Source organism: Streptomyces odontotermitis, from assembly GCF_050510915.1.
Classification (GTDB): domain Bacteria; phylum Actinomycetota; class Actinomycetes; order Streptomycetales; family Streptomycetaceae; genus Streptomyces.
Genome location: NZ_JBNJLS010000013.1, coordinates 1 through 57,165 on the forward strand (window position 1 = coordinate 1; position 57,165 = coordinate 57,165).

Sequence of the window (57,165 nt, forward strand, 5' to 3'; positions counted from 1 at the left end):
TCGTGTACTCGCACAGCGCCCGAGGCGTTTCGAGGACGGACATACCGCCGCGTCCCCGCCCCGCCCCACGGGCCGCACGCTCACTCAGTCGCCCGGCGGCCGCATCCACCCTTCCCGCAGCCCTTCACCGCCCCCGCCCCCGCCCTCGTCACCGTCCCCACCATCCGCGAAGACACCGAGCGGCACCCACCCCCAGGCCCGCAGCACAGCCCGCCCCAACTCGTCCCCGCTCCCGCTCCCGCTCTCCAGCTCGGCGACCACCAGATCCCCCGCGTGCCGTACGAGCAGCAACGCACGCAGCCGTGAGGCGATGCCCTGGCGCCGGTGCGTGGGCGCCACCATGAGCTCGCGCAGCACGAACACCCTTTCAGGAACGGGCTGTTGCCACATGACCCGTGAGGGCACGAGCCCACTGAACGCCCGCCACCACGCACCGTCCGGCTCCACCCGGTGCCCGTAGAGGCACCCGACGAGCCCGGCCGCGTCGGCGGCGACCATGTCGAACTCCGGCTGCTGAACCTGGTGTTCAAAGCGCTCCAGAAACCCCCGCCGCCCGGAGCCCCCGACGCTTCCCGCGCTTCCCTGGCCTCCGGCTCCGTAAGCCTCTACATAAAGCCCCGCAACCGCCTCCCGCTGCTGCTCCGCCTGCCAGCGCGAGAGGCGCCGCAGGAACACCTCCGCCACCTGTCCCGTCATCGATCGGCCTCCCGCCCCCGCGCCCCGCGTACGCCTGACTCCGCATGGTGACACCACGGACCACGCAGCGGAACGGTACGAGTGGGTCAAAGCCGCTTGAAGACCCCGGTGAGCCCCGCGATCAGCATCGCTGCGAGCGCCCACCCGGCCAGGGTGTACGCGGTCGCCCAGAGCTCCGTGGTGCCCACGGCGACGAAGCGGGAGCGCACTCCGAGGTTGGCGCCGGGAATGAGCAGGTCGGCGGTGTAGACGGCGGAGTTGAAGTGAATGTCCGGGTCCAGCGACTTGGGCGTGGTCCGGAAGCCGGTGCGGCCGATGTGGTGGAAGAGCCACAGCCCGGACGAGTAGAACAGCCCGATGGGCACGAGGATGCGCCACGGCCGGTAGCCGAAGCCGACGGTCACCCACAACAGCCAGGCCCACGCGGTGCGCAGCACCCTCGGGGTGCGGTTGGCCCCCGACTGGGGATGGTCGCGCCGCCGCCACTGCGCGTCGATCCTTATCCGGCGGGCTTCCTGCTCCTGCCCCTCACGCTGGTAGAACCCGGCCAACTGCTTGTAGGGCTGCGGGACATACCCCTCCGCGTCCTGCCCGATCCAGCGCAGCCGGGCCCCCACGTTCATGCGCTTGGCCTCGATCGCGGTGTACGTGAAGCCGTTCAGCATGATGCGGACGCACCCGCGCCACTGCCCCGCGCGCGGCCCCTCGGTCTCGAACCAGGTGCCCGAGGAGTCGTACCAGGAACCGGCCTTGGCGCTGCGCAGGTCGACGGTGCCGGTCAGCGCCCGGGGTTGGAACAGCACGCGCCGGGCGACGGTGGCGTCCATGAGGTTGAGCGCCGAGTCGCAGGCGGCGCCGTTGACGAACGACGCCTTCTCGAAGTGCAGTTCACCGATCCGCGCCCCCACGAGGTCGACCTCGCCCTCGGCGGTGAACTCCTGGCAGCAGTACATCGTGCCCTTGACGACGAGCCGTTCGCCGTCGATGGCCTTCAGGTCCCGGCCCGCGTTCTTGAACGTGCTGCCGGAGCAGTCGAGTTCACCGCCGATCTGGGCGCCGCGCAGCCGCATCTCGCCGGTCGCCGTGAACCCCTTGCTGCACAGCATCGTGGAGGCGACCACCATGTTGTACGCGTCGAGGGCCCGGCGCCCTTCGTTGGTGACGCTGCCGCCCGCGAGGTCCAGCTCGCCGCCGATGTGGGCGCCGCGCAGCCGGAACTCCCCGAAGGTGCGAAACGGCCGGTCGTCCTTGGCGCGGCACAGCATCGTGCCCTTCACAAGGAGACCGAAGCAGTTGACGGCGATCCGGTCGTCGGGGCGCGGGGCCAGGCGGTTGTCGAAGGTGGAGCCGGAGAAGTTGGCCTGCCCGCCGACGTACGCGTTGATCAGCTTCACTTCGCCGGTGAGCTCCGCGGAGCCGATCCACAGGCTGCCGTCGACGACGAGGCGGCTGGCGTCGAGGGCCGTGGCGCCCTCGTGGCTGAGCCGCACGCCGTCGCAGTCGAGGGTGCCGTGGATGTGGGCGCCGCGCAGCCGGACCTCTCCGGTGGCGGTGAAGCCGTGGTTGAGCCAGAGGTCGCCCTGTGTGTGCATCGCGCTGGCCTGCAGGCCGCGGACGTGGCAGCCGGGCAGTTCGACGGTGATGGCGCGCGCGTTGTCGAGCAGCAGCGGCGTCTCGTCGGCGAAGTAGCAGTCCTCCAGGTGCAGCGGCCGGGTCAGATGGGCCGCCGCCAGGTCGAGGGTCCCTTTGATGTGCGCGCCCGCGAGCCACAGCGTCCGGTGCGTGCCGCTCTCGGCACCGACCGGGACGGTGAGCAGCCGGGCCAGCACATCGGCCTCGACCTTGCGGGCCATGTCCCACCCGGCGCCGTCGCGCGCGTCCACGCGCTGCCCGTGCACGGGCCGTAGGTCGACTTCCTCGCCCCGGGCCAGGCGCTCCTCGTAGGACCCGGCAGCGTCTGTTTCGTTCATGATGCGTTCGCCCCCCATGGCGCTCCCCTTGGTGCTCCCCCCGGGGAGTGGTTCAGATGGAGCCAACGGTCCCCTGTGGGAGCCCTCCCGCACCGGGCCGGTGGGGATTCCTCCGCGAAGTTGGGCTGCGCTACGGAGCGAGGAGCCAGCCGAAGGGCGTACGACTACTGCGCGCCTAACCCTTGGCCTTCGCTTCCGCCTCGGCGTCGAGTTCGGCGACGGTCGTTTCCAGCCACTCCAGGTCGGCCTTGCTGGTGGCGCGCGCGAGCAGCAGGATCCCGGCGCGGAACCGGTCGGGCATCTCCTCCGCGCTGAGCGGCTTCCCCTTGTCGTAGAAGAAGCTGGCGGGCTCCTTCATGAAGTTCAGCCGACGCCTCAACACCCTTGCCTGCTCGGCCGGTTCGGGCAGGAAGCGCAGGAAGCTGAGCAGCACGAAGAACGAGTGCCGGTCGGTGATCTCGACGTCGCTCGGCTCACGGAGGCGGCGCAGCAGCTCGGCGCGGCCGCTCTCGGTGAGGTGCAGCATCTGCCGCGGGGTGGCCCCGACGCCGGGCTCGGTCTGCTTGGTCAGATGCCCCTTGGCCTGGAGCCGGCTGATGGCGGGGTAGAGCGCGCCGTCGCTGACGGGCCGCACGTGCCCGTTCAGGCCCGAGAGGCGGGAGCGCAGGTCGTAGGCGTGCAGCGGCTCCTCGTACAGGAAACCGAGGATGCTCAGCGTGAGCACGGGACCTCCCCATCTGATGTGTAGCCCTGATGTGTCGCCCGACGCGTCGTCTGATCCGTCGAAGGTGCCCCACGATATCGATACCTCTCATCGAGGTACCTCTGTTAGAGTCATCGCACGTCGCCTTCGGGTTCACCGCCCGCGGGCTCACCACAAGGGGGCTGTGCCATGACCGCAACGACGGCTGCGTACGCAGGAGTGACCACGGGCGAGTTCCGCACCCCGGACGGGGTCCGCCTCGCCTACACCGACTTCGGCGGCGCGGGCCGCCCCGTCCTCGCGCTGCACGGCGCGTACGGCAGGGGCCGCTCCTTCCACGCCCTGGCCCGGCACCTCGGCCCCGGCTACCGGGTGATCGCCCTGGACCAGCGCGGCCACGGCCACTCCGACCGCCCCGGCGACTACTCCCGCGAGGCGTACCTGGCCGACACGGCCGCGGCGATCGAGCACCTCGGCCTGGCCCCGGCCGTCCTGATCGGCCACTCGCTCGGCGGCATCAACGCCTACCAACTGGCCGCCCGCCGCCCCGAGTTGGTCGAGGTCGTGGTGATCGCGGACTCTCCCGTGGCGCTCGCCCCCGGGGTCGTGGGCACCGACTGGCTGACCGGTGTGCCGGACCGCTTCCCCACCTTCGCGGAGCTGCGCGCGCAGATCGAGGCCGCCAACTCCGTGGGCTTCCTCGACCACTTCACCGAGAGCGCGGTCGAGGACGAGCGGGGCTGGGGCTTCCTGTGGCGCCGGGAGGACATGGCCGAGGTGATGCGGGGCGTCACGGGGGAGTGGTGGGCCGACTGGGCGGGCAGCGCCCAGCCGTTCCTCTTCGTACGGGGCGCCACCAGCCGGTACGTGTCGGCCGAGGACACCGCCGAGATGGCCGCCCGCCGCCCCGGCACGGAGTTCGCCGCCATCGAGGGCGCGGGCCACGACTTCTACCTCTCGCACACGGCGGAGTTCGCGGCGGTGACGAGGCGCTTCCTGGACGGCCTGCCGCCCACCCGGCCCCAGGCCGGGTGACCGCCGCGGTTCCCATGGCCTCGTGGGACCTCGTTTGGCCGATCCCAGCCAGCGCCCCCGGGCGGGCCCGCCGATCCTGATCCCATGAGCGATGAGCAGCAGTCGGACCACCGGCCCACCTCGTTCCTCGGCGAGATCAAGGACGCGGTGTCGGCCCGCTCCGCCCTGCTCGTCCTCGGCGTCCTCGCCCTGGGCGTGCTGTTCATCACCTCGTACGCGGGTGCGTTCCACCATCCCAAGCCGAAGGACATCGCGTTCGGCGTCGTCGCCCCCGAGCAGGTGAAGGCCCAACTCGTCGGCGAGCTCGACAAGTTGCCGGGCCACCCGCTCGACCCGCGCGCCGTCGCGAGTCCGGCCGAGGCGGAGCAGCAGATCAAGGACCGGAAGATCTACGGCGCCCTGCTCTTCGACCCGCGCGGCACCACCGACGAGCTGCGCGTCGCGAGCGGCGGCGGCGCGGCCGTGGCCGACGCCCTCGAAGAGGTCGTGGCCCTGGTGGAGAAGGCGCAGCAGCCCCCGCGCACGGTGAAGACCGTGGACGTCGCCCCCATCGGCAAGGGCGACTCGCGCGGCCTGTCCTCCTTCTACCTGGTCGTCGGCTGGTGCGTGGGCGGCTACCTGTGCGCCGCGATCCTCGCCATCAGCTACGGAGCACGGCCCGCCAACGTGCGGCGGGCCGCGATCCGGCTGCTGACCCTGGCCCTGTTCTCGGCGGTGCTCGGCCTCCTCGGCGCGGTCGTGATCGGCCCGATCCTGGGCGCCCTGCCGGGCAGCGTGTGCGGCCTGTGGGGGGTGGGCACCCTCGTGGTCTTCGCGGCCGGCGCCACCACGTTCGCCTTCCAGGGCATGGCGGGCATCGTCGGCATCGGCCTGACCGTCCTGGTCATCGTGGTCGCGGGCAACCCGAGCGCGGGCGGCGCCTACCCGTACCCGCTGCTGCCCCCGTTCTGGCGCGCCATCGGCCCCGCCCTGCCACCGGGCGCGGGCACCTGGGCGGCGCGCTCGATCGCGTACTTCAGCGGCAACGCGATGACCGGACCGCTGCTGGTCCTGTCCGCGTGGGCGCTGGGCGGCGCGCTCCTCACGTTCCTGTTCGCGTCGCTGAAGAAGGGCCGCGAGGCGGTGGAGGCGAGCGAGGTCCGCCAGTAGCCGCCCTACCCGGCGCTCCGGCGCTCCGGCGCCCCTGCGACTCGGGTACTCGGCTGCTCGGCTACTCGACCGGCCCGGTGGGCCCGGTGAGCGGCAGTACGGTCTGGCACTTCACCGCGCGCGGGTGGGCGGGGTCGAGTGCGTTGAGGACGTGGGTGAGGGTGATCGGGTCGTAGGGCGCCTCCAGGTGGTCGGTGAGGTCCTTCGGGCAGGTGTCCTGGAGCCGGATGTTCTTGACGGTCGCCCCGGGACCGGCCTTGAGGAACCCGTTCGAGTAGGGCGTCACGACCTCGTCGTACTTCGTGGCGATGACCGTGTAGTCCACGCCGGGCACGGTGTCGCCGCCCGCGTCGAGCTCCTTGTTGAAGGGCGAGCCGATCTCCTGCTCGTACAGGGCGGGCCAGGTCTTGTCGAGGAACTCGTTGGCGGGCTGCAACAGGTGCAGGGCGCGGCCGAGTTCGGTGATGCCGTCGAGGGTGGTGCCGTGGTTGGAGGGGGTGATGCCGACGAGCCTGCCGACCTTCCCGGCGGCGCTCGGGTCGTTCTTGAGATAGGTGCGGGGCAGCGGCCCGCCGCCCTGCGAGTGCCCGACCAGGTCGACTTCACCGGCGCCGGTCGCGGCCCGCACCTTGTCGACGAAGTCCCCGAGCACGGCGGCGCTGTCCTTCATGTGCCCGGTGCCCTGAACGGGCGAACTGGCATCACTGGCACCGTAGTTGAAGGCGAAGACGCAGTATCCGTTGCCGGCGAGGAGCGGCGAGGCCCCACCCCAGTTGTCGTTCATGTTCTCCAGCGTGCCGTGGATCAGGACGACGGGGTTCGGGTGCGCCGAACTCGGCCTGCACGCCCAGTCGTTGGACCCGGCGGGGGCGTCCTTCGCCTTGAAGAACCCCTTGAGGAACCCCTTGCTGAAGTTGTACTCGACGCCTTGGGTGCCCTCGGCGTTCGCCGTCGGTACGCCGACGGCGACGAGCCCGGATATTCCGAGGGCGGCCGCGGCAAGGGCGCCCATTCCTTTGCTTCGTATGCGTCTCATTTCCAGTACCGCCCCTTTTCCCTTGAATCCCAGGAGAATTGCAGGACTTGACGAGCGGCAAAGTAGAAGGCGCGTGACGCGACGGGCAACACCTGTGACGGGGCGGGCGCTCGGCCACTCAGAGGGCTGCCACGGTTTACGGCGGGGCGGCGCCGAAGCTGTCACCGAGATGAGCGCCCGCGCCCTCGCATCACCTCGCAGGACACACAAAGTCGCAGGTAACTGCCCTACTAGCAGCGGTAGTTAATCTCTGTCACGCATCTTGACCCGCCGGTAACTTCACCTCATACTCTGCTGGGCGGACGGCCCGTAGGGGGTGGGTGGTGAGCGTGATGACGACATGAGCACGAAAGGCGGGAAGGCCGGAAAAGGCGGACTGGGCGGACTGGGCGGACCGGGCGGGCTGAGCGGAAAGGGTGGCCCCGGCGGCTCCTGGACGGAACTGCCCCGACAGCTCGGCGCTGAGCTGCGCAAAGAGAACCGCACGGTGGCCGCGGAAGTCATCCACGAAATACGGCGGCAGATCCCGGAATTCTCCCAGCCTCTGTCCGGGAAATTCGGCGCCGACATCCAGCGGGGCGTCGAAACGGCGCTGGCCGAGTTCGTCGATCGCGTGGACGAGGGCGGCGTACGCGAACTGGACGCCGAACACCTCTCCGTCTACCGGGCGTTGGGCCGGGGCGAGCTCCTGGCGGGCCGCAGCCTGGACGCCCTCCAGGCGTCCTACCGCCTGGGCGCCCGGGTCGCCTGGCGCCGTTACGTCCGGGTGGCCCGCCGGCTGTCGGTGGGCACGGAGGGCGTGGCCCAGCTCGCCGAGGCGGCGTTCACGCACATCGACGAGATAGCGGCGGAGTCGGTCGCGGCCTACGCGGAGGCCCAGGCGGAAGCGGCCGACAGCCTGGGCCGCCGTCGCCACCGCCTGCTCACCCTCCTGGTCTCCCCGGACCCCCCGCCCCCGGAGTCCCTGCGCCAGGCGGCAGCAGAAGCAAACTGGCCCCTCCCGCAGGAGGTGGCAGCGATAGCCCTGACCCCCCACCACCCAACACCCCCACCCCCCACGGCTTCAGGCCCCGCACATCCGGGCCGGGCGCCCCAGGACCTGGCGCCGGGAGCACCCACGAGCCCGCACCCCACGACGGCTTCAGATCCCGCACAACCGGGCCAGGCATCCCGGGACCTGGCGCCCCGAACGCCGATGCCCCCGCACCCCACATCCGCGGACCCCGCGTGCCAGGCCCGCGAGGACCTGCCCCCCGCACCTCCAGCCCCCGCACCTCCAGCCCCCACGAACCACCCCCACCGAAGCGGCGGCCCTCCACCACCTCCACCACCTCCACCGCCCGCAACACACCCCGGCGCCCCCACCCGCCTGACGGGCCGGGCCCGACGCCTCCCCGCCCCCGTCCTCGCGGACCTGGACGGCCCCGCCCCCTACCTCCTCGTCCCCGACCCCGAGCGGCACCTCGCCGACCCCCGGGTCCAGCGACTCCTCCACGACCGCGCGGGCACCGTCGGCCCCACCGTCCCGCTCGCCCAGGCCGCCGACTCCCTCCGCTGGGCCCGCACCCTCCACGCGCACCCCCGGCAGCCCTCGCACTCCGGGCCCGCCGACCCCGCTGGATCCGTCGGTCCCGCCGGTCCCGCCGGTCCCGCCGGTCCCGGCGACCGCCTCACCGACCTCCTGCTCCTGGCCGACCCGGCCCTCGTACGCCTGATGGCCGCGCGCCGCCTGGCGCCCCTCGACACACTCACCCCCAAACAGCGCGACCGCCTCAGCCGCACCCTCCTCGCCCACCTCCAGAGCCCTCACGGCACCGCCCCGGAACTGGCCGCCCGCCTCTCCATCCACCCCCAGACGGCACGCCAGCGCCTCCACCGACTGCAGCACCTCTTCGGCGGTCAACTCGCCGATCCCCAGGCCAGGTTCGAAATGGAGGCGGCACTGCGAGCGGCACTCCTGTGAGCCATCGGCTGAGCCATCGACTGAGCCATCGACGAACAGGCCGGACGCCCCGTCAGTCGGAGCCGTCCAACAAGGCGGAGTCGCCCGGCAGTCGGAGCCGCCTGACCGGCAGAGCCGTCTGACCAGCAGACCCGTCCAACCAGCAGCTCCGCCCAACCAGCAGTTCCGCCCAACCAGCAAGAGCCACGCGCCAGTTCACAGATGCAGCATCGACATCAACTCAGGGCTCCGCGTCCCGGTCTCCACCTCCGGAGTCGCCTGACCGGCCCGCATCCACCCCGCCGCCTCCGCCGCCGCGACCGCCTCGGCCTCCGCCGCGTCCGCCGCCGCGTTCAGCTCCTCGTTCTCCCCCTTGGCCCCCGCACCGGCCGCCGCCGCAGCGGCCACGGACGCCTTCAGCGCGGCAGCGCACGCGGCCGCAGCGAGCTCGCTCACCTCGCTGACCTCGCGTACCTCACCCGCCTCGCCCGCTGAACCAGCACCCCCGGCACCCCCGGCACCCCCGGCACCCCCGGCACCATCATGCGCCTTACCCATCTGCGCAGCCTGCGCCGCCGACGCCGCCGCGTTCCGGGCGCACCGCGAATCCGCGGCCGGGTCCGGCTCACTCTCCGAGAGCACCGCGACGGCCTGCGCGGCCACGCGAGCGGCGTGCGCGGCCTTCCAGGCGACCTCTTCGGCCGCCTCGCCGCCCTGCTGGATGTAGTGGTGAGTGGCCGCGGCCCGGGTCGCGGCGCTCTTGGCCCGCACGGCGTGACCGTCCCGCTCGGCCCGCTCGGCCCGCTCAGCCTGACCAGCCTGCGCGGCGTCGATGGCGGTGTCGGTGTCGGTGTCGGCGTCGTGTTCGCTCATATCCATCCATCTCCGTAACTGCCAGATGTGGGCAGGGTTCGAGCGTCGGGCAGAGTCGCACGCCGGCCCCCAACAGGCCAGAGGCCCACACAGATTGCACTCGCGGGCGTTACAGGGAGAGGGAGAGGAGCCTCACGCCCCGAAAAGCCCCAGCCCCGCATCCACCGACCACACCTGCCACCCCATCGCGAACAGCGCGACCACCGAGATCAGCGCCATCATCAGGTTCTGCCCCTGCTCGGCCCAGTCATGGATCATCAGGACCAGGTAGATCAGATTGAGCAGCAGCCCGCCGACGAGGGCGATCGGCGTGAGGAAGCCGACGATCAGGCCGAGACCGAGCGCCAGCTCCGCGTACGCGACGATGTACGCCATCACCTGGGGCCGGGGCTTCACGGTCACGTCGAAGCCCGCCCGCACGAACTGCCAGCGGTGCTTCTCGGCGATGCCCACCGCCCAGTCGACCCCTCCTCCGGTGAACCACGTCTTCTTGTCCTTGTGGCGCCAGCTCTCCAGCCACCACAGGCCGAGCCCGATCCGCAGCACGGCCAGCCACTCGGCTCCGCTGAGCCAGATCGTCTCCATCGCGCGCGTCCTTCCCCAGGCCAAACTGACGGTGCGTCAGTTCAGCGGATGTCGGCCGATCGCGCAAGAGGGTGCGGGGCCTTGCCGTCCCGCAGGTTCGCCCATAACCTCAATCTGATGGATCGTCAGATTCGAGATGCCGAAACCGGCAGGCAGTAGGGGGCAAAGCAGTGGTCAAGAACGACGTCGGCACCAAGGAGCTCCCCCGGGTCATCAGCGTGGACGACCACGTGATCGAGCCCGCGCACCTCTTCGAGAGGTGGCTCCCGAGCAAGTACCGGGACCGTGGGCCGAAGCCCTTCACGGCCGGTATCGGCGAACTGGAGTACATCGGCGGCAAGTACAAGTTCACGACGGACCCGGACGGCCAGATCACCGACTGGTGGGAGTACGAGGGCGACATCTTCCCGTACAAGCGCATCATCGCGGCCGTCGGCTTCTCCCGCGACGAGATGACGCTCGACGGCATCACCCGCGAGCAGATGCGGCGCGGCTGCTGGGACCCGAAGGCGCGCCTGGCGGACATGGACATCAACCATGTCGAGGCGTCGCTCTGCTTCCCGACCTTCCCGCGCTTCTGCGGCCAGACCTTCGCGGAGGCCAAGGACAAGGAGGTGGGCCTCGCCTGCGTCCGGGCGTACAACGACTGGATGGTGGAGGAGTGGTGCGGCGACAGCGGCGGCCGGCTCATCCCGCTGTGCCTGATCCCGCTGTGGGACGTCGACCTGGCCGTCGCCGAGATCAGGCGGAACGCGGCCCGGGGCGTGCGCGCGGTCACCTTCTCCGAGATCCCGACGTACCTCGGGCTCCCGTCCATCCACTCCGGCTACTGGGACCCGTTCTTCGCGGCCTGCGAGGAGACGGGGACCGTCGTCAACATGCACATCGGCTCGTCCTCGCAGATGCCGGCGGCGTCGCCCGACGCACCCCCGGCCGTCCAGGCGTCGCTGAGCTTCAACAACGCCATGGCGTCGATGATGGACTTCCTCTTCTCCGGCGTCCTGGTGAAGTTCCCGCGGCTCAAACTCGCCTACAGCGAGGGCCAGATGGGCTGGATCCCGTACGCCCTGGAGCGCGCGGACGACGTGTGGGAGGAGCACCGGGCGTGGGGCGGGGTGAAGGACCTGATCCCCGAGCCGCCGTCGACCTACTACTACCGGCAGATCTTCTGCTGCTTCTTCCGCGACAAGCACGGCGTGGAGGCGATCGAGACGGTCGGCGTGAACAACGCGACCTTCGAGACCGACTACCCGCACGTCGACTCGACGTGGCCGCACACGAAGAAGGTGGCGGCGGATCACGTCGGCCACCTGCCGTACGACGTCCAGTACAAGCTGCTGCGCGGCAACGCGATCCGCATGCTGGACCTGCCCTTCGACCGGGACAGCGCGGGGAAGCTGCCCTACTGAGTTCTCCTGAGCCCTGCTGAGCCCTGCTGAGCGCTACTGGGTTCGCTTGCCGAGGACGGCGCTGAGGGCGGCCGCGCCCTCAGCGTTATCGTTCGTCGTGACCCCTTGATCCACAGGGGCCGCAGGGGCCGCAGGGGCCGCAGGGACCGCAGGGAGAGGCGACCGGATGAGCAGCAACCCCCTTACGGAGACCGCCGTCACGCTCGGCCGCGCCTACGTCCGCCGAGCCCCCGGCTCGCTCCTCAAGGGGGCGCTGGCCGCCCGCCTGCTCAACCCCCGGCTCCGCGACCACCCGCGCCGACGCGTGGTCGACGTCGGATCCGGCGCCCGGTTCGCCGTCGACACCCAGGACTTGATCCAGCGCTACCTCTACCTCTTCGGGGCCTGGGAGCCCCACATGACCCACTGGCTCCGCGCCCGCCTGCGCCCCGGCGACGTCATGGTGGACGTCGGCGCCAACATCGGCGTGTTCGCGGTGCTCGGGTCCCGTCTGGTCGGCCGTACGGGAAGAGTGGTGGCCGTCGAAGCCTCACCCGCCTTCCACAGCAGGCTCGTTCAGCACGCCGCCCTGAACGATTGCGCCAACATCAGGGCGCTCAACGCGGCGGTGTCGGACACCAGGAAGACCCTGACCTTCGTCCTGGCCAGCTCGCACAACATGGGCGCCAACTCGATCGTCCCGTACGAGGGTCCGGCGGAATCCCGCTTCGAGACCGAGGCGCTGCCGCTGACGGAGCTCCTGGAGCCGGACGAGGTGTCCAGGGCCCGCGTGATCAAGATAGACGTGGAGGGCGCGGAGGGCGCCGTCGTCCGCGGACTCGCCCCCTTGCTCGACCGGCTCCGCCCGGACGCGGAGCTGGCCGTCGAGGTCACACCGGACCGCATGGCCCAACTCGGAGACTCCGTCGAGGAGTTGATGGAGACGATGCGCAAGGCCGGGTTCCATGCCTATCGACTGCCCACGGACTACGCGGCGGCCCACTACCCGCGGGCCCTGCGCCGCCCCGCCTCCCCCGTCCGCCTGCGGCAGCCGGTCGAGGGGGAGACGGAGCTGGTCTTCTCGCGCGTCGACAGGGAAGAACTCAGCAGCCCGCGCTGACGTTCTTGCAGTAGACCCAGCCCTTGTTCCCGTTGTCGTTCTTGACGTAGTACCACTTGTTGCCCGCGCTGTTGTACGCGTAGTGCGACCACCAGACCTTCATGCCCGGGAAGATGACGCCCGTGGACCCGCACGTGGCGCGGTAGCACGACCGGATGTCGGCGTACTTGGTGGGCTTCGTGGCCGTCCAGGTGGCGGCCTGGGCGCTGGTCGATACGGCGACCACCGTGCCGAGAGCCAGCGCGGCTCCCCCGAGCCCGACACCCAGCGTGGAACGCAGACCCATGACTTCTCCTCACACATTGCCGCGGCCCGACCGAGAGGCCCCGGTCGATGAGCCGCAACCGTGGCAAGGAAGGGAGGGGAGTGGCCATGGTTTCGGTGTGTCCCGGACAGCGCGGAGGGCGTCCCTGCTGGTCAGGATCTTGTCCGGGACAGCGGATACCGCCACCCCAACCCCTCAAGCACCCGCGCCCTGGCCGCCACCACCGCCATCCGCGCCTCCCGCTCCACGGCGTCCCCATGCGCCGGCTGGCCCGTCGCCTGCCCGTCCCATTTGCGGTAGAGGAGGCCGACCTCGGGCGAGAACCAGCCGCGGGAGACGGAGTTGAGGGCGAGCAGCAGGCCCGTGTCCTCCGAGGCGGGCAGCGCCATCCAGCCGCCCACCGCGAGCAGCAGGTCTCGGCGTACGCACAGCGTCGCCGGGTGGACCTGGGCCCGGTAGTCGTGCGCGGCCCAGTGGTCGGTCACGGCGCCGCGCTCGATCGGGCCGGGGTCCGGGTCGCCGGGAAATCCGACCGTCCTGCCGTCGGGCAGCAGGTCGAGCGCGCGCGACGTCGCCCAGCCGATGCCGGGGTCGGCCTCCAGCGCCGCCAGGTCGCGGGCGAGCGTGCCCGGGGGCAGCTGGTCGTCGGCGTCCAGGACCTTCACGTACGGGCCGTCGGCGTGCGCCAGGGCCATCATGCGCGCGACCCCGGGGCCGCCGGGCCGCCCCTGCCGGAACGTCACCCGCTCGTCGGCGGGCACGTGCGGCGCGACCGCGTCGCTCTCGCCGTCCTCCTGGACCAGCCAGTGCCAGTCCCAGCCGTCCGGCAACTCCTGTGCGCACAGCGACGCGTACGCCTCGGGGAGGAAGCGGGCCGAAGGGCCGTGCACGGCCGTGACGATGCAGATGCGCCGGCTCACGGCTCACCGCCTTTCAGGGTTGCGAAGGGCCCGATCGCTGGCGACGGGGGATCCGCCAGCGATCGGGCCGGGCACCACCGTAACAAGGTTGCTTCTGCGATGGGAGGCAACTGTTCGGCCAGAGCGCGCAGTTGTGGTCATTTCTCGCCGCACGGCGGCTCGTACGAGAGGCGGGGCAGGTACTCGTCCCACTTCTCCGGCGTCAGCACGCCCCGCGTGGTCGCGCAGATCCGCTGGATCGCCTCGTCGGCGTCCAGGTTCCACAGCCGTACGGTGTCCGCGCCGCTCGACACCCCGAGCATGTCGGTCTGCGGGCTGAAGGACAGGAAGCTGCCGGTCTTGGCGTTGGGGCTCATCGACTGGCCGATGGGTTCGGGGTCGGAGGGCCGCGCGACGTCCCACAGGCGGACCGTGTTGTCGTTGCCGCCGCTCGCGAGCGTCCGGCTGTCCCGGCTGAACGTCAGCGACACCACCGCGTCGGTGTGGCCGGTGAGCGGGGAGTCGAGGCGCGTCGCCCGCCCGGAGCCGGCGATCTCCCAGAGCCGCACCGTGCCGTCGTCGCTGCCGCTGGCCAGGGTGTGCCCGTCCGGGCTGTACGCCAGCGTGTTGACCGGTCCCAGATGGCTGGTGAGCGGCGCGCCGAGGCGCACGGCGTGGTGGCGGTCGGCGACGTTCCAGAGCCGGATCGTGCCGTCCGCGCTGCCACTGGCGAGAGCGTCGCCGTCCGGGCTGAAGGCGAGGGAGTTGACGTATCCCTTGTGGCCGGTGAGCGGCGCCCCGAGCGGGCGGGGCCGGGACGGCGCGGCGACGTCCCACAGCTGAACGGTGCGGTCGGTCCGCGCCGTCGCGAGCGTGCGCCCGTCCGGGCTGAAGGCCAGCGCCTGGGGGCCGGTGAAGCGGGTGCGCAGGGTCGTGGCCGGTCCGTGGGCGACGGGCCGGCTCGGGTCGGAGACGTCCCACAGCTGCACGGCGCTGCTTCCGGTCAGCACCGCGAGGGTCCGCCCGTCGGGGGAGAACACCAGCGAACGCACGTCCCCCTCACTCGGCTTGAAGGGTTTGCTCAGCGCCGTCGGACTCTTGGGGCGCTGGACGTTCCACAGCCGCACCTTGTCGTCCCGCGCGGCCGTCGCGAGCACCTTCCCGTCCGGCCGGAACGCACCGGTCCTGCCGAGCATGTCCGAGGTCGGTATCGACCACAGCCGGACCTTGCTGTCGCCGGTCCCGGTGGCGAGCCGCTTCCCGTCCGGGCTGAAGCCGAGGGCGTACATCTCCCCGCTGCTGCCCGCGAGCGGCTCCCCGACCTGCGAGGGGTGCGCCGGGTCGCTCACGTTCCACAGGCTCGCCGTGCTGTCCGCGCTGGCGGCCGCGAGCATGGACCCGTCGGGGTTGAACGCCACCGACCAGACGGGCCCGGTGTGGCCGGTGAGCGGTGCCCCGAGCGACTTCGCGTGCTGCGGGTCCGAGACGTCCCACAGCCGTACGGTGTCGTCCACGCCGCCGCTCGCGAGGGTGCGCCCGTCGGGGTTGAAGGCCACGGAGTGCACCGTGCCGGCGTGCCCGGTCAGGACGGTGCCGATGCGCCGGGGGCGCCGGGGATCGGCCATGTCCCACAGCCTGATGGAGCCGTCGTCGCCGCCCGCCGCGAGGGTGCGCCCGTCGGCGCTGAACGCCACGGAGCGCACGGCGGCGTCGTGCCCGGTCAGGGAGCCGAGGGCCTTCGGCCGCCGCGGGTCCGCCATGTCCCACAGGTGCACCTTGTGGTCGTCGGCGGCGGCGGCCAGCGTGCGCCCGTCCGGGCTGAACGCGAGCAGATAGATCGTCCCGCCGTGCCCGGCCACCGGCCCGCCGAGCGCCCGCGGACGCCGGGGATCGCGGACGTCCCACAGCCGCACCGTCCCGTCGTCCCCGGTGCTCGCGAGGGTGTCGCCGTCCGGGCTGAAGACCGCGCTGCTGACCCAACTCGTGTGCCCGGTCAGGGGCTTGCCCAGCGCACGCGGATGCCGGGAGTCCCGGACGTCCCACAGCCGCACGGTCCGGTCGTAGCTGGCGGTGGCGAGGGTCTTGCCGTCCGGGCTGAACGAGGTGAGGTAGACGGCGCCGGTGTGCCCGACGAGCGGCGTCGCCAGCGGCGCGTTCACGATGGAGACGAGCCGGTTCCGCACCCCTTCGTCGTCCGACCTCAGATCATGCGCCACAAGGTCGAGTTGGGCGGAGAGCGACGGATCGGTGAACTGCGCACGATCGGCCTCGGCGACCACCTGCTGGAACACCGCGTCGTCCCGCTGCCGCCAGGCGATCACCGCGGCGCTGACCGCCACCATGGCCAGCACGAGCAGCGCGGAGACGGCGGCACGGCGTATCCACACGGTACGGCGGCGCAGCCGGGCCGAGGCGGCCAGGAAGTCCACCGCGCTCCGCGTCAGGAAGGTGTCTCCGGCCGACTTCGCCCAGTCCCGCGCCTGTTCGAGCCGCGACCCCCGGTACAGCAGCGCCGCATCCCGCTCGGAGTCCTCCCAGGCACGCCCGTCCTCTTCGAGCCGCTGCCGCAGCAGATGGTCGTTCCTGCCCTCGTCGATCCAGTCCCGCAGCCGCGGCCAGGCGTGCAGCAGCGCCTCGTGCGTGATCTCCACGGTCTCCGCGTCGAGCGTCACCAGACGGGCGCGCACCAGCGCTTCGAGCGACTCCTCGGTCTTGCCCGGATCCGTCGACTCGTCCGCCAACTGCCGCCGCGTCCCCCGCCGCCGCGTGGCCTGGGTGTCCTCTCCCAGCCGTACGAGCCGGAGCAGCAGCAGCCGCGCGGCCGTGCGCGCCGCCGGGTCGAGACTGGACCAGGCCCGCTCCGCGGTCGCCGCCACCGCCCCCTGGATCCCCCCGGCGGCCCGGTACCCGGCCAGCGTCAGCCTTCCGGTCTTCCGCCGCTGCCAGGTGGCGAGCAGCGCATGCGACAGCAGGGGCAGCACCCCCGTGTCATGGGCCCCACGGGGCCCGTCCGTGCTCACCTCCCGCACGATCAACTCCGCGAGCCCCGGTTCCAGTTCGAGCCCCACGGCCTTGGCCGGCCCCGTCACGGCCTTGCGCAACTCCGCGGCGGTCAGCGGCCCGAGCACCATGTGCCGGTGCTGCAGCGCGTCGGCCAGCTCGGGATAGGCCAGGCACTCCTCGTAGAAGTCGGCGCGGACCCCGAGAACGACGACGGCGGCAGCCCGCTCACCACCGTCGGCGGGCGAGCTCAGGGCATGCAGAAGCCGAATGAAGGTACGCCGCTCCGCCTCGTCCGAGCAGAGGGTGAAGGTCTCCTCGAACTGATCGACGATGACGACGGGCCGCCCGTCGAGAACGACAGGACCACTCTCGGGCCCCTCAGGAACGAGCCGGGCAAGCTCAGGTATCTGCCGGACCAACTCCCCGACAGGATCACTCCCCGGCACGAACTGCCGCACACCACCCCCTTCACCCCCTTCTCCTCCTTCTTCCCCTTCTCCCCCTTCGCTCCCTTCGCCCTCGTCCCCCAGCACCCCCCTCTCCAGGGCAGGCACCAGCCCGGCGTTGAGCAGGGAGGACTTCCCGGCCCCCGAGGCACCCACGAGCATGACGAGCCCGCCGCCCGAGGTCTGCGCCGCACGGAGCTGGGCGACGAGCGAGTCCGTGCTCCGCTCCCGCCCGAAGAACCACTGGGCGTCCTGCTGCCGGTACGAGGCGAGCCCCCGGTACGGGCACACACCCGAAACAGCAGGTTCCTCGACGACGCCCCGCGACTCCTCGTCCTCCGCGACGGCCCCGGACACCGCGTGCTCCCACAGCCGCTGCCACTGAGCCATGTCGTACAGCCCGGCGGAGACCGGCGCGGGCCGCTCGCGCCGCGCTTCGGGTATCAGGATGTGCAGAACGGCTGCGAGAGCGGTGAATTGGGCAGGCACATTCTTGGCCCGCCGCCAGTCACTGATGCGCTGTGCGGACACCCTTACGGGCCGCCCTTTTTCATCGACCCGCTGCAGTCGTACGACGGAATCGGAGACGCGCTTGAGAGGAGGGTTACCGGCTTCCGAGTACAGCAGTGCGAGGCGTTCCGCGAAGGCTGTGCGTGCCCCTGAGTCGGAACTCAAGGCGTCCACCCCCTTCCCTCCGCTGCCCTTGAACATCCGGACCGGAAAACTCACTTTATACGGCTGACCTGCGGTTAAGGACTCCGGATGCCGCCCCAATCTCCCCCGGGTAAGCCGTAGCTGGCAGGATCACGACGCAGTAGCGAGCCAACTACGCGGCGTCCTGGCAGGTCACCAGCTCGGTACTCGGAGCGGCGACTCAAGACACCGCATGATTCTGAGTCTGAATTCCGCTCGAGTTGCGACGGTGTCGGCACGTGATGTCAACAGACTTTTGCCTCCCCTCCCATCCGGATCATCGGCAATCACTGCAGATCCGGAAATCCCCCATTCCATGCCGATACGCCGATACGGCATGGGGCGGGCGTCGTCCGCGACGTATCGGTGCCGGTCCCCACGTGGGGAGGGACCGGAGCCGACACGACGCGGACGACGCCCGGTGAGGGGCCGCCGCTCTCCTGTGCGTGGGGACCGGGCCCCGGCCGTCGCGTCCACCTCCTTCGGGGCGAGTTGTGCTGCGGCTCGCTCCCTTCCTGCCCTCCGTAGCCGCGGAGGCCGAGTGGCAGGGTGTCCGTGCCGCGGCGGTCAATCTGCCCTACGACACGGTGGCGCGTGTCGCCTCGGCGGACTTCGGCGGACTTCGGCATCGCGGCCGAAGACCTCCGCTTCGAGTCCACGACCCCCTGAGGCCCGCGCGCGACCCGCTCCTGGAACGCGTTCATGAGCCTTCGACCAGCCGCGGCACGGTCTCGGGAAGGGGGCGCCGGCGGCCCTGCAACTGGCCTTTGCCCGTCACTCGGACGCGCCGTTGGCGATCAGCGCTTCGCCGATCGTCAGCGCGAGGGCGATGACGAACGCCGCTTCGGGGCACCAGAGGTCGTCGGGCGGCGGCAGCACCGGGTCCGGGTCAGGCCAGCCGGTCGCCCAGGTTCTCGCCCGGCCCGGGCGCGGGCAGGACATAGCCGACGGCCGAGGCCCGGTGCTCGGTGAAGGCGCTCATGGCGTCCTCGGCGGCCAGCCGCTGCTGGACCCGGACGAAGAGCGCAGGATCCCGCATGTACGCGATGAAGAGCAGCCCTTTGTCGTCGCCCCCGTCGTCGTAGGAGTAGCCGCGCCGGAGCATCCGGGCCCCGCCGTCCAACCGTGAGTGCGCCAGGCGGACATGGGCGTCGGCGGGGATCACATAGCGGCCCTGGGGCGTCTTGGCGTACAGGTCGACGGCGTCGCGTTCGGTGCGGGCACCGAGCGGTGCGCCGCTGGCGAGGTGCCGCCCGATCACGTCTTCCTGCCGGTCCTCGGGCAGTGCCGTGAAGCGGCCGACGTCCATGTGGATGCGGCGGTAGACGAGGTGGGTGCCGCCGCTGCCGTCCCACACCCAGTGCGGCAGTTCGCTCCGCGGAGGGTTCTCGGTGCCGTCCTTGAAGCCGAAGAGGTTGCGCGGGGTCTCGTGGGCGGCGTGCGGCGGCAGGAACCCGCTCTGCCGCCAGCGCAGGCCGAGGGCGTCCCGTGCCTGGTCGGTCAGCCGGGCGGCGGTGTTGCGGCAGGCCAGCGGGTCGTCCGCGCACAGCTGGACCAGGAGGTCACCGCCGCTGCGCCGCGCCTGGAGGCGGTCCCCCGGGAAGGCGGGCAGGTCCTGCAGGCGGTCCGGGGTGCGAAGGCCCAGCTTGCGGTAGAGGCCCGGTCCGGCGGCGACCGTCAGCGTCACCCGCCGCGTCGGCTGCGTCGACCACGCGGCCAGGGCACGCCGCACACGATCCGCGACCACTCGCCCTCGCCCTCGCTCCGGCTCTCGCCCTTCCCCGTCGCCCTCGACACGTACGTCATAGGCGGCCAGCAGGACATGACGGGGCTGTGCCTCCGAGACGCCGGTCTGTACCCGGAGTTGAGGCCGCCCGTCGTCGGAGCCGGTCGGACGGGACGCACAGCCGCTCGCCCCCGCCAGGGCGACGGTCGTGGCGGCGAACAGGGAGCGACGGGGCAGGGACGGTGGAGCGGTCACCGGTACTCCTCACAGAGTGCACGCCATGGGGGCCGGAAAGGCAGGCAAGACGGTACACCTTGGGCCATGAAGTCAGTTATTGCGAAATGTCATGTCTCACCCTCTCGTTGGCGACGATCCGTCCGGGTGGGCGCCGCCGTACTGGCCACGGCGGTGATCGCGTCCCTGCCCGGCTGTGGCCTCTCCGGTTCCGACGACCGCCCCGGACCGAGCGGCCCTCCCGCGGTGCTGCGCGTGCCGGGGCAATACCCGTCAATCCAGGAGGCAGTTGATGTCGCACGATCAGGCGACGTGGTGCTCGTCTCTTCGGGGGTCTACCGGGAGGCCGTGGCCGTACGGCGGCCCGGAGTGACGCTGCGCGGCACCGACCGCTCGCGGACCGTCATCGACGGGGAGTTCAAGCGGTCCAACGGCATCACCGTGACGGGCAGGTCATCGGTGGTGGAGAACCTGACGGTGCGCAACCACCTCGCCAACGGAGTCCTGTTCACCGGCGTGACCGACGAGAGCCTCCAGGGGTCCGGCGCGGGCGGCAACGGCTACGACCCGCTGGACACCGCCAAGTTCCCGCCCCTGAAGGGCTTTCGGGCTTCGTACGTCACCGCGTACAACAACGCCCTGTACGGGATCTACGCCTTCGACTCCCGCAGCGGCGTCATCGAGCACTCCTACGCATCCGGCCAGGCCGACTCCGGCATCTACGTGGGCCAGTGCGACCCCTGCGACACGGTGGTGCGGCACAACACGCTGGAGCACAACGCCATCGGCGTCGAAGTCACCAACGCCTCCCGCGACTTGTACTTCCTCGGCAACGTGATGCGCCGCAACCGCGTGGGCATGACGGTCAACTCCAACAACCTGGAGGCGCTCGGCCCGCAGCACGAGGCCGTCATGGTCGGCAACACCATCACGGACAACAACGACGACCGCAGCCCCGAGCAGGCGGAGGGCGGATACGGGATCGGTGTCGGCATCGGCGGTGGCACCCGCAACCGCTTCGAGCGCAACCGCGTCGAGGGCCACCGGGTGGCCGCGTTCGTCCTCAGCGACGTCCAGGGCTATCCCGTCAAGGCCAACCGCATCACCGGCAACGCGATCGGCCGCCACGACACGGCCCTGGTCCTGGAGGCCCACCGCACCGGCGGCAACTGCTTCGCGCGCAACGGAGCGGCGCCGACCAGCCCCGCCCCCCTGCCCCGCGCGGCAGCGACCTGCCCCGGCCAGGACCGGCCGCTGACCGTACCGGGCAGCCCCCGCACCATCGAGGCACCACCCGGCATCTCCTTCAAGGAGGTCACGGCCCCGGCCCCGCAGCCCGCCATGCCCGCCCCGGCAACCTCACCGGCCCACCCCGCGACCGGCCTCCCGGGCCCCGTGGACCTCGCCGCCTACCAGCTGCCCGCACCCTGATGCCCCCAGCAGCACATCAGGCCCGGTACTGATCTCTCAGTACCGGGCCTGAGCTGGTATTCCAGCAATCACGTCGGATCCCATTTTCCCAGGTCAGAACGCGTACTGTCGTTCTGGACGCCGGCGTACGCACGGATCCGTCCCAGCCGCCGGGAGCCCGGCGGTCCAGCACGTCAGAGCTCGTCGCGGTCCCAGTCTCCGAGGTTCTGGTTCCCCGCCTTGTACTTGTAGGGCCAGATGCCCAGAGGGGAACGCCTGCCGAACGCGTCGCCCAGGACATCGACGTAATTGCCGGTCTCCGCATGGCGCAGCCGGAAGGCTCCGGAGACATCGCCGGGCAGCTGGGTGAAGTTCTGGCTGTCCTGGAGGTTCTCGTTCGGGCCGTGGCAGCTCTGGAGCTGGAGGAACGCACTGCCGTTGCCCTCTTCCACGGGCTTGGCCGAGCGGTCGATGCACTGGTTGGTGCCTGCCAGCTGGATGCGCAGGACGGGGTGCCCGCCGATCCACTGCCCGTCCTGCTCGACGAACTGGAACTGCTGGTTGGGGCGGTTCTCGTCGTCGTAGGTGATGATTTGGGTCCCGTTGTCCGTGGACGCGCCCGCTGCGTCGAGGACCATCGCGGCGCCCGCGCTGGGGGCGTGGATCTCGTCCGCCGCCGGCACGTCGGCCCCGGCGGCCAGGGCGCCGTAGGCCACCGGCCAGTGGTCGCTGCTCCCGTTGTTCAGGACCGTGGCGTTCCAGGCCCATGGGTCGAGGTTGCTGATCATGTAATCGAGTTCCCGGCCGTTCTGGTGCGTGGCCTGGCCGGAGGCGTGGGGGTGCCAGTCGTTTGGAAGTACCCCGTCCCAGCTTTCGGGTTCCCGGTTGTAGTCACCCAGGACGGCCCAGTCCCAGCCGTGGTCATGTGCGTACGCCGCAGCCAGGGACACCAGTCGAGGCGTATCGAAGCCGCGGCCGCCCCCGGTGCGGCCGGCGCTGCCGTGAATGCTGAAGTGCATCACGTTGCTGCCCGCGGGCCTCACCCCGAGGAGCGGCCGCAGCCGGTAGGGGTCATAGGGGTTGGCGATGACGGCCACGTCCTGCACCGGCTGGGTGGTCAGGAAGGCGAGCGCCCGGGTGATGCGCTGCGGGTTCTCGTCGTTGCCCACGACGGGCAGGTAGTACAAGTACCGCTCGGCGCCACGCGAGGTGCCGTCCGGGCGGTAGGCGTAGGCCCCCACGCCGTTCGGCAGACCACCGTTCAACTCACCAGGGTGCGGGAGCTCGTTCTGCGCCAGACGCCGCGCGCCGAAAGGGAGGCTTGCCGGGCTGCCATTGGCGTCCAGCGGAGCTTCCTGGAGCGCCACGACGTTGTGCGTGTTCAGAAGCCGACCGGCCTCCGCCCACTTGTACGTGCCTCCTTGCATGTTCCAGTTCGCCGGCCGGTCCGGCGGATCTCCTCCCTGCGCCGAGGCTGCCCCCGGCATCGCCAGCGTTGCGGCGATCAGGGCGGTCAGCAGCCCGATGACCGCGGTCACCGCGCAGGTGGTACGTGAGGGTTTGAAGCTTGATATCACGTTTGCCTTTCTGGTCCAGGGCATGCCAGAACCCGTTGCATCCTGCACGGACCCTACCGTCCCAAGATCCGGAAGGTGGCGATCTCCCGTCGTTTTCAAGGCAGTTGGCGCATTTCCGTAAAATGGCGCGGACAGCTGGAGGACCAGTCCACGGCTCTGCGAGCCTCTCCGGCCCTGGCTGGCGGGCCTTCGCGGTCGGTGTAGCCGGTCGTGGAGCCGCACTCGAAGGGGCAGTGAGCGAGCGAACGTCCCTGTCGGTCAGGCGACGTGGTTCAGCGTGGGCACAGGCCCGCCGCCACGGTCCCCTCAAGGTGCTGCACGGCTTCGCCGGTCTTCGGTTCAAGGTTCATCGTGACGCTGGCGGCGCGGCCGTCGTCGGTGGCCCCGGCCCAGGTCCCGAAGCCGGGGATGCCGCCGCTGTGGCCCCAGAAGGCGCACTTGTCCGACTGCTGAACGTGCATGATCCCCAGTCCCATGGTGTAGCGGGAGTTCCCCTTCTGCATGGGGATGGTGGTGCGCATCTGCTTGCGCTGGGCCTTCTTGAGGAGAGGGTTGCCGTCATCCTTGAGCAGCGCGGAGAAGAAGCGGTTGAGGTCGGAGTTGGTGGAGACGATCGCGCCCGCCGCCCAGGCCGCGGAGGGGTCGATCTCGGTGACGTTGCGCGCGGGTGCGCCCGTGGGCTCCGGGCGGTAGCCCTGGGGGTGGCGCTCCCGGATGGTCGTCTCGCCGGGGGCAGGGACGTAGGTGTGGCGCAGCCCCAGCTTCTGGATGACGCGCTTGTCGATCTGCTCAGCGAGGGGCCGTCCGGTGACCCGCTCCACGATCAGGCCGGCCACCAGGTAGTTGGTGTTGCTGTACGACCACTTCTTGCCGGGTTTGAAGAGGGCCTTGTGCTTGAGGGCGATGTCGAGGGCGTCGCGGGGTGAGAGGTAGCGGCGCTCCAGGATGTCGCTGGTGACGTCGTCTTCGTAGTCGGGCAGTCCGCTGGTGTGCTGCAGGAGTTGGCGCACCGTGATGCGGGTCCCGTCGATCCTCTCGCCCCGGACGAGTCCCGGCAGATACTTGTCGACCGGCTTGTCGAGGCTGATCTTGCCCTCGCCGACCAGTTGCAGCACGACCGCCGCGGTGAACGACTTGGTGACGCTGCCGATCCGCACCTGGGCGTCGCGGGGCATCTTCGCGTGCGTGTCCCGGTTCCCCACCCCCGCGGTGTAGGTGCGGAAGTTTCCCCCGCCGTCCAGCACACTCGCCAGCGCGCCGGGTGCGTGATCCGAGTCCACCAGCGTCTCGAGACCCTGTCGCACAGGGCCCGGCCGGGCGGCGCTCGCAGGGGCCGCCACACCGGCGGTGACAGCGGTGGCCAGGGCAAGGGTGGTCAGGGCGAGACGTTTACGCATCAGGGTTCCTCCGGAGTGGGGGTGACGGGCCTCAGCGGCGAGATCAACTCTGCTGGAGGCCACCGCCGTTACCCCTCAGGGATGACCCTGACCAGACCCTCCGCCTTCCCGGTACTCCGCTCCCAGAACCTCCCTGGGAGCGGAGTACCGCGCCTCACCTCACTTGTCCTGGCGGCACTTCACAGCCGCGGCGCCGGACGCTCGCCCCGCCCTTCCTTGCCGACCGCTCCGCAGAACTCGGCGTCGACCACGTCGCCCCTCGGGCTCCAGTCGCCATTGCGGTTGTACGTGAGGGTGTGACGGCCGTCCGGAGTGGTCACAGTCTCCGTTTCGGATCCGGGAGTGCCACCGCTGTGGCTCCACAGCTTCGCGTGGCAGCTCGTCCTGACGCTGTACAGCCCGAGGCCGTAACCGGAGTAGAGGGGGTCGCCGGGCGTGGACACCGTCGTCTGCATCTCGGCCAGCTGCTTCTCGGGCAGTAGCTTGCCGCCCATCAGGGCGCTGAAGAACCGGTTGAGGTCGCCGGTCGTGGAGATGCCTTCACCTGCCGCCCAGGCCCAGGACGCGTCGTTCTCGGTGACGTCGTGGATCCTCGTCGCGGCGGGGTCTCTGCTCAGCTTCGAGTACGCCCGGCTGCTCGGCTTCGGCAGGAAGGGATCGGCGCCCGGGAGACGGGTGGTCCGCAGGCCGAGCGGGTTGATGACGCGCTCACGGATCTCGTGCCGGTAGCTGTTGCCGCTGACCTTCTCGATGATCAACCCGGCCAGGATGTAACCGGTGTTGGAGTACGAGTGCTTGGTGCCGGGTGTGAAGTCCGGCTTGTGCGACAGCGCCACCCGTATCAGTTCCCGCGGCGTGTGGGTGTCGTAACGGTGCGCGGGGAAGCCCTCCAGCAGGTTGTCGTGCGCGAACTCCGGGTCGCTGGTGTAGTTGAAGAGCCCGCTGGTGTGGTTGAGGAGTTGGCGCACGGTGATCCTGCGGCCGTCGTTGCCGTTGCCCCGTACGAGGCCGGGGAGCCAGTGCTCCACGGTGTCGTCGAGGTCGAGTCTGCCCTCGGCCTCCATCTGCAGCAGCACGGTCGCCACGAACGTCTTGGTGATACTGCCCATCCGGAACCGGTCGTCGGCGCCGCGCGGCGTGCCGGTCCTCAGGTTGCCGACCCCCGAAGTCCCCTGCCAGGCACGGCCTTTGTCCACTGCCGCGGCCGTGACCCCGGGGACCCCGCCGGCCACCATGGCGTCCATCGCACGCTGGGTCGCCGCGTGCCCCTTCCTGGGCGCCGCGTGTGCGGGGAACGCGAACGCGGTAGCGGCCACTGCCGCCGCGGCGAGTCCCACCACCCCGGTGTGCACTCGTCGACGTACTGCCATGTCGTGCTCCTTTGCAGTCTGAGCGTGCCGTGCCGCGGTCGCGGCACCCACCCGGCCCGTGCACCTCTCGTGAAGCTTGAGGCGACGCGGTGAACCGTGGTCACAGGGATGGACTGCGCCCGGATGCAGGGCAGTTGACGCTCCTTGCGAATCTCGTCCGGGAGGTCGACGGCGGCCAGGAGCACGGTCCTGCCTGGGGTTATCCCGGGGAGTCCGCTCCCATGGCCGGGCTCGTCCTGGGGGCGGACGAACGTCCCCTGCCCCTGAACGCTCCTCTTGGCGAAGGCCGGGCATCACCGGCACCATCCAGCAGAGGCGTTCTTCCGTTCACGAGCATGAATCGCACAGTCGCTTCGCGCGCTCCCGCCGGCATCGTGGCGGCCGGGCGCCGGCACCGACCGCGGTGTTCGCGGGCGGCAGGCCGGACAGTGTCCAGTCGGGGGAGCCACCGATGACGGCCGCTCCGCCAACATCGCGGTGACCATGATCCCAAGTGACGCGGCCGGGCAGCGTGTGGAGGGCCACGGTGGATGCGGCCCGCTGCCGCTGACTCCCCGCTGCCGCTGACTCCCCTCGGTCCGGCCCCCTGCGCGGCCGTCCTCTGCGCGGCCGTCCTCTGCCGGCCCAGGACGGTCAGGTTCAGCCCACCGAGTTCGCCGACCCGGCCTCGACCAGGCCCGACTCGTAGGCCGAGATCACCGCCTGGGCACGGTCGCGGACACCCAGCTTGGCGAAGATGCTGGTGATGTGGTTCTTGACCGTGGAGGCGCTGATGCCCATCGCCGACGCGATCTCGGCGTTGTCGAGACCGGTGGCCAGCAGGTGCCACACCTCGACCTCGCGGGGCGTCAGCTCGCCCATGCCGGGCGACGGCGACGGCGACGGCGGCCGCGGACGGCGGGGCGCGGTGACATAGGCCGAGATCAGCCGGGTGAGCAGGCGGGGCGCCACAGCCGCCTCCCCGCTGTGCACAGTGCGCACAGCCGCCACAAGCTCCTCCGGGGAGGCGTCCTTGGGCAGGAACCCGGAGGCGCCGGCGCGCAGGGCGGCGACCACGTACTCGTCCATGTCGAAGGTGCTCAGCGCCAGGACCCGGCATGCGGGCAGCTCCCGCGCGAGCCGCTCGGTCGCCTGGACCCCGTCGAGAACCGGCATCCGGATGTCCATCACCACGACGTGGGGCCGGTGCTGGTGGGCGAGCTCGACCGCCCGCTGCCCGTCCTCCGCCTCGGCCACCACGTCGATCGCCGGGTCGGGGGTCAGGATCAGGGCCAACCCCCGTCGTACGAGGGGCTGGTCGTCCGCGATCAGTACCCTGATCCGCTCCGCGGGTCCCGTCATCCGAGCTGCTCCTCCTCATCGACCGGCGCCGTCGGCAGGGTGGCCGTGCCCCGGAAGCCATCCCCGTCGAGGCCGCCGGCCACCGTGCTGCCGCCCTGCAGCGCGACGCGCTCGCGCATGCCGGTCAGCCCGTACCCGGTGCAGCCGTGCCGCTGTCGGACACCTCGACGGTGATCCGGTCCGGATGGTACGTCAGCCGCACCCGCGCCTGGGCCCGGCCGGCGTGCTTGCGGGTGTTGGTGAGGGACTCCTGGACGATCCGGAACACCGCCAGGCCGGTGCTCGGCGGCAGCGGACGTTCCTCTGCGCGGACCGTGAAGTCGATGGGCAGTCCGGCCCTCCGGGACTCGCCGACGAGCGGTCCGAGGCTCCCGACACCGGGTTGCGGCGCGGACGGCGCCTTCTCCTCGCCTTCTCCTCCGGCTCGTCGCCGGCCCGCAGCACGTCAAGCGGGTGGCGCATCTCCCGCAGCGCGATGGGCCCCGACAGCTGCATGGTGGTGAGGTGGCGGGCGACGATGTCGTGCAACTCCCGTGCGATGCGGCGATGTTCCTGGGCCACCGCCCGGTCGGCCGGCAGCCTGCGCCGGACCTCCACCGCGTGCCGCCAGTGCTTCACTGCCTCGGCTGCGGCGATGACCAGCACCGAGGCGAGCACGTTGCTCGCCTCGTCCGCGACCGGCGGGGGCAGCGGATGCCCCCGGCCCAGCAGCGTCACGCTGGCCGCCACGAGCGCGGTCGGCGCCGTCACCGCGAGACCGCAGGACCGGGCCACGGCGAACAGCGCCACGACGAGTGTGCCGCCGCCGTTCGAAGCCGGCTCCCAGACGGCTCCCGAAAATGGGTCCCCAATGCACATCAGGCCCGGTACTGATCTCTCAGTACCGGGCCTGACCTGCTATTTCAGCTGTCGGGGTGGCGGGATTTGAACCCACGACCTCTTCGTCCCGAACGAAGCGCGCTGCCAAGCTGCGCTACACCCCGATGTCGTTGCTCCGCTCCCCGTCAGCTTCTGCTGCGCAGGTCGTGGCGACATCGATTACTTTAGCGGACCGGCGCCCTGAGACGAAATCCGGTTTCCGAGGCCCTTCGTCCCGTCCTTCCCCCGCCCCCTCGGCCGGGGCCTCACCCGGTCCAGGCCGACCAGCGCCAGCGCCAGCGCGTAGAAGGCGAGACCGAAGATCACGGCGTTGCCCAGGACCCCGGCGTAGCCGTGCAGGTCGACGTCGAGGAACGGGTACGGGTAGCGCGCCGGGGTGCCCGGCGTCATGATCGCGCCGCGGATCAGGGCGAAGGCGAAGTAGGCCAGCGGGTACAGCAGCCACAGCCCGGCGTGGCGGAGGCGGAGTCCTCCGGGGCGGATGAGGAAGAGCCAGTTCGCGAGCGCGCCCAGCGGCGTCACCGTGTGCAGGAGCTGGTTGGAGACCGAGTGCCAGCCGGTCAGGGGGGCGGCCTCGTCGCCGGTCATCGAGAAGCTGCTCGCGTCGTTCGCGAGGACGAAGTGGTAGACGAGGCCCGTGATGGAGATGAAGAGGAGCGTCCCGCCGGTCAGCCACGGAAGCAGCGGCGGCCGTGCCGCCCACGCCCGCCACGCACTGACCGCGAACACCACCGCCACCAGCACATTGCTCTGGACCGTGAAGTAGCTCAGGACGCGCGGCACGCTGTCGGCGAGGACCAGGTCGATGACGATGCCGGTCAGCGCGGCCAGCGCGACGAGCGCGCGGAACACGGCGGCGAGAGGGCGGCGTACGGGAGGGGGCGCGACCGCTTCGGCCGGAACGCCCCGGGCGCTGAAGGCGTTCCGGGAGTCGAAGGCGCTTCGGGTGCCTTTCACGCCCGGCACACCTCGCACGCCCCTTATGCCCCGCATACCACGCGAAGTCCGGTCTGTCCCGATCATGCCCCCACGGTACGCAGACCCACGCGGGCCCGCCCGCCCGAGGGGCCGCGGAACCCGAGAGGGCCTCAGAAGAGTGCCTCAGAAGGGGGTCTCCGAAGAGTGCCTCAGAAGGGGGTCTCCGAAGGGGGTCTCCGAAGGGGCCCGGAGTGGGGGCTCAGCTCTCCCGGGGCACCAGCGTCAGCAGCGTCGCCTCCGGAGGGCACGCGAGCCGCATCGGCGTGTAGCGGTTGGCGCCGCACCCCGCCGACACATGCAGGTACGACGTGCGGCCCTCGGACTCGTGCGTCGACAGGCCCTTCACCCGGTCCGTGTCCAGGTCGCAGTTGGTGACCAGGGCGCCGTAGAAGGGGATGCAGACCTGGCCGCCGTGGGTGTGGCCCGCGAGGACCAGCGGGTAGCCGTCCGCGGTGAAGGCGTCCAGGGCGCGCAGGTACGGGGCGTGCACGATGCCCATCGAGAAGTCGGCGCCCGTGTCGGGGCCGCCCGCCACCTGTGCGTACCGGTCGCGCTTGATGTGCGGGTCGTCGACGCCGGTCAGGCCGATCTCGTAGCCCTCGATCTTCAGCGAGCCGCGCGTGTTGGTGAGGTTGACCCAGCCCGCGGTGTCGAAGCCGTCGCGCAGGTCCTCCCACGGGTTGTGGATGACGCCGACCGCGGGCTTGTTGCCGTTCAGGCCGTGGCGCCCCTGCACCTTCTCCAGCAAGTACCGGGCGGGGTTGCGCCACTTGGGGCCGTAGTAGTCGTTCGAGCCGAAGACGTAGGTGCCGGGGAACTCGAGCAGCGGGCCGAGCGCGTCCAGGACCTCGGGCACGGCCTCGGGGTCGGAGAGGTTGTCGCCGGTGTTGACGACGAAGTCCGGGCGCAGGCCGGCGAGCGAGCGCAGCCAGCGCTGCTTCTTGCGCTGGCCCGACACCATGTGGATGTCGGAGACCTGCAGGACGCGCAGCGGACGCATCCCCGGAGGCAGGACCGGCACCGTCACTCGTCGCAGCCGGAACAGGCGGGCCTCGATGCCCACGGAGTAGGCGACGGTGGCGGCGGCTGTCGCCGAGATTCCCAGGGGTACTGCGTATCGCGCGCGCATGCGTCCATCGTGTCAGACCGCCACCGCCCCCGAAATCAAGGGGCAGGGCCCCCACCACACCTGCGACAATCTCCCCATGACCACGCTCAAGTCGAAGCTGCAGGAAGACCTCAACGCCGCGATCAAGGGGCGCGACGAGCTGCGCTCCTCGACGCTCCGGATGACCCTCGCCGCCATCACGAAGGAGGAGGTCGCGGGCAAGGAGAAGCGCGAGCTCTCCGACGACGAGGTGCAGAAGGTGATCACCCGCGAGGCGAAGAAGCGCCGCGAGGCCGCCGATGCCTTCGCGCAGGGCAACCGCCCCGAGCAGGCCGAGCGCGAGAAGGCGGAGGGCGAGGTCCTCGCCGACTACCTGCCCAAGCAGCTCAGCGACGAGGAGCTGACGGCCATCGTCACGCAGGCCGTCGAGGAGGCGAAGGCCGCCGGCGCCGAGGGCCCGCGCGCCATGGGCCAGGTCATGAAGATCGTGAACCCGAAGGTGGCGGGCCAGGCCGAGGGCGGCCGCGTCGCCGCGACGGTCAAGAAGCTGCTCGCGGGCGGCTGAGTCCCCGCGTACCTAGGCGTCACCCGCGTACCTAGGCGTACACGCGTACCTAGGCGGACACCCGCGTACCTCGCGTACAAACGCATGGATGCGCGTACATACGTGAATGAGGGCGCCCCCTGCATCAGGGGGCGCCCTCATCGTCGTCAGCCGGGGAGAGGACCGGGCTCAGGGAAGCCAGCCTCCGACCCCGCCGCCTCCGTTGCCGTTGCCGTTGTTCCCGCCGTTGCCGCCGTCGGCACCGCCGATCCAGCCGCCGATGTCGCCACCGCCGCCGTCGCCGCCCCCGTCGGCACCGCCGATGAAGCCGCCGTCACCGCCGTCGTCGCCACCGCCACCGTCGCCACCGCCGTCGATGCCGCCGATGAAGCCGCCGTGGTCGTCACCGCCCGGCTTCCCGTCGTCGTGGGGCTTGTCCTTGTCCTTGCCCTTGTCGCCACCCGGGATGTGGATGGTGTTGAAGCCCGGCGCGGGCTTGCCCGCGAGGGCGCCGGACATGGCGTCGCGCCAGATCGGTCCGGGGACCTCACCGCCGAAGACCTTGTCGTAGGGCTGGCCGCCGATGGTGATGTTCACCATCTGCCGCTTGTGCTGCGGGTCGCCGACCCAGACCGCGCCCGACATGTTCGGGGTGTAGCCGACGAACCAGGCCGCGTAGCGGAAGTCCGTCGTACCGGTCTTGCCCGCGCTGGGACGGCCGCCGCCGAGGCCCGCCTGCTGGCCGGTGCCGTCCTCGACCACGCCCTTGAGCAGTGTGTTGATGGTGTCGGCGGTCTTCTCCGACATCGCGCGCGAGCACGAGGTCTTCGGGACCGGCAGCGACTTGCCGCCGAGCGTGGAGATCGACTCGATCGCGATGGGCGTGCAGTACGTGCCGCGCGAGGCGAAGGTCGCGTACGCGCTCGCCATCGTCAGCGGCGACATCTCCTGCGTGCCGAGCGCGATCGACGGGGCCTGGACCATGTCGTTGCCGTCGGCGCGGTGGACGCCCATCTTGTCGGCCATCTGCGTCACCGGGCAGATGCCGATGTCGCCGATCAGCTGCACGTAGTAGGTGTTGACCGACTTCGCGGTCGCTTCCCGCATGGCGTACGGGCCGACCTCGGACTCGTTCTCGTTCGAGACCTTCGAACCGGCCGTGTTGGACCAGGTCTTGCCGTCACAGGCCGAGACCGAGCTCGGGTACGCCATCTCGTACGGCGACGCGTAGCTCTGCGTCGGCGGCTTGCCACCCTCTATGGCGGCCGCGGCCACGATCGGCTTGAACGTCGAACCGGGCTGGTAGCCGGCGCCGCCGCCCATGTCCTTGTTCACGGACAGGTTGATCGTGGTCTCGTCCTTCTTGAAGCCGTACGGACGCGACTGGCCCATGCCCAGGATCTTGCCGCTGCCCGGCTCGACGATGGTCGCGGCGGTCGCCACCTCGTCGGTCTGGTTCACGTGATCCTTTATCGACGCCTGCACCGACTCCTGCGCCTGCGGGTCGAGCGTCGTGCGGATCTTCAGGCCGCCGCGGTTCCACAGCTTGGCCCGGGCCTCCTTGGTCTTGCCGAAGACCGGGTCGTTGAGGAACACCTCGCGGACGTAGTCGCAGAAGAACCCGGCGCCGTTGACCGAGGTGATGCAGCCGTTCTTCGGCTTGCTGACCTTCAGGCCGAGCGGCTTCTCCTTGGCCTTGTCGGCGTCCTGCTGCGAGATGTCGTGGGTGTCGGCCATGCGCTGCAGCACGACGTTGCGCCGCTTCGTGGCTTCCTCGGTGTCGTTGACCGGGTCGTAGCGGCTCGGCGACTGCACGATCCCGGCGAGCAGCGCCGCCTCCTGGACGTTCAGCTCCTTGGCGGGCTTGGAGAAGTAGCGCTGGGCCGCGGCCTCGACGCCGTACGCCTGCTGCCCGAAGTAGGTGATGTTCAGGTAGTTGTTGAGGATCCGCTTCTTGCCGAGCTTGTCCTCGATCTGGATCGCGTACTTCAGCTCGCGGATCTTGCGCCCGAGCGTCTGCTGCGTGGCCTCGGCGACCTTGGTCGGGTCGTCCCCGGCCTCCTCGACGAAGACGTTCTTCACGTACTGCTGCGTGAGCGTGGAGGCGCCCTGCGAGACGCCGCCGCTCTGCGCGTTCTGGTTCAGCGCGCGCAGGATGCCCTTCATGTCGACCGCGCCGTGCTCGTAGAAGCGCGCGTCCTCGATGGCGACGATCGCCTTCTGCATGTACGGCGAGATGTCCTTGAGCGGCACGACGGTGCGGTCACGCGAGTAGACCGTCGCGATGTTGCCGCCCTTGGCGTCGAGGATCGTGGTGCGCTGACTCAGCGGCGGCTGGCGCAGGTTGGCGGGGATCTCGTCGAATCCCTCGACCGAGCCCTTGGCCGCGAGGCCGAGCGCACCGGCCGCGGGCAGGGCGATTCCGGCCAGGACGGCCCCCGCGAGCACGCTGACACCTAGGAACTTGGCGGCCTGCTGCGTTGGGGACAGACCACCGCCCGAGCGCTTCTTTGGCATGAGGGCAGCCTACGTTCTGATTCGCCGGACAGGCGTATATGCCTTGGCCTAAGCTGCTCTCAACTGTCACAGCAGTGCGGTCCCGTAACAACCCCTCCGCCGTTCCCGAATCCGGTGGACTGTTGTCCGAATCCGCCTCATGCGTCATGGGGCGTCCGTTGTGACCCAACTGAAATTCCCGGTTCCGCCGGGTTCCTCACGCATGTCCTCGGCTCACTCCGTCGGGTGATCTGCCGCTTACGCATAGTCCGTTCGGGCCATTCAAGATTGGGCCCGAAGGGGGTGTTGCGCTGTCGCGACCTTCCGTAACGTCCTCAACTGGCGGCGGTGAATATGCCGCTGCCGCCGTGGGGGAGCCTCGATTCGGGAGAGGACGGCGCCGGTATGGGCTGGGTAACCGACTGGAGTGCGCAGGCGGCCTGCCGCACTACCGATCCGGATGAACTGTTCGTTCAAGGAGCAGCGCAGAACAGGGCCAAGGCGGTGTGCACCGGATGCCCGGTGCGGACCGAGTGCCTGGCCGATGCGCTGGACAATCGCGTCGAGTTCGGCGTGTGGGGTGGCATGACGGAGCGGGAGCGTCGCGCACTGCTGCGCAGGCGTCCGACCGTCACCTCCTGGCGCCGACTGCTCGAGACAGCACGCTCCGAGTACGAGCGTGGCACGGGCCTGCTGCCCGTGGACTTGGAGGACGAGGAGACGTACGAGAGCTACGCGGCGGTGGGTTAGCCGCGCAGGTGTGAGTGGCCTGGCGTGAGTGCTCAGGTGTGAGTGGCCCCGGCGGGAGTGGGTCCCAGTCGCACCGAGTCCGTCGCACCGAGTCCGTCACACCGAGTCCCTTTCACGGAGGCTCAGGCTGCTCCGGCCGGATCGTCATCGGTCGCGAGCCGGTCTCCGATGGCCCGCAGACCTGCGAGGTCATGCACATCCCCGGGAAGCGCGGCCACTTCGGCCACGGCGACCTCGGGGTGGAGCGCGGTGAAGCGGTCTCGCGTGCGCTGTTCGCGCGCGAGCAGCCGCATCCGCTCCGCGTGCAGCCGCAGCAGACCCGCGGTCAGCTGGGTCAGCTGATCCTCGGGGGAGTCTTCGGGAGAGTGTGGACCTTCAGGTGCCTCAGGTGTTTCAGGTGCTGCGGGTGCTTCTGACGGCGCGGGAGTCGAAGGAGCCTCGGAGGCTGAAGTCTCGGGAGCATCAAGGGAGTTGCCGAGGGAGTTACGAACTCCAACCTTCCCTCCCTCCTGATCCACAATGCGGCTCTCCTCAAGATTTTCCGCGGCGGCGAGCGCCCGCTCGGCGGACAGCTGGGCGGCACCGCTGCCGTGCACCCGGTTCAGCACCAGACCGGCGAGCGGCATCTTGTCCGCGGCGAGCCGCTCCACGAAGTACGCGGCCTCGCGCAGCGCGTCCCGCTCCGGCGACGCCACCACGAGGAAGGCCGTGCCGGGCGCCTGGAGCAGCCGGTACGTGGCGTCCGCGCGCGTACGGAAGCCGCCGAACATCGTGTCCATCGCGGCCACGAACGTCTGCACGTCGCGCAGGAGTTGACCGCCCAGGAGCTTGCCCAGGGCGCCCGTCATCATCGACATGCCGACGTTGAGGAACTTCATCCCGGCACGGCCGCCCACCTTCGCCGGGGCCATGAGGAGCCGGATCAGCTTCCCGTCCAGGAAGGACCCGAGCCGCTTCGGCGCGTCCAGGAAGTCGAGCGCCGAGCGCGAGGGCGGGGTGTCCACGACGATGAGGTCCCATTCGTCCCGGGACCTGAGCTGCCCCAGCTTCTCCATCGCCATGTACTCCTGCGTGCCCGCGAAGCCCGCCGAAAGCGACTGGTAGAAGGGGTTGTTGAGGATCGCGCGGGCGCGCTCCTGGTCCGCGTGCGCCTCGACGATCTCGTCGAAGGTCCGCTTCATGTCGAGCATCATGGCGTGCAGGCTGCCGCCGGCCCCGTCGTCGATGCCCTTGACCTCGCGGGGCACGTTGTCGAGCGAGTCGATGCCCATGGACTGGGCGAGTCGGCGCGCCGGGTCGATGGTGAGCACCACGACCTTGCGGCCCCGCTCGGCGGCGCGCAGGCCGAGGGCCGCCGCCGTGGTCGTCTTGCCGACGCCGCCCGAGCCGCAGCACACCACGATGCGGGTCTTCGGGTCGTCGAGCAGGGAGTCGACGTCGAGGGCGAGTGCCGGGTCCAGCGTCATGCGGCGATCCCTTGCTTCCGCAGTTCCGTCGCGAGCTCGTACAGGCCCGCCAGGTCCATCCCCCCGGCGAGCAGCGGGAGTTCGTGCAGCGGCAGCCCCAGGGCGGCGAGGACGGCTCGCTGGTCGCGCTCCAGGGCGTAGCGCTCGGCGTACTCGGTGGCCTGCTCCAGGAGCGGGTCGACGAGCCGCTCCGCGTTCCCGCCGCGCCGGGCCCCGCCGAGGCCCGCCGCGGACAAGGACTTGGCGATGGCCGTACGAGGGGTCTGTTCGAGCCCCAGCTCCAGGGCGGCCTCGTCGAGCAGCGCGGGCCGCACCATGTTCACGATGACGCGCCCCACGGGCAGCTGCGCGGCCTTCAGATCCGCGATCCCGTCGGCGGTCTCCTGGACGGGCATCTCCTCGAGGAGCGTGACCAAGTGCACAGAAGTCTCGGGGGACTTGAGCACCCGCATCACGGCCTGCGCCTGATTGTGTATCGGCCCGATCTTGGCGAGCCCGGCGACCTCGTCGTTGACGTTCAGGAAGCGGGTGATGCGTCCGGTCGGCGGCGCGTCCATCACGACGCAGTCGTACGCGTACCGGCCGCGCTTGTCCTTCCTGCGCACCGCCTCGCACGCCTTGCCGGTCAGCAGGACGTCCCGCAGACCGGGCGCGATGGTGGTGGCGAAGTCGATCGCGCCGAGCTTCTTCAGGGCCCGGCCCGCGCCCCCCAGCTTGTAGAACATCTGGAGGTAGTCGAGGAGCGCCAGCTCGGGGTCGATGGCGAGGGCGTACACCTCCCCGCCCCCGGGAGCGACGGCGATCTTCCGCTCCTCGTAGGGCAGCGCTTCGGTCTCGAAGAGCTGCGCGATGCCCTGCCTGCCCTCGACCTCGACGAGGAGGGTCCGCTTGCCCTCCGTCGCCAGGGCGAGCGCGAGGGCCGCGGCCACCGTGGTCTTGCCGGTACCGCCCTTGCCGCTGACGACCTGGAGCCTGCTCACGCCTTCGAGCCTAACCAGTGCCGGAACGGAGTACGCAGGAGGCCACCATCCGCAGCGGCTACAGTCGGCCACATGACCAAGTGGGAATACGCGACGGTGCCGCTTCTGGTGCACGCGACCAAGCAGATTCTGGACACCTGGGGCGAGGACGGCTGGGAGCTCGTCCAGGTCGTGCCCGGGCCGAACAACCCCGAGCAGCTGGTGGCCTACCTGAAGCGGGAGAAGCAGGCATGAGCGCCGGGGCCGTGGAGGCGAAGCTGGCGGAGCTCGGCCTCACCCTGCCCGAGGTCGTGCCGCCGCTGGCCTCGTACCAGCCCGCCGTGCAGTCCGGCGTGTACGTCTACACCGCGGGCCAGCTCCCGATGGTGGAGGGCAAGCTCCCGGCCACCGGCAAGGTCGGCGCCGAGGTCACGCCCGAAGAGGCCAAGGACCTCGCCCGCACCTGCGCGCTGAACGCGCTCGCCGCGGTGAAGTCGGTGGCGGGCGACCTCGACCGGATCGCGCGGGTGGTCAAGGTCGTCGGCTTCGTCGCCTCGGCCTCGGACTTCACCGGCCAGCCCGGCGTGGTCAACGGCGCGAGCGAGCTGCTCGGCGAGGTCCTCGGCGACAAGGGCGTGCACGCCCGCAGCGCGGTGGGCGTCGCGGTGCTGCCGCTGGACGCCCCGGTCGAGGTCGAGATCCAGGTCGAGCTCACGGAGGCGTGAGCCCGTACGGCCGTGCCGGCTGTGCGCGCGCCGTGGGGCGGCCGGTAGTTGCCCCTCGAACATAAGCGCGCCAAGGGATAGCCTCCGCCCATGGCAAATGGGCAGTGGTACCCACCGGAGTGGCCGGATCGCATCCGTGCCCTGGCGAGCGGGGAGCTGACGCCCGCGACGCCGCGGCGCGCGGCGACCGTGATGCTGCTCCGCGACGCGGCGGCGGGTGCGGGATCCGGTTCCGGCACTCCGCACGCCCCGCAGGTTCACATGCTGCGCAGACGCGCCTCCATGGCTTTCGCCGGAGGCGCGTACGCGTATCCGGGCGGCGGCGTCGACCCGCGCGACGACGACCTCCTGGTCCGCTGGGCGGGCCCCGCGCGCGAGGTGTGGGCGGACCGCCTCGGCGTGCCCGACACGGCGACCGCGCAGGCCGTCGTCTGCGCGGCCGTGCGCGAGACGTACGAGGAGGCCGGCGTGCTGCTCGCGGGCCCCACCTCCGACTCGGTGGTGGGCGACACCACGGGCGCCGACTGGGAGGCGGACCGCGAGGCCCTGGTGGCCCGCGACCTGTCCTTCGCGGAGTTCCTCGACCGCCGCGGCCTGACCCTGCGCAGCGACCTCCTTGCCGCCTGGGCCCGCTGGATCACCCCCGAGTTCGAACCCCGGCGCTACGACACGTTCTTCTTCGTCGCGGCCCTGCCCGCGGGCCAGCGCACCCGCAACGCCTCGACGGAGGCGGACCGGACGGTGTGGATCGCCCCCGAGGAGGCCACCGCCGGCTACGACAGCGGCGAACTCCTCATGATGCCGCCCACCATCGCCACGCTCCGCCAGCTCCTCCCGTACGCCTCCCCGGCCGCGGCCCTCGCCGCCGCCCCCACCCGCGACCTGACCCCGGTCCTGGCCCAGGCACGCCTGGAGGAGGGCGAGTTGGTCCTGACGTGGCCGGGGCACGACGAGTTCACCAAGCACATCCCGACGGGCTCAACGGGCTCAACGGGCTCAACGGGCTCAACGAGCTCGACGAGTTCCACGAGCTCGACGGGCCGGGCCGGAGCAACCGGAGACGCCAAGTGACCGAAGCCGCAGCCCTCCCCGGCCAGCCCCGCGGGCTCGTCGTGTCCGGGCCCGCCACCGACCGCGCCGTGAACGTCCTCGCGCCCAACGCCGACGCCATGACGCTCGACGGGACCAACACCTGGATCGTCTCCGAGCCGGACTCCGCGCTCGCCGTGGTGATCGACCCGGGGCCGCTGGACGAGGGGCACCTGCAGAACGTCGTCGCCACCGCCGGACGCCTCGGCAAGCGCGTCGCCTTGACCCTGCTCACCCACGGCCACCCCGACCACGCGGAGGGCGCGGGCCGGTTCGCGGAGCTGACGGGCACCAAGGTGCGGGCGCTCGACCCGGCGCTGCGGCTCGGGGACGAGGGGCTCGGGGCCGGGGACGTGGTGACCACCGGCGGGCTCGAACTGCGCGTCGTGCCCACACCCGGCCACACCGCCGACTCGCTGAGCTTCCATCTCCCCGCCGACCAGGCCGTGTTGACGGGCGACACCATCCTCGGCCGGGGCACCACGGTCGTCGCGCACCCGGACGGGCGCCTCGGCGACTACCTGGACTCGCTGCGCCGGCTGCGCTCCCTGACCGTCGACGACGGCGTGCACACGGTCCTGCCGGGCCACGGCCCCGTCCTCGACGACGCCCAGGGCGCCGTCGAGTTCTACCTCGCCCACCGGGCCCACCGCCTGGCCCAGGTCGAGACGGCGGTGGAGAACGGACACGTGACGCCCGCGGACGTGGTCGCGCACGTGTACGCGGACGTGGACCGCTCACTGTGGCCCGCCGCCGAGCTGTCGGTGCGGGCACAGCTGGAGTACTTGGGGGAGCACGGGCTCATCGAGGGGTGAGGGGCCGGGCGCCCCCCGGTCATGGGCGGGGCGCCTTCACCCCGTGCACCGCCGCGTACTCCGCGGCCAGCCACGGCCCGAGCTCCTCCGCGTACGAGGCGAGCAACTCCCGGTCGGCCACCGGCTCGTACGCGACGGCGGCCGCGCCCCGGATCCGCTCGCCCCACTCGGGGTAGTACCGCGCGAACGCCCCGGCCATCTCGTCGAGGTCACTGGTCCAGCCGCCCCAGCGCGGCATGACCAGAGTGAAGGCCGTGCGGACGAGATGCCGGGAGATCCGCCGGGACAGCACACGCAGGTCCGCGTCCGTGCCCGCCGCCGCCAACTGCTCGCGCCAGCGCGCCAGACAGAGGGCCAGGTCCCCGTTGGTCTCGCGCGCGAGGAGCCCGTCGGGCCGGTAGCGCGGCAGGAACTCGGCCAGGTCCTCGCCGAGCAGCGGCGTGCAGAGGCAGGCGAGGAACCACCCGAAGTCGTACGTCTCCAAGGGGCTCAGCACCCGGTCCCGCGAGAACAGCAGCGCCCCGACCCCGTCGATCTCCCCGAACTCCCCGTCGAGCGCGCCCCCGACGGCCTCGGCGGCGGCCCGGTCGGCCTCCGTGGGCTCCGCGCGCAGGACGATCAGCAGGTCGAGATCGGACCGCCCGGGCCGCGCCGTCCCCCGCGGAACGGACCCGTAGAGGTACGCACTGTCGAGCCGCGTCCCGAACGCGTCGAGCACCCGGTCCCGCGCCGCCGCGACGACCGGCCGGAACTCGGTCTGTACGCGGGCGAGGGACCCTTCGCGCGCGATGTACCCCTGCTCGTCGAGCCCGGTCCCGGTCCCGGTCCTGGTCCTGGTTCCGGTTCCGGTCCCGGTCCCGGTCCCGGGGCGAGGTTCCGGCTCGCTGACCTCGGTGACGGAGCTGCTCTCCACGGGGGCACCCCTCCAGGCTCAGGGACGGACGGCACGGGACAGCACGATGGGGCCCCGCCCATACCCGGGCGGGGCCCCATCACCGTACGGACGGACCGTACGGACAGCGCGTCAGCGCGACCGCTTGGCCAGTCGCTCCACGTCGAGCAGGATCACCGCGCGCGCCTCGAGCCGCAGCCAGCCGCGGCCCGCGAAGTCGGCGAGTGCCTTGTTGACCGTCTCGCGGGAGGCGCCGACCAGCTGGGCGAGCTCTTCCTGCGTGAGGTCGTGCACCACGTGGATGCCTTCCTCGGACTGCACGCCGAAGCGGCGCGACAGGTCGAGGAGCGCGCGGGCCACGCGGCCCGGGACGTCCGAGAAGACCAGGTCGGACATCTGGTCGTTGGTCTTGCGCAGGCGCCGGGCGACGGCGCGCAGGAGCGCGGAGGCCACCTCGGGGCGGGCGTTCAGCCAGGGCTGGAGGTCGCCGTGGCCCAGGCCGAGGAGCTTCACCTCGGTGAGGGCGGAGGCGGTCGCCGTGCGTGGGCCCGGGTCGAAGAGCGACAGCTCACCGATGAGCTCGCCGGGGCCGAGCACCGCCAGCATGTTCTCCCGGCCGTCCGGGGATGTGCGGTGGAGCTTCACCTTGCCCTCGGTGACCACGTACAGGCGGTCTCCGGGGTCGCCCTCGTGGAAAAGGGCGTCTCCGCGCGCGAGCGTCACCTCACTCATGGAGGCGCGGAGCTCCGCGGCCTGCTCGTCATCGAGCGCCGCGAAGAGCGGGGCGCGCCGCAGAACGTCGTCCACGAGTTCTCTCCTTGTCGACCTGCTCAGGGGATCTTGCTCCCCCGTTTTCAGGGGACCGTGCTCCCCATTTTGCCGGACGGTCCAAACAGTGTGATCAGTCACAAGTCTGCCGCACTGGCGTCGCGTGCCGTGCGGGAGGGGGCCAATTGGGGGCCGATTACCGGGCTCCGGGGCGGATGTCAGTGGCTGGCTCTAGGCTGGCCGGGTGTCCAAAAAGCCGGTGAGAGCGCAGGCCAAGGGGGCTGGGACGGCGACGGGGGCGCACGATTCCGCTGTGGGCGAACAGGCGTGCGCGAGTTCAGTGAATTCCGACAAAGAGGGCAAGTCGGACTCCCGGCGCGCGAGGAAGACGGCGGTTGAGCTCTCTGCCAACGAGAAGGTGGTCCAGAAGGTGACGACAGCCAAGAAGGCGACGTCCGCGGCCAAGAAGACGACGCCTGCCGCCAAGAAGGCGACGCCCGCCAAGAAGGCAGCGACGCCCGCCAAGAAGGCAGCGACGCCCGCCAAGAAGGCAGCTGCCACCAACCAGAAGACAGCCGCCACCAAGAAGGCAGCCATCACCAAGAAGGCAACGGCCACCAAGAAGACAGCGGCCAAGAAAGAAGCGCCCGCCGCCCCCAAGACCGCCCAGGCCACCAAGCCCGAGTCCGCCCTCTCCCTGGTCCGCCGAGCCCGCCGCATCAACCGCGAGCTCGCCGAGGTGTACCCCTACGCCCACCCCGAGCTGGACTTCGAGAATCCCTTCCAGCTCGTGGTCGCCACCGTCCTCTCCGCGCAGACCACCGACCTGCGCGTGAACCAGACGACGCCCGCCCTCTTCGCCCGCTACCCCACCCCCGAGGACCTCGCCGCGGCCAACCCCGAAGAGGTCGAGGAGCTGATCAGGCCCACCGGCTTCTTCCGCGCCAAGACCAAGTCGATCATGGGCCTCGCAGCCGCCCTGCGGGACGACTTCGGGGGTGAGGTCCCCGGCCGCCTCGAAGATCTCGTCAAGCTCCCCGGAGTGGGCCGCAAGACCGCCTTCGTCGTGTTGGGCAACGCCTTCGGCCGCCCGGGCATCACCGTGGACACCCACTTCGGCCGCCTCGTCCGCCGCTGGAAGTGGACCGACGAGGAGGACCCCGACAAGGTCGAGAAGGCCGTCGGCGCGCTCTTCCCGAAGAGCGACTGGACGATGCTCAGCCACCACGTGATCTTCCACGGCCGCCGCATCTGCCACGCCCGCAAGCCCGCCTGCGGCGCCTGCCCGATCGCCCCGCTCTGCCCGGCGTACGGGGAGGGCGAGACCGACCCGGAGAAGGCCAGGAAGCTCCTGAAGTACGAGAAGGGCGGCTTCCCCGGCCAGCGCCTGAAGCCCCCGCAGTCCTACCTGGACGCGGGCGGCCTCCCGGCCCGCCCCCTGGGCGCCTGAAGAGAGGCGGGCGACCCCGCGGAACGAACCGCGGGGCCAAGGGCGTTGTGTTCACACGGACGGGGGTGGCCCATGGCACACACGAGCAGGATCCACGAAGGCACGGACAGGGACAGCACTGACGAGGGCAGCATCGACACGGACGACAGGAACGGCAGAGGCACCGGCGGCAACAGCGGCACCGGCCGGGACGCAGCCCCGGAAGACGGCCACGTGACCCTCTCCACCGACGGCCTCCCCACCTGGCTCGACCCCGTCGTGCGCGCCGCCGGCACCGTGCGCCCCGACCAGCTCAGCCGCTTCCTGCCCCCGGAGAGCGGCGCAGGGCGCCAGTCCGCCGTCCTGGTCCTCTTCGGCGAGGGCGAGCGGGGCCCCGAGCTCCTCCTCATGGAGCGCGCGGGCTCCCTCAGGTCTCACGCGGGCCAGCCCTCCTTCCCGGGCGGCGCCCTCGACCCGGAGGACGGCGATCCGCGGACGGACGGCCCCCTGCGCGCCGCCCTGCGCGAGGCCGAGGAGGAGACCGGCCTCGACCCACGCGGCGTGCAGCTCTTCGGAGTGCTGCCCGCGCTCTACATCCCGGTGAGCGAATTCGTCGTGACGCCCGTCCTCGGCTGGTGGCGCTCGCCGAGCCCCGTCTCCGTCGTCGACCCCGGCGAGACGGCCCGGGTCTTCACCGTCCCCGTGTCCGATCTCACGGATCCGGCCAACCGCGCCACCGCCGTGCACCCCAGCGGGCACAAGGGCCCGGCCTTCCTCGTCGCATCCGCTCTGGTCTGGGGTTTTACGGCGGGAGTGATCGACCGGATCCTCCACTTCGCGGGCTGGGAGCGCCCCTGGGACAGGGCGAAGCAGGTCCCGCTCGACTGGCGCGCATGACAAGGTGGGGGGCTGATGAAGCGACCATGATGCGAGGCGAGGCGTGATTCGGTGAACGTGGTGGACATCCTCCTCCTGCTCGCAGCCGTCTGGTTCGCGGTCGTGGGATACCGCCAGGGCTTCGTCGTCGGCATCCTGTCGGTGATCGGCTTCCTGGGCGGCGGTCTGGTCGCGGTGTACCTGCTGCCGGTCATCTGGGACGCGGCCACGGACGAGGGGACGGTGGGCACGACGGAGGCCGTCGTCGCCGTCGTCATCGTGATCGTCTGTGCCTCGGTGGGCCAGGCGTTCACCACGCACCTGGGCAACAAGCTCCGCCGGTACATCACCTGGCGGCCCGCCCGCGTCCTGGACGCGACGGGCGGCGCGCTCGTCAACGTACTGGCGATGCTTCTGGTCGCCTGGCTGATCGGCAGCGCGCTCGGCGGCACGTCGCTGCAGTCGCTCACCAAAGAGGTCAAGGGCTCGAAGGTGCTCCACGGCGTCAACGACGCCCTCCCTGACGAGGCCGGCACCTGGTTCGACGACTTCTCCTCGGTCCTCGCGCGCAACGGCTTCCCGCAGGTCTTCAGCCCGTTCTCGAACGAGCCCATCAAGGAAGTCAGCCCGCCCGACCCGAAGCTCGCCAAGAGCCGCGTCGCCACGACCGCGCAGAAGTCCATCGTGAAGGTCGTCGGCCAGGCGTCCGGCTGCGGCAAGGTCCTGGAAGGCACCGGCTTCGTCTTCGACGACCGCCGCGTGATGACCAACGCCCACGTGGTCGGCGGCGTCGACGAGCCCACCGTCCAGATCGGCGGCCAGGGCCGCCTGTACGACGCGAAGGTCGTCCTCTACGACTGGGAGCGCGACATCGCCGTACTGGACGTGCCGTCCCTGCAGGCGCCCGCGCTCAAGTTCACCGAGCGCGACGCGAGCAGCGGGGACAACGCGATCGTCGCGGGCTTCCCCGAGAACGGCGCGTACGACGTCCGCCCCGCGCGCGTGCGCGGCCGCATCACGGCCAACGGCCCGGACATCTACCACCGGGGCACCGTCCGCCGTGACGTCTACTCGCTGTTCGCGACCGTCCGCCAGGGCAACTCCGGCGGCCCGCTCCTCACACCCGAGGGGCAGGTCTACGGAGTGGTGTTCGCCAAGTCCCTCGACGACCCGGACACCGGGTACGCGCTCACCGCGGACGAGATCCGCGAGGACATCCGGCGCGGCCGCACCGCCAACCAGCAGGTCGACAGCCAGGGTTGCGCGCTGTGAGGGGAGCTGTGGCGGGAGGGAACGGCTCAGTCGCGGTTGTGGCGTAGCCGCGCCGAGACCCAGCGGGCCCTGCGGCGCAGGATGTGGGGGATGCCGATGCCCTGAGCGGAGACGGCCTGCCCGGGGTACCCCGGATCGTGCCGGCCACCCCTTTCGTGGCTGTTCACCGCTGTGGCCGAGCGGCGATTGCGTGCTGCGTCACTGTAGTCGTGCGTCCAGCCCATACCCCGACGTGTGCCCGTGCCTCATGGTCGGTAACCGCGCACAGGGGCCCCAATTGGCCTATGCGGCAGGCAATTGGCGTTCGTAGGACAGACGTTCCCAGTGGACACGCGTCACCTCAGCCGGACGCCCCGCGAGCCCTCAGCCGGACGCCCGCGAGCCCTCAGCCGGGCGCACACGAGCCCTCAGCGGTCCGGCTCGGGATCCTTCAGCCAGCTCACCAGCTCGCTCGAGAAGGCCACCGGGTCCTCCTCGTGCGGGAAGTGCCCCAGACCGTCGAACAGCCGCCAGCGGTACGGGGCTTCGACGTACTCCCCGGAGCCGGCCGCGCTGCGCGTGCGCAGGACCGGGTCGAGCGAGCCGTGCAGATGCAGCGTGGGCACCCGCACCGGCCGCTTCATGCGCCGGTTGAACTGGATGCCGTCGGGCCGCGCCAGCGAGCGCACCATCCACCGGTACGGCTCGATCGAGCAGTGCGCCGTCGACGGGATGCACATCGCCCGCCGGTACGTCTCCACGGCCTCGTCGTCCGGCAGCCCGGGCCCGGACCAGTCCCGGATCAGCCGCCCCACCAACGCCCCGTCGTCCGCGACGAGTTGACGCTCCGGCAGCCAGGGCCGCTGAAAGCCCCAGATGTAGGACCCGGCCGCGGTCTGCTTCCGGTCGCGCAGCATCGCCGAGCGCCAGCGGCGCGGGTGCGGCATCGACGAGACGACCAGGCGGCGCACCAGCTTGGGCCGCATCACGGCCGCCGTCCACGCGAGATAGCCGCCCAGGTCGTGGCCGACGAGCGCCGCGTCCGGCTCGCCGAGGGAGCGCACCACGCCGGTGATGTCGAGCGCGAGGTTCGCCGGGTCGTAGCCGCGCGGGGTGCGGTCGCTGCCGCCCACGCCGCGCAGGTCCATCGCGACGGCGCGGAAGCCCGCGTCGGCCAGCGCCGTCAGCTGGTGCCGCCACGACCACCAGAACTGCGGGAAGCCGTGCAGCAGCAGGACCAGCGGCCCCTCGCCGAGCTCGGCGATGTGGAAGCGCGCCCCGTTCGCGGCGACGTCCCGGTGGCTCCAGGGCCCTTCGATGCGTACCAGCGAAGGGGGCGCCGTGGGCGCGGGGGACGAGGACGTGGTGTGCTGCGGGGCGGGGTCCGTCATGAAGACGAGCGTGCCACAGCGTCGGCGGCCTCGAGGGCGCGGTCACCGGCAGCGGTACCCGCAGGGCTCACGGCGCGCGGGTGCGGCTTGACGTTCCCCAGTACGGCGGCGGTCTCCTTGGCGGACGCGGCGACCTTCTGCGGGCCCCTGCCCTTCTTGGCCTTCTTCGCGAAGACGACGCCGATCAGCGCGAGCAGCCCGGCCACCAGAACGTTCGCGGCGAACGACAGCACGAAGCAGATCGCCATGTTCCAGTGGCTCCACGTCCGGATCCCGTACGCGAGTGCGAAGCTCAGCATCGGCAGCGAGAAGATGAGCACCGCCCCCGCCGCCGCGAACGCGGCCCCGCCGACCGCGCCGCGCTTGACGTCCTGGCGCAACTGGGCCTTGGCCAGGGCGATCTCGTCGTGCACCAGGGCGGACATCTCGCTCGTCGCCGTGGCGACCAGCTGGCCGAGGCTGCGCTCGGCGCCGACGGGGCCGTCGGGTGCGCTCATCGCGTACTCCCTCTTCATTTCCGGGTGTCTGCCTCAGATCATGCCGGACCGTCGCCCCCGCTGCTCGACCCACCCGCCACTTCAGCGAGCCTGCGGTGTTCGGCGGCCTTCCGCTCGTAGATCTCCGCCATCCGCAGGTGGTAGTCCGGCTTGTCCTGTTCGTAGACGTCCGGGATGCCGTCCTGGTCCTCGTCGCGCTCCTCGTCCTCGCACAGCTTGCGGTACTTGGCGTTCCGAACCTTCAGGAGTACGGAGGCGAGCACGGCCGCGATGAGAGAGCCCATCAGGACGGCGGCCTTGATCTCGTCCGTCATCAGCTGGTCGCCCTTGAAGGCGAGTTCACCGATCAGGAGCGAGACGGTGAAGCCGATCCCGGCCAGTGAGGCGACCGCGAACACATCGGGCCAGGCCAGCTCGTCGTTCAGCTCGGCCTTGGTGAACCGCGCGGCCAGCCAGGTCCCGCCGAAGATGCCGACCGCCTTGCCGACCACGAGGCCGAGCACCACACCCAGCGTCTCGGGCCGGGTGAAGACGTCCCCGAGCGCCCCGCCCGAGACCGCGACCCCGGCGCTGAACAGCGCGAACAACGGCACCGCGAGCCCGGCGCTGACCGGGCGTACGAGGTGCTCGATGTGCTCGCCGGGGGAGTGCTCCTCACCGTTCTCGCGGTGGCAGCGCAACATCAGGCCCATGGCGACACCGGCGATGGTGGCGTGGACGCCGCTGTTGTACATCAGGCCCCAGATCGCCAGCGCCAGCGGCACGTAGATGTACCAGCCGCGCACGCGCTTCCTGAGCAGCAGCCAGAAGACGGCGAGGCCGACGACGGCGCCGCCGAGCGCGGCGAAGTTGAGGTCGCTGGTGAAGAAGACCGCGATGATCAGGATCGCGAAGAGGTCGTCGACGACGGCGAGGGTGAGCAGGAAGGCGCGCAGCGCCGACGGCAGCGAGGTGCCGATGACGGCGAGCACGGCGAGCGCGAAGGCGATGTCGGTGGCCGTCGGCACCGCCCAGCCGTCCGTCGATCCGCCGCCGAGGGTGTTGACCAGGACGTACACGAGCGCGGGCACGGCCATGCCGCAGACCGCGGCGATCACGGGCAGCGCGGCCGCCTTGGGGTCGCGCAGATCGCCCGCGACCAGCTCGCGCTTGAGCTCGATCCCGGCGACGAAGAAGAAGATCGCGAGCAGCCCGTCGGCCGCCCAGTGCTGTATGGAGAGGTTCAGGCCGAGCGATCCGGGCCCGATGTGGAAGTCACGGACGGACTCGTAGCTCTCCTTGAGCGGGGTGTTCGCCCAGATCAGGGCGGCGATGGCGGCGATGAGCAGCAGCACGCCGCCGACGGTCTCGGCGCGCAGGGCGTCCGCCACGAAAGTGCGCTCGGGCAGGGAGAGGCGTCCGAGGACCTTGCGGTTGTTCTGGGGTGCGGGCGCGGCCACGGGGGTCGACCTCCGGTCAGGTAGGCAGGACAAAGCACATGCCGACCAGACTTCCCGGCGCACCTAGATGTTTCTTGTCGCGTTGTTGACGCGATCCTTAGGGTACCTAACGTGCGCCCGGACCTATCCGGTGATCTTCACTTTAAGCGCGAAAAGGGCACCCGGCGCGCTCGCCGGGTGCCCTTTTCGCTGTCGTACGGCATCCCCGTACGGGATGTCGTACGGGGATGCCGTGCGGGAGATCAGTCCTCGCTCGGCGCCGCCGGCAGCTTCGACTGGATCAGGTCCATCACGGACGAGTCGGTGAGCGTCGTGACGTCCCCGAGCTCCCGGTTCTCCGCGACGTCCCGCAGCAGGCGCCGCATGATCTTGCCGGACCGGGTCTTGGGAAGCTCCGCCACCGGCAGGACCCGCTTCGGCTTGGCGATCGGCCCGAGCGTCGCGCCCACGTGGTTGCGGAGCTCGGCGACGAGCCCCTCGTCCTCCGCGTTCGCGGTGCCCCGCAGGATCACGAAGGCGACGATGGCCTGCCCGGTGGTCTCGTCGGCGGCGCCGACCACGGCGGCCTCGGCGACGGCCGGGTGCGAGACGAGCGCCGACTCGACCTCGGTGGTCGAGATGTTGTGGCCGGAGACCAGCATCACGTCGTCCACGCGGCCGAGGAGCCAGATGTCCCCGTCCTCGTCCTTCTTGGCGCCGTCACCGGCGAAGTACTTGCCCTCGAAGCGCGACCAGTAGGTGTCGATGAACCGCTGGTCGTCGCCCCAGATGGTGCGCAGCATGGAGGGCCACGGCTCGGTGAGGACGAGGTAGCCGCCCCCGCCGTTCGGGACCTCGTTCGCCTCGTCGTCGACGACGGTCGCGGAGATGCCGGGCAGCGGACGCTGCGCCGAGCCGGGCTTCGTCTCCGTCACACCGGGCAGCGGGGAGATCATCATCGCCCCGGTCTCGGTCTGCCACCAGGTGTCCACGATCGGGCAGGTGTCGCCGCCGATGTTCTTCCGGTACCAGATCCACGCCTCGGGGTTGATCGGCTCACCGACCGACCCGAGGACCCGCAGGCTGCTCAGGTCGAACTTGGCGGGGATGTCGTCGCCCCACTTCATGAAAGTACGGATGGCGGTGGGCGCCGTGTACAGGATCGTGACCCCGTACTTCTGCACGATCTCCCAGAAGCGGCCCTGGTGCGGGGTGTCCGGCGTGCCCTCGTACATGACCTGCGTCGCGCCGTTCGCGAGCGGGCCGTAGGTGATGTAGGAGTGGCCCGTCACCCAGCCGATGTCGGCCGTGCACCAGTAGACATCCGTCTCCGGCTTGAGGTCGAAGACCGCGTGGTGCGTGTACGACGCCTGCGTGAGGTAGCCGCCCGAGGTGTGCAGGATGCCCTTCGGCTTACCCGTCGTACCGGACGTGTAGAGGATGAAGAGCGGGTGCTCCGCGTCGAACGCCTGCGGGGTGTGCTCCGCGGACTGCCGCGCGACGATGTCGTGCCACCACACGTCGCGGCCCTCGGTCCACGCCACGTCCTGCTCGGTGCGGCGCACGACGAGCACCTTGGAGACGCCGTCGACCCGGCTGACGGCCTCGTCCACGGCGGGCTTGAGCGCGGACGGCTTGCCCCTGCGGTAGCCGCCGTCCGCCGTGATGACGAGCTTCGCGTCCGCGTCCTGGATGCGGGCGGCGATGGCGTCGGCGGAGAAGCCGCCGAAGACGACGGAGTGGGCGGCGCCGATGCGCGCGCACGCCAGCATCGCGACGACCGCCTCCGGGATCATCGGCAGATAGACCGCGACCCGGTCGCCCGCCTGAACTCCCAGCTCCGTCAGGGCGTTCGCGGCCCTGCTGACCTCGTCCTTGAGCTCGGCGTAGGTGATGGCCCGGCTGTCGCCGGGCTCGCCCTCGAAGTGGATCGCGACGCGGTCACCGTTGCCGGCCTCCACGTGGCGGTCGACGCAGTTGTACGCGACGTTGAGCTTCCCGTCGGCGAACCACTTCGCGAAGGGCGGGTTCGACCAGTCGAGCGTCTCGGTCGGTTCGGTGGCCCAGGTCAGCCGACGGGCCTGCTCGGCCCAGAAGCCGAGCCTGTCAGCCTTGGCCTGTTCATACGCCTCCGCGGTGACGTTGGCGTCGGCCGCCAGCTCCGCCGGTGGCGCGAACCTGCGCTCTTCCTTCAGCAGGTTGGCCAGGCTTTCGTTGCTCACGACATCTCCCTTTCCCAGGGTGTCCGTTGTGTCCCAAGCCACAGCTCATCAGACGGACAGCCCTGGTGACAAGGGCCTGCGGAAAATTGGTTTAGACCTTTACCCGTCCCGCCGGGGCGACCTGATCGAAGACCTCGTCCAGCGCCGCGTCATCACTGGTGGCACCCGTCAGCAGATACGCCTGGGCCTCTCCCACGTGGAAGTACATACCGTGCAGTTCGAGACTTCCCTCGGCAAGTCGGCGCGCCACCGACTCGTGCGCCCTCAGGTGCTCCAACTGCTGCACCACATTGGTGAGACAGAGCTGCTCGACGGCGTCGGCCGGGGCTCGCCCCGCGAGCCGCGGCCACAGCCCGTCGTCCCGGTCGTCCCGCCCCATCCGCTCCAGGCTCGGCAGGCCGTGCCGCAGCCACCGCTTCAGCGGCGTCTGGGCACCCCCGGGCGGCGTGCCCAGCAGCGCCTGCATCGCCCCGCACCCGGAGTGCCCGCACACGGTGATGGACTTGACCTGCAGCACGTCCACCGCGTACTCGATCGCGGCCGCCACCGAGTCGTCCCCGCTCTCGGCGCCCGGCAGCGGCACGAGATTGCCCACGTTCCGTACGACGAAGAGGTCGCCCGGACCGCTCGACGTGATCATCGACGTGACCACCCGGGAGTCCGCACAGGTCAGGAAGAGCTGCGCGGGCCGCTGCCCCTCGCGCGCGAGCCGCGCCAGCTCGCCCCGTACGTGCGGCGCGGTGTTCCGCTGGAACGCGCTGATGCCGCTGGCCAGTTGGTGCCCGCTGGGCCTGATCTCGTCGTGCCCGTCCTGCGCGGCCTCCTGCGGGCGGTCGCAGTGGTGGTTGCGCCATGGGGTCCAGGGGCGGCAGCAGGAGTGCGCGGCGCTCGCGGGCTCGGCGATCCGCGTCCCGGCCCGCCCGGTCATCTCCACGGTCCCGCCCTGCCCGGTGTGCCCGTCCTGCCAGCACTGCAGCGACTCAAAGGCGGCGTGGTCCATGAAGGACCCGTCCAACTCCACGACGACGTCAGCTCCTTGGGGTACGAGGTGCAGGGTGCGGCTCAGCCGGGGAACCGCGAGGAAGGTCAACTGGCCGCGCACGCGCACGTGGTGGACCCCGTCCTCGTCCTCCGTGTGCGTGATGCGGGTGCGGGCGAGGCGGTGCAGGGCGACGGCGACGGCCACGGCGACGCCGAGCGCGACCCCTTCGAGGACGCCGACGAGGACGACGCCGAGCGTGGTGACCGCGTAGACGAGGATCTCGCGGTGGCGCGTGACCGTACGGATGTGGTTGAGGCTCACCATCTGGATGCCGACGGCCATCACCAGGGCGGCGAGCGAGGCGAGCGGGATCAGCTCCAGGACGGGCACCAGGAGCAGGGCGGCGACAAGAACCCAAACGCCGTGCAGCATCGAGGAGTTCCTGCTCACGGCACCGGCGCGGACATTGGTCACGCTCCGCACCGCCACCCCCGCGACGGGCAGCCCGCCGAGCGCCCCCGACACCACATTGGCCGCCCCCTGCCCGAGCAGCTCCCGGTCGAGGTCGGAGCGCCCCACGCGCGCGTGCAGCGCGGGATCCTGGGCGACCAGCTTGTCCACGGCGACGGCGCCGAGCAGCGACTGCACGCTGCACACCAGCATGATCGTGAGCACCGCCGCGACGACCCCGAGCACGGGCCCCTCGGGCAGCCCGGCCAGCGCGTGACTCCGCCACGACGGCAGGTGCACCTTGTCCAGGCTGATCCCGGAGAGCGAGGCGCAGGCCGTCGCCGTGGCCACGGCCACGAGCGCCGCGGGCACGGCCTTCGCCAGCCGCCCGGCCCGCCCCGGAATCCGCGGCCACAGCAACAGCACCGCCAGCGTGAGCACGCTCATCGACAGCGCGGCCGGATGCAGGTGCGCCAACTGGTCGGGCAGCTCACGGACGTTGCCGATCACCGAGCTGTGCGGCGTCCCGCCGAGCACGATGTGCAGCTGGGCCACGGCGATGGTCACGCCGATCCCGGCCAGCATGCCGTGCACCACGGCGGGGCTGACGGCGAGCGCGGTGCGGGCCACCCGCAGGCAGCCGAGGCCGAGTTGGGCGACCCCGGCGAGCACGGTGATGCCGCACGTCGCCTGCCAGCCGTACTTCTGGATGAGGTCGGCCGTGACGACGGTCAGCCCGGCGGCGGGCCCGCTCACCTGGAGCGCGGAGCCCCCGAACCGCCCGGCGACCAGACCGCCCACGGCGGCGGCGACCAGGCCCGCCTGGAGCGGGGCGCCGGTGGCCAGGGCGATGCCCAGGGAGAGCGGCAGGGCGATCAGGAAGACGGCGATCGAGGCGGACACATCCGCTCCCGCGATGCGGAATCTGCGGTGCGGGGGCGGGGTGTGGGGTCTCGGGGCGCGTGGAGCGTGAGCCGATTCGGTGGTGCGAGTGGGGACGCAGGCAGACATGTTTCCCGTCTCCTCCGGGGCAGCGCGGTCGCGGAACAAGGGGTCCTCCGGGGCTGCCGGAGGGCGGGTCGCGGCCGTGGGTCACGGCGTGCAGCGGCGGGATATCTCAACTCTCGGTAAATGAACCGTAATGCAGAGTAAAGAGCTAGGAAGGATTATCGGGGCAAATGGGGCAATCCCTCACCCTGATGAGTGAATAAGAAGGGTCGTCGGCTTGTCGTACCCGTCCTCCCATGCCTCCGTGCGAGTTTTTGTGCCTATCTGTCCCTATTTGCACGGAGAGAGGTGGGCGGAAGATGGCCGCCACCAGGAGGATCGCCGCGAGCCTCGCCGCCCTCGCGGCCTGTGTCATGGCACTGGCCGGCTGCGCGAGCGGCGAGAGTGGTCAGCACGGCACCAAGGAAGGCGCCCCTGGCGCGAAGAAGGCGGCCGGCGCCTCGGCCCCCAAGAGCGCGGTCCGCCTGATCGGCGACGGCTCCACCGCGTTCACCGGAACTCAGCCGCACCTGCCCAGACCCGAGCGGATGAGACCGGGGCAGAAGCCGCCGCAGTTCGTGGTGTTCTCCTGGGACGGCGCGGGTGAGGACAGCCAGAAGCTGTTCTCCCACTTCCGCAAGGTGGCCAAGGCCAACAACGCCACCATGACGTACTTCCTCAGCGGCGTGTACATGCTCCCCGAGGCGAAGAAGAACCAGTACCGCCCGCCCCAGCACTCGGCGGGCCGCTCGGACATCGGCTTCAATGACCGCAAGGGCATCAAGGACACCGTGGACCAGCTCCGCGGCGCCTGGCTCGAGGGCAATGAGATCGGCACCCACTTCAACGGCCACTTCTGCGGCAAGGGCGGCGGCGTCGGCGAGTGGTCCGTCGACGACTGGAAGAGCGAGATCAACCAGGCCAAGTCCTTTGTGAAGGCGTGGAAGTCCAACACGGGCATGAAGAAGGCGAGCCCGCTGCCCTTCGACTACGACAAGGAGCTGGTCGGCGCCCGCACCCCGTGCCTGGAGGGGCAGAAGAACTTCATGCGCGCGGCCCGCGACATGGGCTTCCGCTACGACACCAGCGGCGTCAACAACCAGCTGTGGCCCAAGAAGAAGGAGGGCCTGTGGGACCTCTCCATGCAGCTGGTTCCGTTCCCCGGCCACTCCTATGAGCAACTCACCATGGACTACAACTACATGGTGAACCAGTCGGGTTCGGCCACCCAGGGCGACCCGGACAAGCAGGAGTTCTGGGGCGACCAGATGCGCGACAGCCTCATCCAGGGCTTCGACCGCGCCTACAAGGGCAACCGCGCCCCGCTGATCATCGGCAACCACTTCGAGTCGTGGAACGGCGGCACGTACATGCGCGCCGTCGAGGAGACCGTCCAGACCGTCTGCAACAAGCCGGAGGTCCGCTGCGTCTCGTTCCGCCAGCTCGCCGACTGGCTGGACGCCCAGGACCCCAAGGCCCTGGACAAGCTCGCCGGGCTCGGGGTCGGCAAGGCCCCCAAGGAGGGCTGGGCGGCCTACCTCTCGGGCAAGGCCGCCCCGGCTCCCAAGGGCGTGCCGGGAGCCCCGGCGGTCAAGCCGTAGCGCCGACGCGCTCGCGCAGCACGAAGCCGGGGTCGACCTGAGCCGTCAGGTCGGCCCCGGTGCGTTCGTTGCCCCAGCTCTGCGCGTTCTTCAGGTGGAAGTGGACCATCTGGCGCGTGTAGCGCTCCCAGTCACGGCTCTCGTACGAGGCGTCCGCGGCGTCCTGAAGGGCCTGCAGGGAACGGCGGTTGGCGTCCTCCAGGAGCTCGAAGGCGGGCGGGCGGCCCTTCTCCATGGCACGCACCCAGTCCGAGTGCCCGACCGTCACCAGGAGGTCGTCACCGACCTCCTCGCGCAGGAAGTCCAGGTCGTCCTGGCCCTGCACCTTGTTGCCGACGACCTTCAAGGAGACGCCGAAGTCCCGTGCGTACTCCTTGTACTGGCGGTAGACGGAGACGCCCTTGCGGGTCGGCTCGGCCACCAGGAAGGTCATGTCGAAGCGGGTGAACATCCCGGAGGCGAAGGAGTCCGAGCCCGCGGTCATGTCGACCACGGCGTACTCGTCCCGCCCGTCGACCAGGTGGTTCAGGCACAGCTCCACCGCACCCGTCTTCGAGTGGTAGCAGGCCACCCCGAGGTCGGCCTCGGTGAAGGGTCCGGTGACCATCAACCGCACGGCGCCGCCGTCGAGTTCGACGGGCCGGGCGCACGCGTCGTACACCGGGTTGTCCTCGCGCACCCGCAGCAGCCGGGAGCCCTCGCCGGGCGGCGTCGTCTTGATCATCGTGTCGGCGGAGGTGATCCGCGGGTTGGAGCCCCGCAGATAGTCCTTGATCAGGGGCAGCCGCGCCCCCATGGCGGGCAGCTCGACGGCGTCCGCCTCGTCGAGCCCGAGCGCGGCGCCCAGGTGTTGGTTGATGTCGGCGTCCACCGCGATGACCGGGGCTCCGGTGGCGGCGAGGTGGCGGACGAAGAGCGAGGACAGCGTGGTCTTGCCGCTGCCGCCCTTCCCTACGAAAGCGATTTTCATAGCCACTTAGAGTAGCGGGTGCCTCACCATGGGTGTCCGGGCCGCGTGAAGAAGACCACTCCTTAGTGGGGCGGCGGACTTGGGTGCGTAGGGTCGTACTCATGAGTACGACCGATCCCCTCGCCGCCCTGGGGGCCCTGCCCGGCGCGGCCGACTCCGTGGACTCCGTGCGCAAGGCCGTGGACCGGGTCTACGGGCACCGGATCATGCGCCGTCGCAGCAACGAGATCACCTCCGAGGCCGCACTGCGCGGAGCCCGTGGTTCCGCCGCGCTCTCGGGGGCCGACTGGGCCCTCGAAGAGGTGCGCAGGCGCAGCGACTTCAGCGGCGACGGCGAGGCGCGCACGCTCGGCGCCGCCCTGCGCCTGACCGCCGAGGCGGGTCAACTCCTGTCCATCTGGCGGCAGTCGCCGCTGCGCGTCCTCGCGCGCCTGCACCTGGTCGCCGCGGCCGAGGCCGACGCCTCCGCGGGCCGTCCGCGCCTGGCGGGCGAGCCGGTCGACGAGCCGCTGGTGGAGCCGCCGGTGCCGGACGCGGACGAGGTGGCGGGCCGGCTCGAGGGCCTCTCGCAGCTGATCATCGCGGGCAGTGAGGCGCCGGCCCTGGTCACGGCCGCCGTGGTCCACGGCGAGCTGCTCAGCCTGCGCCCCTTCGGCTCGTGCAACGGCCTCGTGGCGCGTGCCGCCGAGCGCATCGTCCTGGTGGGCAGCGGCCTCGACCCGAAGTCCGTCTGTCCGGCGGAGGCGGGCCACGCGGAGCTCGGCCGGGCGGCCTATGTGGCGGCGCTCGACGGCTATGCGTCCGGCACTCCGGAGGGCATGGCCGCCTGGATCGCCCACTGCGGCCGGGCGGTCGAGCTGGGGGTGCGGGAGTCGACGGCGGTCTGCGAGGCGCTGCAGCGCGGCGCGGCCTGAGAAGTCCCTGAACAGGGTTGCGGCGGTACGGAGTTCCGTACCGCCGCTGGCATGTTCACCGGGTTACCAAGCGTCCTCGAAGTGTTGCCCATCAGGTCGGGTACTTCGCCCGTCACCTGGTGCGGCTGGCCCGTAATCGACGGGTCGACGTCGCGTGGGTGCTCGATGTTCATGCTTCGGTCCGTGGGGCCTTGTTTGCGTTTAAAGGTGATCCTCTCGGATGTCCTTGGTCTCGCGGGCCGTTGACTCCTTTGTACTCCTGTCCGGGAGTGAGCGGAAGTCCTGGCTGCACTTCTTTACTTTTAGGTTCAAACAAGGGTGAATCGGGCACCTGTTTCGGCCGCCCCGGCAAGGGCCCGCGTGCGGCGGCTGCTCTCGGGCCGCCCGTAGGGCGGATCAGCCGGCCGCAGCCCTGCGCCGGCTCGCGAACCAGACGAGCCCCGCGGTGGCCGCGGCGGCCCCGACGGCGGCCACCGCGACGAGCGCGGGACGGGCCGGTACGGAGAGCGCGGGCAGCCGCTGCTTCAGCCGGACCGGTCGGTGGAAGTCGAGAATCGGCCACTCCCGCGCAAGGGCCTCACGGCGCAGCGCACGGTCGGGGTTGACGGCGTAGGGGTGCCCGACGGTCTCCAGCATCGGTACGTCGGTCGCCGAGTCGCTGTAGGCGTAGCAGCGCTCGAGGTCGTATCCCTCGGACTCCGCGAGCTCCCTGATGGCCTCCGCCTTGGTGGGCCCATAGGCGTAGTACTCCACCTCGCCCGTGAAGCACCCGTCGTCGCCGACGACCATGCGGGTCGCCACCACCCGGTCCGCGCCCAGGAGTTCACCGATCGGCTCGACCACCTCGGCGCCCGAGGTGGAGACGATGACGACGTCGCGGCCCGCGGTGTGGTGCTCCTCGATGAGGGACGCGGCCTCGTCGTAGATGAGGGGATCGATGATGTCGTGCAGCGTCTCGGCGACGATCTCTCTGACCTGCTGGACGTTCCAGCCGCGGCAGAGCGCCGAGAGGTACTCGCGCATCCGCTCGATCTGGTCGTGGTCGGCTCCGCCCGCGAGGAAGACGAACTGCGCGTACGCGGTCCGCAGTACGGCCCGGCGGTTGATCAGGCCACCTTGGTAGAACGACTTGCTGAAGGTGAGCGTGCTCGACTTCGCAATGACCGTCTTGTCCAGGTCAAAGAAGGCCGCTGTGCGGGGCAACGAGTGGTTTTCCACGAGCTCGAGCATAGGGGCCCACCATTCGGCGTAAGCTGGGGCGCGTGGGTTTGCCTGAGAAGGCTCTCGGGTACACCATGGAAGTCACGGATCGTTCGCGACCGTGCTAACCCGGTCTGGCTCCTCCCCCCCCGAGTCGGACCGTGGGGACGACCCCCGCTCTCCCCCCCGGCGGGGGTCGTCGCATGTCCGGATGGGTTTTCTCCGGTTCTTCCCGACCCCTTGGCCGCTCGGCCGCCCGCTTCGACCCCGGGCAAGGCACATCAAGATCCGTCACTGTGTGTAGTCGTAGGGCTGCTCTGTGGAAGTCGCCTTGATGTCACTGGTATGGGTGAAGGGGATATTCACAGCCACTGCGATGTCCACAGTTATTGACCAAGATCCACACGTAATCCGGGATCGCTCCACGCTGATTCCAGTCCGCGAAGTTCATGGCCGGTTTCCATTGGCCGGTTCTTCGTGACGCGCGATGAGGCGTGGGCAAGCGGCATTCGCCGAGGAGTCACAGTGGCTCGCGGCGAGAAGGGGGCTGGGGATCGTGGCTGGGGTCATCACGGAGGACGGGCCGCCGCCGGGGCAGGAGCGGCAGGGCGGGCCACTGATCGTCACGGAGGACGTGGATCTCCTCGACG

The 57,165-nt window shown here is 70.8% G+C and carries 49 protein-coding genes and 1 tRNA gene (1 of these 50 only partly in view); 18 read left to right on the forward strand and 32 right to left on the reverse strand.

What is annotated here, in order from left to right:
* Positions 1-84: 84 nt before the first annotated feature.
* The 3 genes from ACQB60_RS29770 to ACQB60_RS29780 all read right to left on the reverse strand — a co-directional run bounded on the left by ACQB60_RS29770 (position 85) and on the right by ACQB60_RS29780 (position 3,390).
* Positions 85-696 carry a GNAT family N-acetyltransferase gene (locus ACQB60_RS29770; protein WP_496929195.1) on the reverse strand — a complete coding sequence of 204 codons (612 nt, stop codon included), beginning with the start codon at positions 694-696 and terminating at the stop codon, positions 85-87.
* 86 nt (positions 697-782) lie between these two features.
* Entirely contained in the window at positions 783-2,666 is a 1,884-nt protein-coding gene (locus ACQB60_RS29775; RefSeq protein ID WP_496929196.1) for a hypothetical protein, read from the reverse strand.
* A gap of 175 nt (positions 2,667-2,841) precedes the next feature.
* The gene (locus ACQB60_RS29780; RefSeq protein WP_496929197.1) at positions 2,842-3,390 is read right to left on the reverse strand and encodes a PadR family transcriptional regulator; all 549 of its coding nucleotides are present in this window, start codon (positions 3,388-3,390) and stop codon (positions 2,842-2,844) included.
* A 168-nt stretch (positions 3,391-3,558) separates the two neighbouring features.
* On the opposite strand from ACQB60_RS29780, the gene ACQB60_RS29785 reads away from it, so the two are divergent.
* A complete protein-coding gene (locus ACQB60_RS29785) occupies positions 3,559-4,404 on the forward strand; it encodes an alpha/beta fold hydrolase (protein ID WP_496929198.1) in 846 nt (281 codons plus the stop codon).
* Positions 4,405-4,488: 84 nt separating this feature from the next.
* On the forward strand, positions 4,489-5,553 hold the full coding sequence (locus tag ACQB60_RS29790; protein WP_496929199.1) for an ABC transporter permease: 1,065 nt from the start codon (positions 4,489-4,491) through the stop codon (positions 5,551-5,553).
* 61 nt (positions 5,554-5,614) lie between these two features.
* On the opposite strand, the gene ACQB60_RS29795 is transcribed toward ACQB60_RS29790, so the two are convergent.
* Entirely contained in the window at positions 5,615-6,589 is a 975-nt protein-coding gene (locus ACQB60_RS29795; protein WP_496929200.1) for an esterase/lipase family protein, read from the reverse strand.
* 340 nt (positions 6,590-6,929) lie between these two features.
* Here ACQB60_RS29795 and ACQB60_RS29800 point away from each other — a divergent pair, with 340 nt between their 5' ends.
* On the forward strand, positions 6,930-8,552 hold the full coding sequence (locus tag ACQB60_RS29800; protein WP_496929201.1) for a helix-turn-helix domain-containing protein: 1,623 nt from the start codon (positions 6,930-6,932) through the stop codon (positions 8,550-8,552).
* A 195-nt stretch (positions 8,553-8,747) separates the two neighbouring features.
* Here ACQB60_RS29800 and ACQB60_RS29805 read toward each other — a convergent pair whose 3' ends face one another.
* Complete coding sequence (locus ACQB60_RS29805) at positions 8,748-9,404, reverse strand: hypothetical protein (RefSeq protein WP_496929202.1); 657 nt, start codon at positions 9,402-9,404, stop codon at positions 8,748-8,750.
* Positions 9,405-9,536: 132 nt separating this feature from the next.
* Positions 9,537-9,989 (reverse strand): DoxX family membrane protein, encoded by a 453-nt coding sequence (locus ACQB60_RS29810; RefSeq protein WP_496929203.1) that lies wholly within the window; start codon positions 9,987-9,989, stop codon positions 9,537-9,539.
* A gap of 170 nt (positions 9,990-10,159) precedes the next feature.
* Here ACQB60_RS29810 and ACQB60_RS29815 point away from each other — a divergent pair, with 170 nt between their 5' ends.
* Both ACQB60_RS29815 and ACQB60_RS29820 read left to right on the forward strand, forming a co-directional pair.
* Positions 10,160-11,398 (forward strand): amidohydrolase family protein, encoded by a 1,239-nt coding sequence (locus ACQB60_RS29815; RefSeq protein ID WP_496929204.1) that lies wholly within the window; start codon positions 10,160-10,162, stop codon positions 11,396-11,398.
* A gap of 166 nt (positions 11,399-11,564) precedes the next feature.
* Positions 11,565-12,497, forward strand: coding sequence for an FkbM family methyltransferase (locus ACQB60_RS29820; RefSeq protein WP_496929205.1), 933 nt, complete (start codon positions 11,565-11,567; stop codon positions 12,495-12,497).
* Here the strand turns inward: ACQB60_RS29820 and ACQB60_RS29825 are convergent.
* From ACQB60_RS29825 to ACQB60_RS29840, 4 genes are all read right to left on the reverse strand, one after another.
* Positions 12,481-12,783 carry a hypothetical protein gene (locus tag ACQB60_RS29825; RefSeq protein ID WP_496929206.1) on the reverse strand — a complete coding sequence of 101 codons (303 nt, stop codon included), beginning with the start codon at positions 12,781-12,783 and terminating at the stop codon, positions 12,481-12,483. The two genes, ACQB60_RS29820 and ACQB60_RS29825, sit on opposite strands and share 17 nt — an antisense overlap.
* A 131-nt stretch (positions 12,784-12,914) precedes the next feature.
* The gene (locus tag ACQB60_RS29830; RefSeq protein ID WP_496929207.1) at positions 12,915-13,682 is read right to left on the reverse strand and encodes a glycosyltransferase family 2 protein; all 768 of its coding nucleotides are present in this window, start codon (positions 13,680-13,682) and stop codon (positions 12,915-12,917) included.
* Positions 13,683-13,819: 137 nt separating this feature from the next.
* Positions 13,820-17,794, reverse strand: coding sequence for an nSTAND1 domain-containing NTPase (locus tag ACQB60_RS29835; protein WP_496929208.1), 3,975 nt, complete (start codon positions 17,792-17,794; stop codon positions 13,820-13,822).
* An 898-nt stretch (positions 17,795-18,692) separates the two neighbouring features.
* Entirely contained in the window at positions 18,693-19,784 is a 1,092-nt protein-coding gene (locus ACQB60_RS29840; RefSeq protein WP_496929209.1) for a Dyp-type peroxidase, read from the reverse strand.
* A 291-nt stretch (positions 19,785-20,075) separates the two neighbouring features.
* Here ACQB60_RS29840 and ACQB60_RS29845 point away from each other — a divergent pair, with 291 nt between their 5' ends.
* Positions 20,076-21,194, forward strand: coding sequence for a right-handed parallel beta-helix repeat-containing protein (locus tag ACQB60_RS29845; protein ID WP_496929210.1), 1,119 nt, complete (start codon positions 20,076-20,078; stop codon positions 21,192-21,194).
* Between the two features lie 173 nt (positions 21,195-21,367).
* Here the strand turns inward: ACQB60_RS29845 and ACQB60_RS29850 are convergent, their stop codons facing one another.
* The 9 genes from ACQB60_RS29850 to ACQB60_RS29890 all read right to left on the reverse strand — a co-directional run bounded on the left by ACQB60_RS29850 (position 21,368) and on the right by ACQB60_RS29890 (position 29,844).
* Positions 21,368-22,711, reverse strand: a complete 1,344-nt coding sequence (locus tag ACQB60_RS29850) for a hypothetical protein (RefSeq protein WP_496929211.1) — start codon at positions 22,709-22,711, stop codon at positions 21,368-21,370.
* Between the two features lie 311 nt (positions 22,712-23,022).
* Entirely contained in the window at positions 23,023-24,147 is a 1,125-nt protein-coding gene (locus ACQB60_RS29855) for a serine hydrolase domain-containing protein (RefSeq protein WP_496929212.1), read from the reverse strand.
* A 179-nt stretch (positions 24,148-24,326) separates the two neighbouring features.
* Positions 24,327-25,517 carry a serine hydrolase domain-containing protein gene (locus ACQB60_RS29860; protein WP_496929213.1) on the reverse strand — a complete coding sequence of 397 codons (1,191 nt, stop codon included), beginning with the start codon at positions 25,515-25,517 and terminating at the stop codon, positions 24,327-24,329.
* A gap of 639 nt (positions 25,518-26,156) precedes the next feature.
* Positions 26,157-26,858, reverse strand: a complete 702-nt coding sequence (locus tag ACQB60_RS29865) for a response regulator transcription factor (protein ID WP_496929214.1) — start codon at positions 26,856-26,858, stop codon at positions 26,157-26,159.
* Positions 26,855-26,977 (reverse strand): hypothetical protein, encoded by a 123-nt coding sequence (locus ACQB60_RS29870; RefSeq protein WP_496929215.1) that lies wholly within the window; start codon positions 26,975-26,977, stop codon positions 26,855-26,857. Before ACQB60_RS29870 ends, ACQB60_RS29865 begins: the two co-directional genes overlap by 4 nt.
* A 73-nt stretch (positions 26,978-27,050) precedes the next feature.
* Positions 27,051-27,647, reverse strand: a complete 597-nt coding sequence (locus ACQB60_RS29875) for a hypothetical protein (protein WP_496929216.1) — start codon at positions 27,645-27,647, stop codon at positions 27,051-27,053.
* A 120-nt stretch (positions 27,648-27,767) separates the two neighbouring features.
* Positions 27,768-27,841: transfer RNA gene (locus ACQB60_RS29880), tRNA-Pro, on the reverse strand.
* Positions 27,842-27,896: 55 nt separating this feature from the next.
* The gene (locus ACQB60_RS29885) at positions 27,897-28,694 is read right to left on the reverse strand and encodes a Pr6Pr family membrane protein (protein WP_496929217.1); all 798 of its coding nucleotides are present in this window, start codon (positions 28,692-28,694) and stop codon (positions 27,897-27,899) included.
* Positions 28,695-28,914: 220 nt separating this feature from the next.
* On the reverse strand, positions 28,915-29,844 hold the full coding sequence (locus ACQB60_RS29890) for a metallophosphoesterase (RefSeq protein ID WP_496929218.1): 930 nt from the start codon (positions 29,842-29,844) through the stop codon (positions 28,915-28,917).
* Between the two features lie 76 nt (positions 29,845-29,920).
* On the opposite strand from ACQB60_RS29890, the gene ACQB60_RS29895 reads away from it, so the two are divergent.
* A complete protein-coding gene (locus ACQB60_RS29895) occupies positions 29,921-30,388 on the forward strand; it encodes a GatB/YqeY domain-containing protein (protein ID WP_496929219.1) in 468 nt (155 codons plus the stop codon).
* Positions 30,389-30,556: 168 nt separating this feature from the next.
* On the opposite strand, the gene ACQB60_RS29900 is transcribed toward ACQB60_RS29895, so the two are convergent.
* Positions 30,557-32,884, reverse strand: a complete 2,328-nt coding sequence (locus ACQB60_RS29900; RefSeq protein WP_496929220.1) for a transglycosylase domain-containing protein — start codon at positions 32,882-32,884, stop codon at positions 30,557-30,559.
* A 384-nt stretch (positions 32,885-33,268) separates the two neighbouring features.
* Here ACQB60_RS29900 and ACQB60_RS29905 point away from each other — a divergent pair, with 384 nt between their 5' ends.
* Positions 33,269-33,613, forward strand: a complete 345-nt coding sequence (locus tag ACQB60_RS29905; protein WP_016642765.1) for a WhiB family transcriptional regulator — start codon at positions 33,269-33,271, stop codon at positions 33,611-33,613.
* Between the two features lie 122 nt (positions 33,614-33,735).
* Here ACQB60_RS29905 and bagB read toward each other — a convergent pair whose 3' ends face one another.
* Together bagB and bagA are read right to left on the reverse strand one after the other, a co-directional pair.
* Entirely contained in the window at positions 33,736-35,079 is a 1,344-nt protein-coding gene (gene bagB, locus ACQB60_RS29910; RefSeq protein WP_496929221.1) for an ATPase BagB, read from the reverse strand.
* Positions 35,076-36,059 (reverse strand): ATPase BagA, encoded by a 984-nt coding sequence (bagA, locus tag ACQB60_RS29915; protein WP_496929222.1) that lies wholly within the window; start codon positions 36,057-36,059, stop codon positions 35,076-35,078. The genes bagB and bagA overlap by 4 nt, the downstream gene beginning before the upstream one ends.
* A 72-nt stretch (positions 36,060-36,131) precedes the next feature.
* On the opposite strand from bagA, the gene sp36 reads away from it, so the two are divergent.
* The 4 genes from sp36 (at position 36,132) to ACQB60_RS29935 (ending at position 38,667) form a co-directional block, all read left to right on the forward strand.
* Positions 36,132-36,293 (forward strand): Sp36 family protein, encoded by a 162-nt coding sequence (sp36, locus tag ACQB60_RS29920; RefSeq protein WP_003975360.1) that lies wholly within the window; start codon positions 36,132-36,134, stop codon positions 36,291-36,293.
* Positions 36,290-36,763, forward strand: coding sequence for a RidA family protein (locus ACQB60_RS29925; protein WP_496929223.1), 474 nt, complete (start codon positions 36,290-36,292; stop codon positions 36,761-36,763). The genes sp36 and ACQB60_RS29925 overlap by 4 nt, the downstream gene beginning before the upstream one ends.
* Positions 36,764-36,853: 90 nt before the next feature.
* Positions 36,854-37,834, forward strand: coding sequence for an NUDIX hydrolase (locus tag ACQB60_RS29930; protein ID WP_496929224.1), 981 nt, complete (start codon positions 36,854-36,856; stop codon positions 37,832-37,834).
* Positions 37,831-38,667: an MBL fold metallo-hydrolase gene (locus ACQB60_RS29935; RefSeq protein ID WP_384834891.1), complete on the forward strand. Its 837-nt coding sequence runs from the start codon at positions 37,831-37,833 to the stop codon at positions 38,665-38,667. Before ACQB60_RS29930 ends, ACQB60_RS29935 begins: the two co-directional genes overlap by 4 nt.
* Positions 38,668-38,686: 19 nt before the next feature.
* On the opposite strand, the gene ACQB60_RS29940 is transcribed toward ACQB60_RS29935, so the two are convergent.
* Complete coding sequence (locus ACQB60_RS29940) at positions 38,687-39,457, reverse strand: nucleotidyltransferase domain-containing protein (protein ID WP_496929361.1); 771 nt, start codon at positions 39,455-39,457, stop codon at positions 38,687-38,689.
* 234 nt (positions 39,458-39,691) lie between these two features.
* Positions 39,692-40,366 (reverse strand): cyclic nucleotide-binding domain-containing protein, encoded by a 675-nt coding sequence (locus ACQB60_RS29945; protein ID WP_161304336.1) that lies wholly within the window; start codon positions 40,364-40,366, stop codon positions 39,692-39,694.
* Between the two features lie 391 nt (positions 40,367-40,757).
* Here ACQB60_RS29945 and nth point away from each other — a divergent pair, with 391 nt between their 5' ends.
* The 3 genes from nth to ACQB60_RS29960 all read left to right on the forward strand — a co-directional run bounded on the left by nth (position 40,758) and on the right by ACQB60_RS29960 (position 43,904).
* Positions 40,758-41,777, forward strand: coding sequence for an endonuclease III (gene nth, locus ACQB60_RS29950; RefSeq protein WP_496929225.1), 1,020 nt, complete (start codon positions 40,758-40,760; stop codon positions 41,775-41,777).
* A gap of 72 nt (positions 41,778-41,849) precedes the next feature.
* Positions 41,850-42,653, forward strand: coding sequence for an NUDIX hydrolase (locus ACQB60_RS29955; protein WP_496929226.1), 804 nt, complete (start codon positions 41,850-41,852; stop codon positions 42,651-42,653).
* Positions 42,654-42,704: 51 nt separating this feature from the next.
* Entirely contained in the window at positions 42,705-43,904 is a 1,200-nt protein-coding gene (locus tag ACQB60_RS29960; protein WP_496929227.1) for a MarP family serine protease, read from the forward strand.
* Positions 43,905-43,930: 26 nt separating this feature from the next.
* Here ACQB60_RS29960 and ACQB60_RS29965 read toward each other — a convergent pair whose 3' ends face one another.
* From ACQB60_RS29965 to ACQB60_RS29990, 6 genes are all read right to left on the reverse strand, one after another.
* Positions 43,931-44,128: a hypothetical protein gene (locus ACQB60_RS29965; protein WP_496929228.1), complete on the reverse strand. Its 198-nt coding sequence runs from the start codon at positions 44,126-44,128 to the stop codon at positions 43,931-43,933.
* 183 nt (positions 44,129-44,311) lie between these two features.
* Positions 44,312-45,274 (reverse strand): alpha/beta fold hydrolase, encoded by a 963-nt coding sequence (locus tag ACQB60_RS29970; RefSeq protein ID WP_496929229.1) that lies wholly within the window; start codon positions 45,272-45,274, stop codon positions 44,312-44,314.
* On the reverse strand, positions 45,271-45,771 hold the full coding sequence (locus ACQB60_RS29975; RefSeq protein ID WP_496929230.1) for a phage holin family protein: 501 nt from the start codon (positions 45,769-45,771) through the stop codon (positions 45,271-45,273). The genes ACQB60_RS29970 and ACQB60_RS29975 overlap by 4 nt, the downstream gene beginning before the upstream one ends.
* A gap of 38 nt (positions 45,772-45,809) precedes the next feature.
* The gene (gene nhaA / locus ACQB60_RS29980; RefSeq protein ID WP_496929231.1) at positions 45,810-47,210 is read right to left on the reverse strand and encodes a Na+/H+ antiporter NhaA; all 1,401 of its coding nucleotides are present in this window, start codon (positions 47,208-47,210) and stop codon (positions 45,810-45,812) included.
* Between the two features lie 242 nt (positions 47,211-47,452).
* Positions 47,453-49,453 carry an acetate--CoA ligase gene (gene acs, locus ACQB60_RS29985; protein ID WP_496929232.1) on the reverse strand — a complete coding sequence of 667 codons (2,001 nt, stop codon included), beginning with the start codon at positions 49,451-49,453 and terminating at the stop codon, positions 47,453-47,455.
* A gap of 49 nt (positions 49,454-49,502) precedes the next feature.
* On the reverse strand, positions 49,503-51,854 hold the full coding sequence (locus ACQB60_RS29990; RefSeq protein WP_496929233.1) for a bifunctional SulP family inorganic anion transporter/carbonic anhydrase: 2,352 nt from the start codon (positions 51,852-51,854) through the stop codon (positions 49,503-49,505).
* Between the two features lie 296 nt (positions 51,855-52,150).
* On the opposite strand from ACQB60_RS29990, the gene ACQB60_RS29995 reads away from it, so the two are divergent.
* Positions 52,151-53,431, forward strand: coding sequence for a polysaccharide deacetylase family protein (locus ACQB60_RS29995; RefSeq protein ID WP_496929234.1), 1,281 nt, complete (start codon positions 52,151-52,153; stop codon positions 53,429-53,431).
* On the opposite strand, the gene ACQB60_RS30000 is transcribed toward ACQB60_RS29995, so the two are convergent.
* Positions 53,421-54,401 (reverse strand): ATP-binding protein, encoded by a 981-nt coding sequence (locus ACQB60_RS30000; RefSeq protein WP_496929235.1) that lies wholly within the window; start codon positions 54,399-54,401, stop codon positions 53,421-53,423. The genes ACQB60_RS29995 and ACQB60_RS30000 overlap by 11 nt on opposite strands.
* A 101-nt stretch (positions 54,402-54,502) precedes the next feature.
* On the opposite strand from ACQB60_RS30000, the gene ACQB60_RS30005 reads away from it, so the two are divergent.
* Positions 54,503-55,315, forward strand: a complete 813-nt coding sequence (locus tag ACQB60_RS30005; RefSeq protein ID WP_496929236.1) for a Fic family protein — start codon at positions 54,503-54,505, stop codon at positions 55,313-55,315.
* Between the two features lie 396 nt (positions 55,316-55,711).
* Here ACQB60_RS30005 and ACQB60_RS30010 read toward each other — a convergent pair whose 3' ends face one another.
* Positions 55,712-56,545 (reverse strand): HAD family hydrolase, encoded by an 834-nt coding sequence (locus ACQB60_RS30010; RefSeq protein ID WP_496929237.1) that lies wholly within the window; start codon positions 56,543-56,545, stop codon positions 55,712-55,714.
* 526 nt (positions 56,546-57,071) lie between these two features.
* Between ACQB60_RS30010 and ssd the strand changes: the two genes are divergently transcribed.
* Positions 57,072-57,165 carry the 5' end (the start) of a septum site-determining protein Ssd gene (gene ssd / locus ACQB60_RS30015; protein WP_496929238.1) on the forward strand. The gene runs 1,022 nt beyond the window's last position, so only the first 94 of its 1,116 coding nucleotides appear in the window; it begins with the start codon at positions 57,072-57,074; its stop codon lies off the right edge, out of view.

Excerpts from the sequence above, each read along its gene's own strand:
- ACQB60_RS29865 (WP_496929214.1), bottom strand. The coding sequence starts at position 26,858 with ATGACGGGACCCGCGGAGCGGATCAGGGTACTGATCGCGGACGACCAG.
- ACQB60_RS29930 (WP_496929224.1), top strand. The coding sequence starts at position 36,854 with ATGGCAAATGGGCAGTGGTACCCACCGGAGTGGCCGGATCGCATCCGT.
- ACQB60_RS29990 (WP_496929233.1), bottom strand. The coding sequence starts at position 51,854 with ATGTCTGCCTGCGTCCCCACTCGCACCACCGAATCGGCTCACGCTCCA.
- ACQB60_RS29905 (WP_016642765.1), top strand. The coding sequence starts at position 33,269 with ATGGGCTGGGTAACCGACTGGAGTGCGCAGGCGGCCTGCCGCACTACC.
- ACQB60_RS29965 (WP_496929228.1), bottom strand. The coding sequence starts at position 44,128 with ATGGGCTGGACGCACGACTACAGTGACGCAGCACGCAATCGCCGCTCG.
- ACQB60_RS29895 (WP_496929219.1), top strand. The coding sequence starts at position 29,921 with ATGACCACGCTCAAGTCGAAGCTGCAGGAAGACCTCAACGCCGCGATC.
- ACQB60_RS29890 (WP_496929218.1), bottom strand. The coding sequence starts at position 29,844 with ATGCGCGCGCGATACGCAGTACCCCTGGGAATCTCGGCGACAGCCGCC.
- ACQB60_RS29795 (WP_496929200.1), bottom strand. The coding sequence starts at position 6,589 with ATGAGACGCATACGAAGCAAAGGAATGGGCGCCCTTGCCGCGGCCGCC.
- ACQB60_RS30005 (WP_496929236.1), top strand. The coding sequence starts at position 54,503 with ATGAGTACGACCGATCCCCTCGCCGCCCTGGGGGCCCTGCCCGGCGCG.
- bagB (WP_496929221.1), bottom strand. The coding sequence starts at position 35,079 with ATGACGCTGGACCCGGCACTCGCCCTCGACGTCGACTCCCTGCTCGAC.
- ACQB60_RS29870 (WP_496929215.1), bottom strand. The coding sequence starts at position 26,977 with ATGCGCGAGCGCGTCGCGCTGCAGGGCGGCAGCACGGTGGCCGGCGGC.
- ACQB60_RS29820 (WP_496929205.1), top strand. The coding sequence starts at position 11,565 with ATGAGCAGCAACCCCCTTACGGAGACCGCCGTCACGCTCGGCCGCGCC.
- sp36 (WP_003975360.1), top strand. The coding sequence starts at position 36,132 with ATGACCAAGTGGGAATACGCGACGGTGCCGCTTCTGGTGCACGCGACC.
- ACQB60_RS29975 (WP_496929230.1), bottom strand. The coding sequence starts at position 45,771 with ATGAGCGCACCCGACGGCCCCGTCGGCGCCGAGCGCAGCCTCGGCCAG.
- ACQB60_RS29970 (WP_496929229.1), bottom strand. The coding sequence starts at position 45,274 with ATGACGGACCCCGCCCCGCAGCACACCACGTCCTCGTCCCCCGCGCCC.
- ACQB60_RS29955 (WP_496929226.1), top strand. The coding sequence starts at position 41,850 with ATGGCACACACGAGCAGGATCCACGAAGGCACGGACAGGGACAGCACT.
- ACQB60_RS30000 (WP_496929235.1), bottom strand. The coding sequence starts at position 54,401 with ATGAAAATCGCTTTCGTAGGGAAGGGCGGCAGCGGCAAGACCACGCTG.
- ACQB60_RS29995 (WP_496929234.1), top strand. The coding sequence starts at position 52,151 with ATGGCCGCCACCAGGAGGATCGCCGCGAGCCTCGCCGCCCTCGCGGCC.
- ACQB60_RS29785 (WP_496929198.1), top strand. The coding sequence starts at position 3,559 with ATGACCGCAACGACGGCTGCGTACGCAGGAGTGACCACGGGCGAGTTC.
- ACQB60_RS30010 (WP_496929237.1), bottom strand. The coding sequence starts at position 56,545 with ATGCTCGAGCTCGTGGAAAACCACTCGTTGCCCCGCACAGCGGCCTTC.
- ACQB60_RS29900 (WP_496929220.1), bottom strand. The coding sequence starts at position 32,884 with ATGCCAAAGAAGCGCTCGGGCGGTGGTCTGTCCCCAACGCAGCAGGCC.
- ACQB60_RS29860 (WP_496929213.1), bottom strand. The coding sequence starts at position 25,517 with ATGGCAGTACGTCGACGAGTGCACACCGGGGTGGTGGGACTCGCCGCG.
- ACQB60_RS29855 (WP_496929212.1), bottom strand. The coding sequence starts at position 24,147 with ATGCGTAAACGTCTCGCCCTGACCACCCTTGCCCTGGCCACCGCTGTC.
- ACQB60_RS29925 (WP_496929223.1), top strand. The coding sequence starts at position 36,290 with ATGAGCGCCGGGGCCGTGGAGGCGAAGCTGGCGGAGCTCGGCCTCACC.
- ACQB60_RS29825 (WP_496929206.1), bottom strand. The coding sequence starts at position 12,783 with ATGGGTCTGCGTTCCACGCTGGGTGTCGGGCTCGGGGGAGCCGCGCTG.
- ACQB60_RS29775 (WP_496929196.1), bottom strand. The coding sequence starts at position 2,666 with ATGAACGAAACAGACGCTGCCGGGTCCTACGAGGAGCGCCTGGCCCGG.
- ACQB60_RS29770 (WP_496929195.1), bottom strand. The coding sequence starts at position 696 with ATGACGGGACAGGTGGCGGAGGTGTTCCTGCGGCGCCTCTCGCGCTGG.
- ACQB60_RS29805 (WP_496929202.1), bottom strand. The coding sequence starts at position 9,404 with ATGAGCGAACACGACGCCGACACCGACACCGACACCGCCATCGACGCC.
- ACQB60_RS29800 (WP_496929201.1), top strand. The coding sequence starts at position 6,930 with ATGAGCACGAAAGGCGGGAAGGCCGGAAAAGGCGGACTGGGCGGACTG.
- ACQB60_RS29790 (WP_496929199.1), top strand. The coding sequence starts at position 4,489 with ATGAGCGATGAGCAGCAGTCGGACCACCGGCCCACCTCGTTCCTCGGC.
- ACQB60_RS29810 (WP_496929203.1), bottom strand. The coding sequence starts at position 9,989 with ATGGAGACGATCTGGCTCAGCGGAGCCGAGTGGCTGGCCGTGCTGCGG.